We start from the raw sequence: 57,671 nt of genomic DNA, 5'->3' as shown, positions 1-57,671 counted from the left end.
GTACAGTGGTAACCGATGAAGGCACCTTCAGCCGCATCCGCAACATAGACAACGACCTCCGGGATGGAGGGCCGCGGGAACAGATCGACCTGGACATTAAAGATATGTTCCATTCCCTCAGGCACAAGCTTAATGGCAGCAGCCGCTGATTGTTGAAAAAGCAGAGCTCCGGCTTTGCTTTTTCTTTACATAGAATGAGAAAAAAGGGAGGACAAGGAGTTGAAAAAAGAAAATAAGCAGGAAAAAATCATGGTCATCATATTATTCGCCATCGCTTTCCTTTTAATGCTTTCCATGCTGAGGAGGCTGTTTTTCTGACTGTGCCCGAGGGGTCGAATTGTTCCTGCTATTAAAATCTTTGGCTGTGAAAACAAAGTTTCACAGCAATGGGACCAAAATCAACAGATAACCCTGACAAAGCCAAGTTTTTTAAAAAAATGGCATATTTAACAGGAGCCTGGAAACACTACAAATAAAGTTTTGGAATCCAAACCAGGGGTGATCTGTTATGAGAACCAATCCGATCCGGCTGTTTGCCTCATTTATCCTGATAGCTGCATCATTTGCAGGAATCGGAGGGGCAGTTACAGGAAACCCGGTGCGGGCATCTGAAAGCGGCCCGCTCGAGCTTTCAGTCATACTGGAGAGAGTGTATCTCGATGGGGAAATGAGCGAAGAGGAAATTCAGGAAACCGTCTGGTCCCTGGAGGATTTCTGGTCCAAGTATGACGAATGGCAGCTGGTTGAAATGGATGAAGGCCAAATGGTTTTCCGCCAGCAGGTGGACGACATTTCACCTTTATTAAAATCAAACGGATATTTTGGATTGACGGATGAAGGGATCCTGACCATCTATAACGGCAGGCCGGACAAAAGCCGCATCATCCAGTCTTTTTTTCAGATTGATATAAGAAAGCTTGAAAGCAAGAAAAGGGAACAGCTCGAAAAGGGCATCCCTATCATGACGAAGAACAGATATGTAGAGGTGCTGGAGGCCTTTCAGTTCTATTCAAAAAGCGGAATCGGCCAGTAGCAAATACAAATGCGGATAAAAAAGAAGCCCTGGACCTATTGGCCAGGGCTGGTTTCATTACTTTTCATAGCCTGTTACTACATAAGTGTCGTCTTTCATTTCAACTGTATACACTGCATTTTCGGCAGTTGTCACAGTGGCTTTGTCTGCGTCGCCTTCAATCTTGACGTCTTCCTGCGTTGTATCAAGGATAGAAGGATTGAAGAATGGCTCAGTATTGACAATCATCTTGCCATCTTCAGATTTCTGATCTGTAGCATAGTGTGCATACATTTCTTTTGCCAGGTCTTCGCTGTAGTATTTAGACAGGAAAGCGGCTGCAGAGCTTTCATCAGCAAAGCTTGAGTTAATGACGATCGTTTCTTCATCGGCAGCTGTTTCTTTGTTGAAAACCTCGTTTACCTTCAGCTCTGCGATGCGGATGCTATTGTAGATCTTTGATTCAGCAGCCTCATTCAGCTCAGCAGTTTTTTCTTCGGTGCCTTTTTCCTCTTTGCTTTCGTCTTCATTTGAAGAGCAGCCGGCAACAGCGAATAATAGTGTGAAAATTGCTAAAAGAGATAATAGTTTCTTCAATTAAGTGACCCCCAGTCATTTTTTAAAACCTCTCATATTATATAGAAATAACCCTGAAAATTGCAACTTTTTTCTTCGGCAAATCTTTGTAGTATGATAGAATGAGGTACAGAAAATTTGGGGAGCGAGACATTTGTTTGAATATATAAAAGGCACGGTCGAATTTATCGGCCCTGAATACATAGTGGTTGAAAATAATGGCTTAGGCTATCAGATTGCCACTCCCAACCCATTCAGCTATTCCAATAAGCAGGGCGGGGAAATCCAGATCTTCACCTATCATTATGTGAGGGAAGATATTTTCGCTTTATACGGGTTCCATTCCCGCGAGGAAAAAATGCTGTTTACAAAGCTGCTGAACGTTTCCGGCATCGGCCCTAAAGGCGCCCTTGCCATCCTTGCTTCCGGAGAGCCCGCACAGGTCGTCCAGGCGATTGAGGATGAAGATGAAGCGTTCCTTGTCAAGTTCCCGGGCGTTGGCAAAAAAACGGCGCGCCAGATGATCCTTGATCTGAAAGGCAAGCTGCAGGATGCCATTCCGGACTTCTTTCCCAATCTGTTCAATCCTGATGCGGCCAAGCCTGCTGCCACAGGAAGCGCTGCTCTTCTTGAGGAAGCCATCCTGGCACTCAGGGCGCTCGGCTATTCCGAAAAAGAAGTCAAGCGCATCAAACCGGCATTGGAAAAAGAGAAGCTTACAACAGATGAATATATTAAAAAAGGCTTGCAGCTGCTGCTTAAGTAGGACGGAAGTCTCCTATTGCAGTGCTGGCAGCCAAGGGGTGAATACAGCTTATGGAAGATCGGATCATTTCCGGCGAAGCGGACCTTCAGGATGTTTCCTTTGAGCAGAGCTTGAGGCCGCAGACGCTGAGGCAATATATCGGGCAGGATAAAGTGAAGGAAAACCTGGAGGTCTTCATCCAGGCTGCCAGGATCCGCGGAGAGACTTTGGACCATGTCCTTCTTTACGGCCCCCCGGGACTCGGAAAAACGACGCTGGCCGCAATCATAGCCAATGAAATGGGGGTCAATCTCAGGACAACCGCCGGCCCTGCCATTGAAAGGCCGGGGGACCTGGCCGCCATACTGACTGCGCTGGAGCCGGGTGATGTCCTCTTCATCGATGAAATCCACCGGCTGCCGCGTTCGATAGAAGAGGTGCTGTATCCGGCGATGGAGGACTTCTGCCTTGATATCGTCATTGGCAAAGGGCCGAGTGCGAGGTCGGTCAGGCTCGACCTGCCTCCGTTCACTCTTGTGGGGGCGACCACGAGGGCCGGTTCGGTATCAGCGCCGCTCAGAGACAGATTCGGTGTCCTCTGCCGGCTTGAGTATTATAATGAAAGCCAGCTTAAGAATATTGTTTCAAGGACGGCCGATGTCCTTGAGACAAGCATAGACGATCAGGCAGCTTCTGAAATTGCCAGGAGATCGCGGGGGACTCCGCGGATCGCCAACCGCCTCCTGAGGCGGGTAAGGGATTTTGCACAGGTCAAAGGGGACGGCAGCATCGATGCTGTCCTTGCCCATGATTCACTTGAGCTTCTGCAGGTCGACCGTTTAGGCCTTGATCATATTGACCATAAATTATTAAGAGGGATCATCGAGAAATTCCGCGGCGGGCCAGTCGGGGTCGAGACGATAGCAGCTACGATCGGGGAAGAATCGAATACGATCGAAGATGTATATGAACCATACCTGCTTCAGATCGGCTTTCTGCAGAGAACCCCAAGGGGGAGGATTGTGACGCATCTTGTCTACCAACACCTTAACCTTGAACTGCCCGGGGAATGAAGCTCGACTTATTGAGTAATTAAAGACGGTTTAAAAAAACAGATAGGGTGAAACACCATGAAAGTAGAAATGTTTGATTTTCATTTGCCTGAGGAGCTGATTGCACAGACTCCTTTAGAAGACAGGACGAGCAGCCGGCTGATGGTGCTCAATAAAGAAAACGGTGCACTTCAGCACGAAACGTTTAAAAAGCTGCCTGACTATTTGAACGCGGGCGACTGCCTTGTGCTCAATGATACGAGAGTGCTGCCGGCAAGACTGTTTGGCGCCAAGGAAGGAACCGGCGCAAAAATTGAAGTCCTGCTTCTCAAGCAGCTTGAGGGAGATGTGTGGGAAACCCTCATAAAGCCGGCTAAAAGAGTCAAGGAAGGAACGAGGATCGAATTCGGCAACGGCCTTCTGTCAGCTGTCTGCACCGGTACGGAAGAGCAGGGGGGAAGACTGCTGAAGTTCGACTATGAAGGCATATTTTATGAGGTGCTGGAACAGCTTGGGGAAATGCCCCTGCCGCCTTATATCAAGGAGCAGCTGGATGACCGCGAGCGGTACCAGACTGTATATGCAAAAGAAAGGGGATCGGCTGCCGCCCCGACTGCCGGGCTTCATTTTACCGAAGAACTGCTGGATGAAATCAGGGCAAAAGGTGTCCATATTGCGTTTATAACCCTCCATGTAGGGCTTGGGACTTTCAGGCCTGTCAGTGTTGAGGATATCCATGAGCACAGTATGCATGCCGAGTACTACCAGGTGACAGAAGGCACCGCCAGGCTTCTGAATGAAGTCAGAGGAAATGGCGGCAGGATCATCACTGTCGGCACGACCTCCACACGGACGCTTGAAACGATTGCAGCTGCCAATGAAGGCAAGTTCGAGCCAGGAAGCGGCTGGACAAGCATCTTTATCTACCCTGGCTATGAGTTCAAGGCGATCGATGGGATGGTCACCAATTTCCACCTGCCCAAATCGACCCTGATCATGCTGATCAGTGCCCTGGCAGGCCGGGAAAATGTGCTTAACGCCTATAATGAGGCAGTGAAGGAGCGCTACCGCTTTTTCAGCTTTGGAGACGCCATGCTGATCATTTAGCATGGATTATGGAAGGAGAACGAATAACTTGACAGCAATACGGTATGAACTGATAAAAACCTGCAAACAGACAGGGGCGCGGCTCGGACGGGTGCACACCCCGCACGGATCGTTTGAAACGCCAGTCTTTATGCCAGTAGGAACACTGGCCACTGTTAAGACTATGTCGCCGGAGGAAGTGGCAGGCATGGGTGCCGGGATCATCCTCAGCAACACATATCACCTATGGCTACGCCCGGGTCATGATATTATCAAGGAAGCAGGCGGCCTCCATAAATTCATGAATTGGGATGGCAGCATCCTGACAGACAGCGGGGGCTTCCAGGTATTCAGCCTCAGCCAATTCAGGAAGATTGAAGAAGAAGGAGTCCACTTCCGGAACCACTTGAACGGGGATAAGCTGTTCCTTTCACCGGAAAAAGCGATGGAAATCCAGAATGACCTTGGTTCTGACATCATGATGGCCTTTGATGAATGTCCTCCTTATCCGGCTACATATGAGTATATGAAGAAATCAGTGGAGCGGACATCGCGCTGGGCAGAGCGATGCCTGAATGCCCATGGACGTCCGAATGATCAGGGCCTCTTTGGGATCGTCCAGGGCGGCGAATACGAAGAATTGAGGAAGCAGAGTGCCCGCGATCTTGTATCTCTGGACTTCCCTGGTTATGCAGTGGGCGGCCTCTCTGTCGGCGAGCCTAAGGATGTCATGAACAGGGCGCTGGAATTTACGACGCCGCTTCTTCCGGCGGATAAGCCTCGCTATCTGATGGGGGTTGGATCTCCGGATTCCTTGATTGACGGAAGCATAAGGGGCATCGACATGTTCGACTGCGTCCTTCCTACACGGATTGCCCGCAACGGGACACTGATGACAAGCAATGGGCGCCTTGTCGTCAAAAATGCCAAATTTGCACGCGATTTTGGCCCGATTGATGAAAATTGCGACTGCTATACATGCCGTAATTACAGCAGGGCCTATATCCGCCACCTGATTAAATCCGACGAAACATTCGGCATACGACTTACAACTTACCATAACCTTTATTTTCTGGTAAACTTAATGGAACAGGTCAGACAAGCAATCCGCGAAGATCGCCTGGGTGATTTTAGAGAAGAATTTTTCGAACGTTATGGTTTCAATAAACCGAATGCGAAAAATTTCTGATACATGAAAGGGGTGAAAAGAAGGAATGGATATTATAGGTACATTAGGACCATTATTGCTGATGTTCATCTTATTTTATTTCCTGCTTATCCGTCCGCAGCAAAAGCGCCAGAAATCTGTGCAGCAGATGCAGACGGATCTGAAAAAGGGAGATAAGGTTGTGACGATCGGCGGCCTCCATGGCATTGTCGATGCCATCGATGAGGATAAGATTGTCATCAAATGCGGTGACGGCAGCAGACTTACATATGATCGCGCTGCGATCAGGGAAGTACGGGCAGCAGCCGAAACAACATTGGCGAAATCATAATTAAAAAAAAGAAGCAGGCAATTGTGCTGCTTCTTTTTTACTGCCTTTTGTAAACTAAAGCGTTTTGGTTTAAGGCTTCTATGCTGACCTGGGTTTAGAAGATATGTTGACCCCCAGGATCCCGCCCATCATGCACACCAGCAGGAAGCATGTATGATAAATCGTCTGTTCAGCGGAAAACAGGCTGTCATGCCCAAGATATTGGAACAGGAAAATGATCAGTGTATACATCGCACCTGTCAGCCCGCCCAGCAGCCAGCCTTTCTGCTTTCCTTTTCCCCCGGAAATGAAGCCTCCGGCAAAGAGCGATATGAAAGCCAGGATTTCTGCGGGAAGCTTTATGGATGACTCGTCCATAGAAGTGAATTTCAAGAGCAGCGAGAAAACCAGGCTGCTGGCAATCGCAATGATAAAGATGCTTCCTATTCCGTATAGCACCGCACTTCCCATATGTTTAGATTCTTCCATTGATCTCCTCTCCCTTCAAACGATAAATCCTAGTACAAGCATATTCGCGGCAGCAGCTTTTTAGAATAAAATATTTTGGCATGATGTAAGGCTTTTTTCGGAATATAAGGCTGTGTTAGGCATTGCTGCTGATCTTGGGCTCAAGCGTGTAACAACCGGATTCACACGCATTTCAGCTCATCTGGCTTTAATGAGGCCAACAACACCAACAGAGCCAAATGGAAAAAGCTTTCTTAATGACAGTCCTGGACGTGAGCATACTAATATTGGAATGTGATGAAAGAGGAGGAGGCAGTTTTGGCAGAATATCTGATAATCATTGTGAGGACACTTTTTTTATATGGGGTCATCCTCCTGATTTTTCGGCTGATGGGCAAGAGGGAAATTGGCGAACTGAGCGTGCTGGATTTAGTGGTATATATCATGATTGCCGAAATGGCAGTGGTTGCGATTGAGAATCCTAATGGCAGCCTGGTGAAAAATATACTTCCAATGATGCTCCTGATGGTTATACAGATCGTGCTGGCCATCCTTTCTCTCAAAAGCAAAAAATTCAGGGATATCGTGGACGGCAAACCTTCCATCATCATCAATCAGGGGAAAATCGATGAAAATACGATGAGGCAGCAGCGATATAACTTCGATGATCTCCTCACCCAGCTGCGGGATAAAGATATCAAAAACATAGCAGATGTCGAATTTGCAATCCTTGAGCCTTCAGGCAAGCTGTCTGTGTTTCAAAAGGATAACATGAAAGGCAGCGACATAGACCATCCTCTGATCATAGACGGAAACCTCCAGGAAGCCAATCTCGCTTCTGTCCATAAGTCGCGCCAGTGGCTGACAGAACAGCTGAAGAAAAAAGGCTATGATGAAATCAAGCAGATATCTTTTTGCAGCTACTCTAACGGAAACCTTTATATCGACCCTATCAATGAAAAATAAAACGATCAAAAAAATGGCGTTCAGGACGCCATTTTTATTTTGCATCATTTCCAGGCAAACTTTGAAAGCGGCGGGCCGATGACCGGGATCCGCAGTATATCTTCCTTGGTGATCAGCCTGAAGATGAGCAGGAAAATCAAGTACAGTGTTCCCATGATCAGTGTGGATATGACAACCTTGAAGGCCAGAAACATCCCCCCGGGCAAAATGCTGAAGGCGGTATGGCCTCCCCAGCCGGCCAGGCCCATGACGACAAAGGTTTTGACATAATCCATGATATAAAAAGTAAACGAGATTGTTTTCAGTACGGTTGCGAAATGGAGCAGTGTGACAAGAACAAATCCGACCAGTATGCCGAGAGCCACCCCGTTTATGCCGAATGCCGGCTGGCTGGCTAGCAGGAAAATGACCGCGATCTTGACAATCGATCCGATCAGGCTGTTGATCATCGCTGCCCTTGCGAGATTGAGTGCCTGCAAGGTGGCTTGAAGCGGCCCCTGATAGTAGTAAAACAGAAAGAAAGGAGCCATAAGCTTAATGAACTGGTCTCCGTTCGAACTTCCATACATGACCTCCATTAAAGGGCTGGCCAGGACATAGAGAAGAACGACTGCCATCCCCCCTGTAATAAATGAAAAACGGAGCGCCTGCTGGAGCCTGTGCTCAATCAGCTTCATATCCTTTCTGGAGTTGGCTTCGCTGATTGCCGGGACAAGCGAGGTGGAAAGGGAGTGCGTGACAAATGACGGCAGCATGAGCAGCGGCATGGCAAAGCCTGTCAAGGCACCGTATTGCTTTGTGGCTGCAATGGCGGCCACTCCGGCAAGTGCAAGGCTGTGCGAAACGACGATCGGCTCAAAAAACCAGGCGATCGAGCCGATCATCCGGCTGCCGGTTGTCGGCAGGGCAATCTTCATTAAATCGCTGAAAGTGCTTTTGCCGGATTGGACGTATCCAAAGAAGTTCTTTCTCAGCCTGAATCTTTTCTTCAGTTTAAAAGCTGCCACAAGATAAAGAAGGGAAACCAGTTCCCCGATCACAGAAGCAAACATCGCAGCGGCGGCAGCATACTCTATGCCATAAGGCAGGAAAGTCTTCGTCAGCAGCGCGATGAGCCCGATCCGGACAATCTGTTCAAGAACCTGTGAATAAGCAGCAGGCTTCATGTTCTGCCTTCCCTGAAAATATCCCCTTATGACAGAAGATACAGCTACAATCGGCACGATGGGCGCAATGGCGAGCAGCGGCAAATGTGTCCTTGGGTCAGTAAAAAGAGTTTCAGATAAAATTGGAGCGAGCAGAAACAATGCCGGCGTGAAAATGGCAGAAAGAGAAATGGTCACAGCGAGAGATACAGCCAGGATTTTTTTGATTTTTGCCGTATCGCCCCTGGCTTCTGCTTCTGCTACATTTTTGGAGATGGCAACAGGCAGGCCAAGCTGCGTGATTGTGATGACGAGAATCAAAGTGGGGAAAGCCATCATATATAAGCCGACGCCCTCTTCGCCGATGAAGCGGGCAATCACAATCCGGTTAATGAATCCAAGCACTCTTGTCACCAGTCCGGCAGCCAGTAAAATAATCGTTCCTCTTAAAAACTTCGACATCCTGTTCCCTGCCTTCTCAAAATAGGTATAATCATATACAATTAACTATATGCCGCAATTAGGACAAAGCATGACAAGTTATCTTGATTTTTCTATTTCTGATAGAACAGCGGGGGAGGAGCCTTATTGATGAAAGGCCATGCATATGAAAAGTTCCGCAAGCAGGTGCAGCCTGCACTGCAAAGCAAGCTGGAGGAATTCCGGCTGCTTAATTACGGAGCTGTTGCAGAAGAAGAGTTTTGGAGATATCTGACTGAAAAAAAATGGCGGAGACCGGATGAAGATGCCAGACTATTCAAAATAGTGAACGGTATCATGGAAGTCAAAGCGGCTGATTATTTCAGCTATGCAACGGTCGAGGCTTTCAAAGGAAAAGGCCTTGCGGAATTGAGCGAAGAAGACAGAAGGAAGCTGCTGGAATAGGGATAGAGCTGTAAGCAGTGATTGCTGTATGCACAATTCTTTTTTTTGCAGTAATAGCCATTTTATTATGAAGGGACAAATTGACAGCCATTCCATTCTATTTCATAATGGATATGTTGGTTTTTTCGGTCTATTTATAATAAAGCTGCCCGCAAAGGCGTCTTCAAATAGAAGGCCGTCCAGCGGAGCACGCTTTAAGATTGCAAGCAGCACCCGGCGCTGCAGGATACTCCTTGCGGGAACGCCTGCATAGCCGGAAGTTTAAGGGGGATATAACAGCACAATGGTAAAGCGCAGCAGGATTGTTGCCTTCTTCCTGATTGTCATTCTGATCGGCAGTCTGATGGGGGGCACAACCAAAAACATACTGAATAATATCAAGCTCGGCCTGGATCTTCAGGGCGGCTTCGAGGTACTTTACGATGTAAGTACCAAAGATGACAAGGAAGTAACTAGAGAGGTGCTGAACAGCACAGCTGAAGCGCTGGACAGGCGTGTCAATGTCCTGGGCGTCAGTGAGCCGAGCATCCAGATCGAGGGCGATACCCGCATACGCGTGCAGCTGGCCGGTGTCGATGATCAGAATAAAGCCCGTGAATTGCTTTCCACTGAAGCCAATCTTTCCTTCAGGGATGTTAATGACCGTGAAATGATGAATGGATCCGACCTTGTAGAAGGCGGAGCAAAACAGACATTTGATGAAAATGGCAAGCCAAGCGTTTCCTTGACGCTGAAGAGTGCCGAAAAGTTCAAGGAAGTGACCCAGGAAATCGTCAACATGGGATCGCCTAATAACCTGCTGGTCATCTGGCTGGATTATGAAGAAGGCGATTCTTTCAAAGAAGAATCACAGAAAGAAGATCCGAAGTACCTTTCTGCCCCGCAGGTCAGCCAGGTATTCAATCAGGATACTGTTTCGATCGTCGGGAATTTTACCCTTGAAGAAGCAAAAACACTTTCTTCCCTGCTGAAGGCGGGAGCACTGCCTGTGGAACTGACCGAGGAATATTCCACGAGTGTCGGCGCCAAGTTTGGTGAAGATGCCATGCAGAAAACTATTACAGGGGGAATCATCGGCATTCTTGTCATCTTCCTGTTCATGCTGGTGTTCTACCGGTTCCCGGGTTTAATTGCAACCATAACATTGTCCATATACATTTATCTGGTCCTGCTTGTCTTCGACTGGATGAATGGTGTACTGACGCTTCCGGGTATTGCCGCACTGATCCTCGGGGTCGGCATGGCAGTAGATGCGAATATCATCACCTATGAAAGGATCAAGGAAGAGCTGAAGGTCGGAAAGTCAGTCAAATCGGCATTCCAGGCAGGAAATAAAAATTCGCTTTCTACAATCCTTGATGCCAATATCACTACCATTCTTGCCGCAATCGTTCTGTTCCTTTACGGGACAAGCTCAGTCAAAGGATTTGCCACCATGCTTATCCTCAGCATCCTGGCCAGCTTCATCACCGCTGTCTACGGTTCGCGCCTGCTGCTTGGCTTGTGGGTGAACAGCAGGATCTTTACGAAAAAGCCATCCTGGTTTGGGGTCAAGAAGAGTGAAATCAAAGATATTGCCGAGAACTATGACACGCTTGACCTGCCTACTAAATACGACCGGTTTGATTTTGTGGGGAACCGCAGGAAGTTTTTCATCTTCTCGATTGCCATGGCTGTTGCCGGCATCATCGCCATATCTGTATTCAAGCTGAATCTCGGCATTGATTTCGTAGCGGGGACAAGGGTTGAAATCCAGACAGAGCAGACTTTGACAAAAAGTGAAATCCAGGAAGAGCTCAGCGCAGTCGATCTTCAGACAGATGATGTCATCATTTCAGGAGATGACGGAGAGGTCGGGGTGGCCCGATTCAAGGATCCGCTTGGCAAAGATAAGATCGCTGAGCTGAAAGATCACTTTGCTGATGTATACGGCGGGGAGCCTAATGTCAGCACCGTCTCTCCTACAATCGGGAAAGAACTTGCAAAGAATGCTTTCTATGCTGTGCTGATAGCTTCTATCGGCATCATCATTTATGTGACGATCCGATTTGAGATTTACATGGCGCTCGCAGCTGTCATTGCCCTGCTGCATGATGCATTCTTCATCATCGCCCTGTTCAGCATCATCCGCTTTGAGGTGGATATCACTTTCATTGCGGCAGTACTCACAATCGTGGGTTACTCAATCAATGATACGATTGTAACGTTTGACCGGATCCGGGAAAACATGCATAAAAAGAAAAGGCTCAAAACCTTCGATGATATTGCGGAGGTTGTCAACAAGAGCTTGAGGCAGACGCTCGGACGTTCTGTGAGTACTGTAATTACGGTCGTCATCGCCGTTATCGGCCTGCTTGTATTCGGCAGCGAATCGATCCGCAGCTTCTCATTCGCACTGCTTGTCGGCCTTGTAGCCGGAACCTATTCTTCACTCTTCATTGCTTCCCAGCTGTGGCTTGTATGGAAAAATAAAGAGCTTAAGAAAAAAGGCGTCATCAAAACAGAAAAAGTAAAACGCAAAGAATCAGACGAGCCGCAGGTCTGATCAGTTTCAAAAAAACACAGGAAAACTTTTCCTGTGTTTTTTCCTGTTTTAACCCTTAAGTGCTTTTTGATTGCCGATTTTCGGATACACTATAAATAATCAAACTGCGGGGAAGGAAGTTGAGACTTGGATACTAACAAAGATCGTTTTAAACAGGCTGAATTTGCAGCCATGGTCGGCATTGTCGGAAATATCGTTCTGGCCATCCTCAAGTATGTAGTAGGAGTATATGCCAACAGCCGGGCGCTGATCGCGGATGCGGTCCACTCGGCTTCAGACATTGCCGGGTCATTTGCCGTGTATATAGGGCTTAGGGCTGCAAAGCAGCCGCCGGATGAGGATCATCCTTATGGCCATGGAAAAGCAGAATCAATTGCCGCCATCATCGTTGCTGTCCTGCTGATGCTTGTGGGATTTGAAATCGGCAAGTCTTCCTTTGAGGCTTTCTTCCATCCAATCGAGCCGCCCAAAGCAATAGCTATCGTCGCCGTCCTTATTTCCATCATTGTAAAAGAAGCGATGTTTCGTTATAAGTATAAATTGGGAAAAAAGCTTAATAGTGATGCATTAATCATCAATGCATATGAGCATCGTTCAGATGTTTATTCATCCATTGCCGCCCTGGCGGGGATCGGGGCGGCTGTCATCGGAGGGAAAACCGGAATCGGATGGCTGGAGTATGGAGATCCTGTTGCAGGGCTTCTGGTCTCACTGCTCGTCATAAAAATGGCATGGTCCCTCGGCAAAGAATCGATTCACAATACATTGGACCATGTGCTTCATGATGAGGATACGGAAGAACTGCGCAAGGCAGTTCTATCTGTTCCGGAAGTGAAAGAGATCAATCAGCTGCATGCAAGGGAGCATGGCCATTATGTCATCATAGACCTGAAGATAGCAGTCGACCCCCATATGACAGTCGAGGAAGGACACAGGGTGGGAAAGGAAGTTAAAGAGAAGCTGATGAACCAGAAGAATGTGCATAATGTCTTTGTGCATATCAACCCTTACAATCCCGGCAATCCAGATTAAAGAAGGGAGAGATGTGGAGTGAAAGTTCAATGGGCCTTGATATTTGGGATTCTTTTTGCACTCATTGTCGCGGTATTTGCTGTTATTAATGTGGATCCTGTTACAGTCAACTATGTTTTCGGAGAAAGTGAATGGCCGCTTATCCTGGTCATCCTTGGCTCTGTGCTGATGGGGGGCCTTATCGTCGGGCTCGTCGGTGTGTTCAGGGTATTTGCCCTTCAGCGGAAGGTGAGATCGCTTGAGAAGGAGAAGGCAGCGCTTCAAGCCGGTGCTGAAAAGGAAATCGCAGAATCAGCGGCAGACAGTGACGAAGATTATTTGAAAAGAGACATTCATTAGAAGGAAGCAGCCTTGCTGCTTCCTTTATTTTCTGCTGCCGGCCGGCCCCAGGAATTCATTGAATCCCGGTACTCCCTCTTGTATAATAGAAAAGCTGAGGGGTGAACGTATGTTAAAGTCAAAAACAAGATGGATTGTTCGTCAATCGGATAATGAAAAAGCTGACACACTGATCAGCGAATTGAAACTCAGTCCAATTGTGGCATCATTATTAGTGAATCGGGGGCTCGATACTCCTGAATCGGCACAGAACTTCCTGTATGGACAGAATGGGGAATTCCATGATCCTTTCCTCATGGCCGGGATGGATGCCGCAGTCTCACGAATAAATAAAGCGATAAACGAAAATGAACCGATTTTAATATATGGAGATTATGATGCAGACGGAGTCACAAGTACCTCTGTTATGATGATAACGCTCCGCAGCCTTGGTGCGAATGTAGATTTCTACATACCTAACCGGTTTACGGAGGGATACGGCCCGAATGAAGGGGCTTTTAGGCATGCAGCTGAAATGGGCATCAAGCTGCTCATTACAGTGGATACTGGAATATCAGCAGTCCATGAGGCGTCCATTGCCAAAGAACTGGGCATGGACCTGATCATTACCGATCATCATGAACCCGGGCCGGTTCTCCCGGAGGCCCTGGCTATTATCCACCCGAAGCTTGAGGGAAGCCTTTATCCTTTCCGCGAGCTTGCCGGAGTGGGCGTGGCCTTTAAGGTAGCTCATGCCTTATTGGGAAAACTTCCTGAGGAGCTTCTGGAAATTGCCGCTATAGGAACCGTGGCTGACCTGGTATCGCTGAAAGGAGAGAACAGGCTCCTTGTTCAGAGAGGGATCAAGAAGCTTAAGGCGACTAAAAGAGCTGGCCTGCTCTCATTATTCAAGCTGGCCAATGTGGAGCAATCTGCAGTGGATGAAGAAACAATCGGATTCATGCTGGCTCCAAGGCTGAATGCGGCCGGCAGGCTGGACAGCGCTGATCCAGCCGTTCAGCTGCTGCTGACAGAAGACCGGGAAGAAGCCGCTATGATTGCTGAAGAAATTGACAGCATGAATAAAGAAAGGCAGTCAATTGTCAGCCGTATTGCTGAAGAGGCAGTCAAAGAAGTCGAGGAAAAATACCCGGCAGGGGAAAATTCCGTCCTGGTTATCGGTAAGGAAGGCTGGAATGCAGGAGTGATCGGGATCGTCGCCTCCAGGCTTGTTGATAAGTTCTACAGGCCGGCCATCGTCCTCAGCTTTGATAAAGAAAAGGGGACGGCAAAAGGGTCTGCCAGAAGCATTGCCGGATTTGATTTGTATAAAAATCTGTCAGCCTGCAGGGACATCCTGCCCCATTTCGGTGGTCACCCGATGGCTGCAGGGATGACGCTTGGGCTCAGTGATGTGGAAGAGCTGAGGGAAAGGCTTAACAGCCTCGCGAAGGAGCAGCTTAGCGACGAGGATTTTATACCGGTCGCAAGCCTCGACGCCGAGGTAACTGTTGAAGATATCACCCTGCCGGCGATTGAACAAATGCAGCTTCTTTCCCCCTTTGGAATGGACAATCCTAAACCGCGCGTCCTGATTAAGGATGCCCCGATCGCCAGCATGAAAAAGATCGGCTCCGGCCAGAATCACTTGAAAATGGCACTTGGTGAAGGTTCATCCTCTTTGGACGGAATCGGGTTCGGCCTTGGGGAGCTGTTCCATCATATTTCGGCAGATTCCCGGATATCCGTGATTGGTGAATTATCTATAAATGAATGGAATAATATAAGAAAACCGCAAATTTTTATGCACGATTTGTCTGTCGCTGAATGGCAGCTTTTTGACCTGAGAGGGATCAAGAGATTTGAACAGCTGAAGGAACTCCTTCCTGAAAGCCGGACAAAGTGGATTTGCTTTGAGGGCCAAAACCGTGAAAAGATTTCCTCATTGCCGGAGGCAGCAACGTTCTTTATAAACACCGAGGCGGAAGCGGAAGCACTGGCCATCGAAGAGGAGCATATAGTCCTTGTGGATTTGCCTCCTTCGAAGCAGGTCCTGGAAAAGCTCCTTCGCGGCAAAGCCCCTGCCAGGATCTATGTCCACTTTTATAAAGAAGAAAGCGATTATTTCAGTACGATCCCGAACAGGGACCATTTTAAATGGTTTTATTCGTTCCTGGCCAAAAGAGGCCAATTCGACATAAGGAAATTCGGGGACCAGCTGGCCAAACATAAAGGCTGGAGCAGGGAAACGATTGATTTTATGTCAAAGGTGTTTTTTGAGCTGGACTTTGCTAAAATGGAAAATGGGTTCTTAGCCCTTAATAAAGAAGCAAACAAGCGGGACTTGACAGAATCCCCGACATATCAAAGGAAGCATGCACAATATACCCTTGAAAATGATTTGCTGTATTCTTCATACCAGGAGCTGAAAAACTGGTTCGATGCAGTCATTCAAGGGGCGGTTCATACTGAGGAGGCAATGGAAGAATGGATTTGAAACAATATATAACGATAGTGGAAGACTGGCCAAAGCCTGGAATTAGATTCAAAGATATCACAACGCTTATGGATAATGGCGATGCCTATAAATATGCGACTGACCAGATCGTTCTGTATGCTAAAGAAAAGCAGATTGACCTGGTTGTCGGTCCGGAAGCACGCGGCTTTATCATCGGCTGCCCTGTTGCATATTCCCTCGGTGTAGGCTTTGCGCCTGTCAGAAAAGAAGGGAAGCTTCCTCGCGAGACGGTAAAGGTGAACTACGGCCTTGAATATGGAAAAGATGTACTGACCATTCATAAAGATGCCATCAAGCCGGGGCAGCGCGTCCTGATCACTGATGACCTGCTGGCAACCGGAGGCACAATTGACGCAACAATCAAGCTCGTCGAAGAGCTTGGCGGGGTTGTGGCCGGGATTGCATTCCTGATTGAATTAACCTACCTTGACGGCCGCAGCAAGCTTGACGGCTATGATATCCTTACATTAATGAATTACTGAGGCGCAGCCTCGGTAAATTGCTTTAAAAGAAGCGGCGCACCATTAAATGGTGTGCCGCTTTTCTTGGTATTTAGGAATTTTTAAATGTAAGTCTTGTGGATCATAATCAATTCTTGATCAACGTCCAGCAGCAGCCCCTGCCCCTCGAGATCACAAGCCGGGAGGTTTGGCTTGTGCTTGTCGGGGTGATCAATGCGCTTGTGCTTTTGTTCTTCTGCCAAATTCCTGCAGCAAAATAATAAAATCCGCCGAAAATAGAGCTTTTTCGACAAAAATCTTCTTTTCTATATAAAAATAACTTCCAATCCCTTTACATCCACGGTTTTTTTTTCGATAATAGTAACAATCATTCTTTTTTCTGTTAAATCATTAATGGAATGGTTGTAAACGGAGATATCAGGGAGAATCCGGGCAAGCTTGGATTCTTATTAAACTTTATATAGATAAAGGTGATTCTATGGCGAACGACCAGGTACTGACCGCCGATCAAGTCATCGAGAGGACAAGAGAATATTTAAATGAGGAGCATGCCGGAGTCGTGCGGAAGGCCTATGAATTTGCGAAACATGCCCATCGCGAACAATATAGGAAATCCGGGGAGCCATACATCATCCATCCCATCCAGGTGGCAGGCATCCTGGCCGATCTTGAAATGGATCCATCGACAGTTGCTGCCGGTTTTCTTCATGATGTAGTTGAAGATACGGAAGTCACGTTGGCGGATATTTCAGAGGCCTTTAATCCGGAAGTTGCAATGCTAGTCGACGGCGTGACAAAACTGGGGAAAATCAAGTATAAATCACAGGAAGAGCAGCAGGCCGAAAATCATCGGAAAATGTTTGTCGCCATGGCCCAGGATATTCGGGTCATCCTGATCAAGCTTGCTGACAGACTCCATAATATGAGGACGCTGAAGCACCTTCCTGCTGAAAAGCAGCGCCGGATCTCGAATGAGACGCTTGAAATCTTTGCGCCGCTTGCCCACCGCCTCGGCATCTCGAAAATCAAGTGGGAGCTCGAGGATACAGCACTCCGCTATCTCAATCCGCAGCAGTATTACCGGATTGTCAACTTGATGAAGAAAAAGCGTGCCGAGCGTGAGCTCTATCTGGAAGAAGTCATTGGCGAAATGAAAGGCAAGATGGATGAAGTGTCCATCAGATCAGATCTTTCCGGGCGGCCGAAGCATATATACAGCATCTACAGGAAAATGGCGCTCCAGAATAAGCAGTTCAATGAAATCTATGATCTGCTTGCCGTCCGCATCGTCGTCAACAGCATTAAAGACTGCTATGCTGTCCTCGGCATTATCCATACATGCTGGAAGCCTATGCCCGGGCGGTTCAAGGACTATATCGCCATGCCGAAGGCGAATATGTACCAGTCTCTGCATACGACGGTCATCGGCCCAAAGGGCGACCCGCTTGAAGTGCAGATCCGCACAACCGAAATGCACCAGATTGCAGAGTTCGGGATTGCGGCCCACTGGGCATATAAAGAAGGCAAAACGGTCAATGAGGGCTCTTCTTTTGAAGAAAAGCTGACATGGTTCAGGGAAATCCTCGAATTCCAGGATGATGCCGTGAATGCTGAAGAATTCATGGAGTCGCTTAAAATTGACCTTTTCTCTGATATGGTGTTTGTGTTCACGCCAAAGGGGGACGTCATCGAGCTGCCTTCAGGGTCTGTCCCGATTGACTTTGCCTATCGGATCCACTCGGAGATCGGCAATAAGACAATCGGTGCAAAGGTCAACGGAAAAATGGTCACCCTGGATTATAAATTGAAGACCGGAGATATCCTTGAGATCCTCACGTCCAAGCATTCCTATGGGCCGAGCAAGGATTGGCTGAAGCTTGCCCAGACAACACAGGCGAAAAATAAAATCCGTCAATTCTTCAAAAAGCAGCAGAAAGACGAAAACTTCGAAAAAGGCAAAGAGATGGTTGAAAAAGAAATCCGCAATATGGATTTTGACATCAAAGAAATCCTGACTGCAGAGAACGTCCGGAGAGTGGCTGAAAAATTCAATTTTGCCAGTGAAGAGGATATGTATGCAGCTGTCGGCTATAATGGCGTCACGGCTCTCCAGGTCGCAAATCGCCTGACCGAAAAATGGCGGAAAAAGCGTGATATGGAGCAGGAAAACGATATCTCCAATGCTGTTTCGGAATTGAAATCCTTCCCGTCGGTCAAGAAACGGGAATCAGGCGTAAGGGTTTCAGGGATCGATAATCTCTTGATCCGCCTGTCCCGCTGCTGCAATCCGGTGCCGGGAGATGAAATTGTCGGCTTTATCACAAAAGGCAGAGGGGTATCCGTACACCGCTCAGACTGCACCAATATCGATACTGCCGATGCCAAAGCAAGGCTCATCCCGGTTGAATGGGAAACAGGCCTTAATGATAAAAAAGAATATAATGTTGAAATTGAAATCAACGGCTATGACCGCCGCGGCCTCCTGAACGAAGTGCTGCAGGCCGTCAATGAAACAAAAACGAATATTTCTGCGGTATCAGGCAAATCGGACCGCAACAAAATGGCTACCATCAATATGTCGATCGCAATTACAAATGTCAGCCATCTGCAGAAAGTTGTGGACCGGATCAAGCAGATTCCTGATATCTATTCTGTCAGACGCATCATGAACTAAGGGGAATACAAAATGCGAGTTGTTGTTCAGCGAAGCAAAGAAGCGAGTGTCACAGTAGAAGGAAAGGCAGTAGGCAGCATTTCCCGCGGTTTTGTTTTGCTTGTGGGCGTCACTCATGAGGACGGGTTGAAAGATGCAGAATATCTGGCTGACAAAATTGCCAACCTCCGCGTCTTTGAAGATGAAGCAGGCAAGATGAACCAATCTTTGCACGATGTTGGGGGAGAAATCCTTTCTGTGTCCCAGTTCACTCTATACGGCGACTGCCGTAAAGGGAGAAGGCCAAATTTCAAGGAAGCAGCCAAGCCTGACCATGCCCTTCAAATCTATGAGGCATTCAACAAGCTTCTCAGGGAAAAGGGCATCAAAACAGAAACAGGGCAGTTTGGCAGCATGATGGACGTCAGCCTCGTGAATGACGGGCCGGTCACGCTGATAATAGAAAGCAAATGACAGTCTGAGAAGGCTGTTTTTTTTTGCACAAAAAGAGAGCCCTTCTCAATGGAAGGACTCTCTCTTGCTTAATATCCTTTAAAATACCTGGCCAGACCCTGGTATATGCCGGCTGCGGCTGCCTCCTGATACTGCGGGGAGGTAACAAGCATTTCTTCCGCCGGATTGCTCAGATATCCTAATTCAAGCAAAATGGCATTTTTATTATTTTCTCTGATGACGAAATAATCACCCGTCCTCACACCGCGGTCCTTCAGTTTAGTCTGGGCGGTCAGGGAACTGTGGACGCTCTCGGCGAGTGCCTTTTGGAATCCATGATAATAGTAAACGGTCATGCCGCGGACGCTTTTGTCACTGATGCTGTCATAATGCAGGCTGATGAAAGCATCGGCATTATGGTATGATGCAGAGCCAACCCTCGAGCTGAGCGGGATATAAGTGTCAGTGGATCTTGTTAAAATTACATTGGCGCCCGCAGCCTTCAGCTTGCTGTACAGAAGCTGGGCTGTTTTGATGGTGACGGTTTTTTCCTGGGTGCCCCGCGCTCCGGTTGTGCCATTGTCTCGGCCGCCGTGTCCGGGATCAAGGACGATGGTTTTCCCCTGGAGGTGAAGCTCCGCCCCCGGCTTTTCAATCTGGGGCAAGCTCCCGCTCAAGGAAACGATCCATCCGGCTACATAGCCTGCCTTCCCATCCATGCTGATTTTGTACCAGTCTTTCTCGCGGCCAAGCACTTCGAAGGATTCCCCTGCGTTGGCCAATTGGAGTACAGAGCTTCCAGTGCTGGCATCTTTTCTTATATTTGTTCCGTTATGTAGTATGGTGATGGTGCTGCCTTTTGCCGGTTTGCTGCCGTTGGCTGAGGAAACCTCGGACTTATCGAGATACCATGCTGCAATCCAGCCATATGAACCGGGCTTGTACTCAATTTTTGCCCAATTGTTCTTTTCTTCAATAATTGAATACGTTTCGCCTTTTGAAACCGATCCGATAACTTTCCCATTCAAGGAGCTTGAATCCCTGAGGTTCAGAGTCTGTGCTGTGACCGTTCCAGTCAATCCTCCTGCTGGCTTCCTGCTGCTGCCGGCACTCGGATTGGAGCTTTTGCTGCTTCCTGAAGAGGAAATGAACTCGCTGCTCACCCATGCATGATTTCCGCGGAAAATAATTTCCGTCCAGCTCCCGTTATTGGATACAATGCTGACTCTGTCACCGCTTTGAAGCTTTCCGAGGACCGTACCCTGTGTTCCGGGAGCGCTCCTGACGTTCAATGAATCGCCTGTGACCGTTCCTTCAGCTGACGCAGCGGCTTTGCTGCTTCCTGCCGTGATGAAATCTGCGGAGACCCAGCCATTCCCGAATGAGCCTGTGATCCTGACCCAGCTTCCCTCTTTTTCCATGATGTCGGCCTTTTGCCCTTTATTCAGGACAGCTATGACCGAGGCATTTGTTCCGGGATTTGACCTGACCCGCAATCCATTGGCCGTGACAGTCCCGCCGGAAGATACAGTGGCAGATTCTTTTTTGGCAGATTCCTTCACTGCCAGCCAGCCTGCAACCCAGCCTTTCGCCCCGCCGGAAAGGCTGAGCTGCATCCAGTCTCCGCTTTCTTTCAGGATCGGATAGCTGTCTCCCTTGTCTGCCTGTTTGACTATCGGGTAGCTGAGGCCCGGGCCGCTGCGGATATTTACTCCGCTGTCTGCGATCAATGCAGTCCCGCCGGACGCGGCTGTGCTTTCAGATGGCCTCCATACTCCCCCTGCCAAAAGGATGAAGCATAGAAATAGTAGTGTTTTGCTGCTTTTTAACAAAAAGTCCCCTCCTTTTGCAAAATCTTGGAGTGTATAAATATAAGTTCTATTTTAGAACATAAAACCCCTGCTGTTAATATCGGAATTTTGCTGTCCAATTTTAGCCATTAGCTGAAAAGGTAAAATAATTGGCTGCCAAGGGAATGTTCCGGGTGCTTTCAAGACATACTGAAAGAATAAAAAACTTTTTGGGTAGGGTGGTCTGATGAGATTTGGAGAAAAGGGCATGCATGCCCATGAGAACGGCAATCAGCTGTTTGGTGTAGACTTTCACGATTTCATCCAGAAGGAGCAGGGGTCCGGCATGTACGAACTTGCCTCGGAATTCGGCCTCAGCATCGGGGATGTCAGGAAGCTGAAGAGGAAGCTTGAGCGTTCTTAGAGCAGGTGCAGCCGGACCGGCAGAGTGAGTCTTCCGGAATTACTGTTACCGGCTCTTTTACCCCTTGACAATGGCTGAAATGGTCTTTATGATTAGATAAATAAAATCACTATTCATATTGAACACTGATGATGGAGAACAGTAGTTGAGAAATGTGTGAAAAGAGAGGAAATGCCCTGGGCTGAAAGCATTTCTGCATGGCAGCTTAATGAATGAACACTCCGTAGGATTCTCCCTGAAAAAGCTGACCGCTTTAGTAGGGGCTGAACGTTGACAGGCGTTAACTGTAAAAGTGGAAGTGCATGATGGTTATGCCTTCAATTAGGGTGGCACCACGGGATCTAACTCCCGTCCCTTGTATGGGAATACAAGGGACGGGAGTTTTTTGCATTTAGGAAAGCTTGGCGCATGTCCCGGGTGTGCCCTGTTAGTATACATAGAAATGCTAGGAGGAAACAGGATATGGCAATGAATATACCGAGAGGGACACAGGATATCCTTCCTGGAGAATCGGAAAAATGGCAGTATATTGAAGAAAAGGCGAGGGAGCTGTGCAGCAGGTTTCAGTACCAGGAAATCAGGACGCCGATTTTCGAGCACACCGAACTCTTCCTGAGAGGGGTCGGAGATACAACTGACATCGTGCAAAAGGAAATGTATACCTTCGAGGACCGCGGCGGGCGCAGCCTGACACTGAGGCCTGAAGGTACGGCACCAACTGTACGTTCTTTTGTCGAAAATAAAATGCATGGGTATGCCAGCCAGCCTGTGAAGCTGTATTATACCGGCCCGATGTTCCGTTATGAACGCCCCCAGGCAGGCCGCTTCAGGCAGTTTATCCAATTTGGGGTCGAGGCGCTTGGAAGCTCTGACCCTGCCATTGACGCAGAAGTCATTGCCCTGGCTATGGGCATCTACAAAGAATTGGGCCTTAAGAAGCTCAAGCTGGTCATCAACAGCCTTGGAGATAAAGAAAGCAGGAACAGCCACCGCGAGGCGCTTATTGCCCACTTCAAGCCGAGGATCGGGGAATTCTGCTCAGACTGCCAAAACAGGCTGGAAAAAAATCCAATGAGGATCCTGGACTGCAAAAAGGACAGGGAGCACGAATTGATGCAGACAGCACCTTCCATTCTTGATTATCTGAATGAAGATTCAAAAAAATATTTTGATAAAGTGCAGCGGTACCTGACGGATCTTTCTATTGATTTTACGGTCGATCCCAATCTCGTCCGCGGCCTGGATTATTATAACCACACCGCATTTGAAATCATGAGCGACGCTGAGGGCTTTGGGGCGATAACAACCCTTTGCGGCGGGGGGCGCTATAACGGCCTGACTGAGGAGATCGGCGGCCCGGAAGCGCCTGGCATCGGCTTCGCATTCAGCATTGAGCGCTTTCTGGCAGCTCTGGAGGCAGAAAACATCAAGCTTCCAATTAATGAAGGAATCGACTGCTATCTCGTGGCGCTTGGGGAAGAGGCAAAGGATTATTCTGTCGGCCTCCTGCATAAGCTGCGCATGGCCGGTTTCTCCGCAGAAAGGGATTATCTGGACAGAAAGATCAAAACACAATTTAAGGCAGCTGACCGTATGAACGCAAAATATGTAGCCGTCCTTGGGGAAGATGAATTGAAAGCAGGCAAGATCAATGTGAAGTCCATGGGAACCGGCGAACAGTCCGAAGTCAGCCTGGATTCATTCATAGACCAATTAAAAGAGCTAATAGGGGGTTAATGTATGTTTGGGAGAACATATTTCTGCGGAGAAGTAACAGAAAAAAGCATCGGTGAAAAAGTGACACTTAAAGGCTGGGTGCAAAAGCGCCGCGATCTGGGCGGATTGATTTTCATTGATTTGAGGGACCGCACAGGACTGGTACAGGTAGTGTTCAATCCTGAAACTTCCCCGGAGGCCCTTGCTTCTGCTGAAAAAATCAGGAATGAATATGTTCTGAGTGTTGAAGGAAAGGTTGTTGCCAGGGAACCTGGCACTGTAAACGAAAACCTGCCTACGGGTAAAATTGAAGTCAGTGCAGAAGCGGTAACAATCATAAATGAAGCGAAGACACCGCCGTTCGTGATCGCCGACCAGACTGATGTTTCAGAGGATGTGCGATTGAAATACCGTTATCTCGATTTCAGGCGTCCGGTCATGTTTGAGACCTTCAAGATGCGCCATCAGGTAACAAAGGCTGTCCGCGATTACCTGGACGGTGAAGGCTTCCTGGATATTGAAACGCCTATCCTGACGAAGAGCACACCTGAAGGCGCCCGCGATTATCTTGTTCCAAGCCGGGTCCATCCAGGTGAATTCTATGCTTTGCCGCAGTCGCCCCAAATCTTTAAGCAGCTGCTGATGGTCGGCGGAATTGAAAGATACTATCAGATTGCCCGCTGTTTCCGTGATGAAGATCTCCGTGCAGACCGCCAGCCGGAATTCACGCAAATCGATATTGAAACCAGCTTCATGAGCCAGGAAGACATCATTTCCATGACCGAGCAGATGATGACAAAGGTCATGAAAGAGGTGAAGGGCATTGATATCACACTGCCGATCCAGCGCATCACCTACCAGGAAGCGATGGACCGCTATGGCTCTGACAAACCGGACACCCGTTTTGCTATGGAGCTTGTCAATCTCTCTGAAACACTAAGCAATTCAGGCTTCAAAGTATTTGCAGGCGCGATTTCTTCCGGCGGGGAAGTCAAAGCAATCAATGTGAAAAGCGCTGCTTCCAAATACAGCCGCAAGGACATCGATGCACTGACAGAATTTGCTTCAAGATACGGTGCCAAGGGTCTGGCTTGGCTGAAAGCAGAAGAAGAAGGCTTGAAAGGGCCGATCGCGAAATTTGTTGCAGAAGAAGAGCAGGCAGCTATTAAAGAACTGCTGGGAGTCGAGACAGGAGACCTGCTTCTGTTTGTGGCCGATAAGAAAAGCGTCGTCGCTGACGCTCTTGGAGCCCTGCGGTCGAAGCTTGGCAAAGACCTTGGGCTGATTGACCAGTCCCTCTTCAATTTCCTTTGGGTGACAGAATGGCCGCTGCTTGAATTTGACGAAGAAGAAGGCCGCTATTATGCTGCCCACCATCCATTTACAATGCCAAACCGCGAAGACCTGGAATACCTTGATACAGATCCTACAAAGGTAAAGGCCCAGGCTTATGACCTTGTGCTGAATGGATATGAACTCGGCGGAGGCTCATTGCGTATCTTTGAACGCGAAATCCAGGAAAAAATGTTCTCTGTCCTCGGCTTCAGCAAGGAGGAGGCAAGGGAGCAATTCGGATTCCTGCTCGAAGCATTTGAATATGGCACTCCTCCGCACGGCGGCATTGCGCTTGGCCTCGACCGCCTTGTGATGCTGCTTGCCGGAAGCTCGAACCTTAGGGATACGATCGCTTTCCCGAAAACGGCAAGTGCAAGCTGCCTTTTGACCCATGCGCCTGGCGAAGTAAGCGAGGCCCAGCTGAACGACCTTCATCTGCAGCTTAAGCTGAAAAAAAGTGAGTAATTACCTATCCCTTATTCCTTGATACTGGCATGCGGGATATGATACTATACTATCAATAACAGAAGAGTCCTAATGTGTTCGTTGTTTCACCTGACATTTTGACCTAACATTATACCTTCGGGAGCCCGGATTTCCTTGCGGCGTAAACGCCTCTGGCTTAGGGGACTTACAAAAGCGGGAATAGGGCACCCACCTGCTGAGTGCGGGTTCAAAACGAAGGCATCCAAGGCGACGGCACAATTGGGACTCTTTCTTAATATGAATGCAAAACCATGCTGGAAAGCATGGTTTTTTATTGTCCACCGCTGCTAATTCCTATAGAAATACTTGTTTTTATAATGAAGTATGATATATTCATTATCGGGTAATAGATACATAAGAGATGAGGGGGCCATATGCGCTGAAAAAGCCCCTGATACTGGCATATTTATTCAAATAAATTTAATGGAGTTGAGATAGATGCTGCACCAATTTTCACGAAACGAACTTGCGATTGGCCGGGAAGGCCTTGAAACAATGAAAAACAGCACAGTGGCAGTCCTCGGGATTGGCGGGGTAGGATCATTTGCTGCAGAAGCATTGGCGCGTTCAGGAGTCGGGAAGCTGATTTTAATTGATAAGGACGATGTTGATATTACCAATGTCAACCGCCAGATCATTGCTTTGGTTTCGACTGTCGGGAAACCGAAGGCGGATTTAATGAAGGAACGCATTAAGGATATCAATCCGGACTGTGAAGTTATTGCATTAAAGATGTTTTACACAGAAGAGACGTATGAGGAAATCTTTGCATACGGTCTTGATTATGTAGTGGATGCCAGTGATACAATTTCTTATAAAATCCATCTGATCAAGGAATGCCTGAAGAGGGATATCCCGATGATTTCAAGCATGGGGGCAGCCAATAAAATGGATCCGACCAGGTTCCAGATTGCCGATATCTTTAAGACGCATACCGATCCGATTGCCAAGGTCATCCGCACACGTCTGCGCAAGGAAGGGATCCGCAAAGGGATTCCGGTTGTGTTCTCGGATGAAAGTCCGATTGTGATCCGTGAGGAGGTAAGGAAGGAAGTGGGCAAGGACGATGCCCCAATCCGCAAAGCGAAAATGCCTCCTTCCTCAAACGCATTTGTTCCTTCTGTAGCCGGACTGGTCATGGCCAGCTATGTGGTGAGGGATCTGCTGAAGGATATTAAGATTAGCAGGGTGAATGATAAATAAGGAACCATGTGGAAGAGCACTGCGGTTAATGCGGTGCTCTTTTATATTGGTCAAAAACGAATTTGTTTGCATTAGGAAAAAGTTCTCCTTTTTGAAGGGAGCTGTTGATTTGCGTTCCAGGCACTTCGCTTTCCGCGGGGCGGAGTTGAGCCTCCTCGGAGCAAGCTCCTGTGGGGTCTCAACTCTTCCGCTATTTCCCGCAGGAGTCTACGTGCCTTGCACTCCAATCAACAGGGTTTGATAAATTTATCGGCAGTCAAAAACAGTGGTCAATTCCGTTAGGTAGTATGAATAGGACATCATTCTCTATCTTTTGGTTCTTTGGGAAGGGAAAGAGCACTGCAGTGGATGTGATGCTCTTGCATTGCATGTTGCTGCGCATAAAATTGATTTTGCTTGCATTAGGAAAGAATCCTCCTTTTTAAAGGGGGCTGTTGATTTGCGTTCCAGGCACTTCGCTTTCCGCGGGGCGGAGTTGAGCCTCCCTCATGAAAACGACCGTTTTCTTATAATTGCTTTGTTTTACTCCCATTTCATCTCTTGACTATAAAGAAGGGGGACGGCGTAGATGAACATTTTCATCCAAATTTTTAAGAATTTGGAAGTGGACTTTGCGTCTCAATAGACCGGATATATCAATTACCAGTTATAGGAAGTAAATTGATAATCGCACCTTTGGATCTCCACTTACGACATGGTGGTGGACCCTCCCATTTCTCTCGGCGTCTATGCGCGCAAATTCCTTCGTTCGACCTAGCCATGTGTGGATGCCGGATATGCTCCTCGGGTGGGTCTATGCCCTAATGCTCGGAATGGTGACCGGCTTATCCGTGCTTCTTCTGTCTTGATTTAGAAACAGTATAAACAAACAATACAAGAAACGGAATTTGATTTAAACAGCTACCTGTACATCAGAGAAATGTGGGATATCATGAATCATGCGTTCTTCACTGAAAGAACACTCCCGTGTTCCAATCACAAACAGGATTTTGATCAGCTTACGGCCTAAGGCAATGTAGGACTGTTTCCCCGTTAGAGGGTTTTTAGCCCTGTTTTTGTAGTGATAATGGAGGGCTTTGAACCCTTTATTGTGACAGGCCAGCGGGCGGGCGACTTGATACAGAATGGCACGCAGTCTCCGCCTTCCGCGTTTGGTAATGGTTGTCTGCCCCTTGTGCTTGCCGGATTGGTTCATCTTCAGGTTGAGTCCCGCTAATTTAATAATTTGGCGTGGATCTCGGTAATTTGAGAGGTCGCCAACCTCGGCAAAGAAGCCAACGACGGTCATAGACCCGATGCCTCTGATGTCCATCATCCTCTCCGCCCCTGGAACCTGCCGCACCAGCTCCTCCAATTCTACTTTAAGGTCTTGGAGGCGTTCTGATAACCAATGATACTGATCCACAAGATATAGAATCTCCTTGCGGGCCATCCGGAGACCAGTGGTCATTCCAACGCTTGAGGCGGCCGCCTGCTTAAGGCGGGATATCTTCGACATTGGAGTATTCTGGGCCACCGGCTTTACTTCTTTAAGAAGTTCTTCTTCTGTCTTTTGCTGAATATCTTCGGGCAGATAACCGCACTTCAAGAATTGTAGCGCTGCTTTGCCGTTCCATTCTTTAAAGACTGTTAAGAATTCAGGGAAATACCGATCCAGCACATTATGCATTTGTGCTTTAATCGAAGACAGGTCCTCTTGAATCATGTCAAACAGTTTGATTCCTTCACGAAGCTCTGCATATAACCCCTCAGGTAAGATAGGTTCATGATAACGGCCCGCACGTATGACCTGGGCGATTACTTTGGCGTCCTTCGTGTCATTTTTGGTGGGGGAATCATCATCCAGCTCTTTCGATTTTTTGACCTTCATCGGGTTTACAACGACGGTTTTTTCCCCTTTAGCTTTAAGAAAATAGGCTAAATTCAACCAATAATGGCCTGTGGGCTCCATGCCTATCATCAAGTTTGGACGACCTGTTTCCTGGCTTAGTTGCCTTGCCCACTGAAGTAAAAGGTTGAATCCTTCTAACGAGTTAGGGAAAACTAGCCGTTTGGATAAATCGATACCGCGGTCATCAATGGCCCGGGCCACATGATTGTACTTGGCGATATCGATTCCAATGATCAGTGTGTGTTCATTAATTTGCCTAAGTCGTTCATTTTGTGTAATATCCATAGTAGAAGTCTCCCTTCGGTACTTAATTCGAGGTCATGCATGACACTCTCTATCGTACCAGGGGGACTTTTTTTATGCACATCGCAGAAATCCCGAAAAATAACCCAATTACTTTATTACAGGAATGCTCCTCGGAGCAAGCTCCTGTGGGGTCTCAACTCTTCCGCTATTTCCCGCAGGAGTCTGCGTGCCTTCCACTCCAATCAACAGGGTTCATAACTTATTTCGGCAGTTCAAAGATCGGCAGTCAATTCCAGTTAGATTCTTTAATATAGGCTCTTTTCGCATAGGTTGTTGCTATCTTGTCATCCTTATAAGACATGATAAAATACCTTTTCAGGGGGCGTTTTTTCCCCGCCCAGCCATAAAAGAGCTGACCTGTTCGGACTGATTGAGGGGATCATTGACAGGTTTAAAAATAAGCGGAGAAATTCCCTCTAATTTCAAAAAAGCTCTAAAAATAGCTCAAATAGACGGAGAAATTCCGTCTATCGTCTCAAAAAACAGGAAAATGGGCAACTTCGCTCTACTTAACCGAAAATTCTCCGCTTATTTACACCCACCCGTGCCATATTAAGCATCCTAACCGGAGAATCTCCGCTTATTTTAAGGCTTGCTGGCCACGAATTTGGAGGTAATACCATAAAATATAAATTGTTTATTATTATAATTAAAAGCAACAATCTTTACGAAAAAAGCCTAATACTCTTATTTTTTTGGGTTTGCTCATAAAGTTGTGTTCCTAACACTGCATTGATACGGTTTATGGTTTTAATGGAGCACTTTAACTCCAATACCTGCTTCCTCGGCCATGATCCCTGCTTCTTTTAGTATCCCGAACATTTCCTCATATTTCTGAAGGTATTCCTGAAGTTTTAAATGTTTGTCTTCTAATTCCTTTTCCAGAAGCTTGTTTCTTTCTGCGAGTTTGGCCGACTCCTCCTGTAGTTCTTTTTGTTCATTTATGAGCGGAATCAGGGACTGCAGCTTTTGAAGGAAAGCTATTCCCTTGCTGAGGCCCAGGGTGTCTCCGGGAACAGGGGCTTCACGATCGTCCTGCTTCACAGAAGGAGCGTCCTCATATTTCAGCAGACTGTTATATCTTGTCCTGCAGGCAGAAGCAGATCTTTCAAGCTTTTTGGCGGCATCCTCATAACTTGCCTTTTTCGTCCTCCCCAGGCTTTTCCCTTCTTCCAGTGCGCCAACCAGGATTTGGTCCTCTTCGCCAGTCCATTTTTTATTTTTTGCTGTCATGCTCCGCCCTCCTTTTCCTTTATTTCTTATCGTCACCTGCACAAATGATCTTATTCAACAAAAGGGGCTGTCCCTGTATGTGGACAGCCCTTTGTGAGGTGCGAGTCTTCATCTACTTTTGTTAAGCTTCTCATAAATAGCTGCGAGGGCCTGCTCAAATTTCCCGGTTGTTTTGGGCTCATAATAGATTTTGTTCTTTATTTTATCAGGCAGGTACTGCTGCTTTACCCAGCCTCCGGGATAATCATGCGGATATTTATAGTCGATTCCTCTGCCAAGCTCGCTGGCGCCTTTGTAGTGGGCGTCCTTCAGATGCTGGGGCACTTCGCCGCTTTTGCCGGCCCGGATATCGGCAATTGCTGCGTCAAGGGCAGAATAAGCTGAGTTTGATTTCGGAGACAGGCACAGTTCAATGACAGCATTGGCAAGCGGGATGCGTGCCTCCGGAAATCCGATTCTCTCAGCGGTTTCAATGGCTGCGAGCGTGCGGGCACCAGCCTGCGGGCTTGCAAGACCAATATCTTCATAAGCAATGACGAGCAGTCTCCTGCTGATGCTCACAAGATCACCGGCTTCAATCAGCCTGCCCAGATAATGAAGGGCGGCGTTTACATCGCTGCCGCGGATGCTTTTCTGGAATCCTGACAGCACATCATAGTGTGCATCACCGTCCTTATCATGGACAAAGCTTTTTCGCTGCAGGCATTCCTCGGCAGTTCCAAGACCAATCCGGATGACTTCTTTTTCATCTTTTTCTGTTGAAAGGACAGCCAGCTCAAGGGCATTAAGGGAGCTGCGCACATCCCCGTTGGAGGAAGAAGCCAAATGGGACAGGGCATCTTCATCTATTTCAATTTTTTCATTCCCAAAGCCGTTCTCTTTGTCCTGCAGGGCTCTGAGCAGGCTTTTCTTTATATCTTCTTCAGAAAGCGGCTTAAGCTCAAAGATTTGGCAGCGGCTCCGTATTGCAGGATTGATCGCATGGTAAGGATTGCTGGTAGTGGCGCCGATCAGCACGATCATCCCATTTTCCAGGTAAGGAAGGAGAAAATCCTGCTTGGCTTTGTCCAGGCGGTGAACCTCATCAAGAAGGAGAATGACTTTTCCGGACATCTTGGCTTCAGCAGCCACAACTTCCATATCCTTCTTATTATTTGTTACAGCATTCAATGTCCGGAAGGCAAATTGTGTGCTGCCGGCAATGGCGCTGGCAATCGATGTTTTTCCGATCCCCGGCGGCCCGTACAGGATCATGGAAGAAAGCTGCCTTGCCTTCACCATTCTGTATATGATTTTCCCCTCGCCGACCAGATGCTCCTGGCCGATGATATCTTCAATTGATTTAGGCCTCATGCGGAAGGCAAGCGGCTTGGTATTCATAATGCATCTCTCCAGCAGTTTAATTATTAGTGCATGTTGTTTTCCCGATCCGATTCCTATTATCAGTTTACCGCAAATGGGTTTCTAAAGAAAAAGGAAAGCTCCTGCCGGCTGCAGAATGGCGGGACTCTTCTGCATAAAGACGGGAATATATGCTATAATGTCAAAAGTCTATATAATTACTAAGCATTTTGGTAAAATTTTAATATAAAAAGCCATTCTGGCACAGGGAGCAGAAGAGACCAATGATCAGAAAAAGAAGAGGGCAGACAGGACCCCGTTTTTTAGTGTTTTTTTCAGGCCTTCTCGTCATGGCGCTTGGCATCGTTCTCCTGATCAAAGCAGAGCTTGGGGCGACACCATGGGATGTGCTCCATGTCGGCCTTTACTACCAGGCAGGACTGACAATCGGAAGCTGGTCAATCATTGTGGGGCTGGTCATCCTGACGGCCGCTGCCTTGCTTTCAGGTGAGATCCCCCAGTTCGGGGCATTTCTGAATATGCTTTTAATCGGAGTGTTCATTGATTTATACATGATGCTGCCTTTCATGCAGACGCCTGGCAGCCTGGCTGGAAAAATAGTCATGCTTGGCGCTGGCATCATTATTAATGCTTATGGAATGGGGCTTTATATCTCCGCCCAATTCGGGGCAGGGCCTCGCGACAGTTTAATGATTGCCCTGGCAGCCAAGACAGGATGGAAAATCCGCGATGTCCGCGGTGCTATGGAGCTGCTGGTCCTGGCTGCAGGCTGGCTGCTCGGCGGACCGATTTTCTGGGCGACGATTCTTTATACGCTCGTCATCGGGCCGCTGGTTGGAATTGCCCTGCCGCAGTGCCAGACATTGACAGATAAATGGCTTGAAAAGCTGCACAGCAAAAAGGGAGGCATTGGTGCTCCTTCACTAAAAGAACAAGATCGAGGTGCAAGTTCATGAAGATTTCCACTAAAGGCCGCTATGGCCTGACTATTATGATTGAATTGGCTAAAAAACATGGAGAAGGGCCGATTTCCCTGAAATCCATCGCCCAGACGAACGATCTTTCCGAGCACTATCTGGAGCAGCTGATTGCTCCGCTACGCAACGCCGGACTTGTCAGAAGCATTCGCGGTGCCTATGGCGGATATGTGCTTGGCCATGAGCCTGCCGATATCACTTCAGGCGATATCATCAGAGTACTTGAAGGGCCGATCAGCCCTGTCGAAGGCATTGAAGACGAAGAGCCTGCGAAAAGGGAGCTTTGGATGAGGATCAGGGATGCTGTCAAGGAAGTGCTGGACAGCACGACGCTTGAGGACCTGGCAAACCATACAGACAGCGGCGAATCTGATGCTTATATGTTTTATATTTAGTTCCCGCAGAGACAGTATCAGCTTTCTGGCCAGCGGGCATAATTTTAAAAATACGATGCTGGGCATATCTGTACAAAAGGAATTCAATTAGAAGGTGAATGGATTGGATAGAATTTATATTGATCATGCTGCAACCTCTCCCATGCATCCGCGCGTCATTGAGCGGATGCTTGAAGTAATGCAGTCGGATTTCGGGAATCCGTCGAGCATCCATTTTTATGGTAGAAGTGCACGTAATATTGTCGATGAAGCAAGGGAATTCCTTGCCAGGAGCATCGGCGCGCAAGCAAGTGAGATCATCTTTACGAGCGGGGGCACAGAAGCTGATAACCTGGCGATCCTTGGAACTGCTGCAGGCCGCCCGGACGGAGGGCATATTATAACAACGGAAATTGAGCATCATGCTGTTCTCCATACCTGCAGGCAGCTTGAACAGCAGGGCTTTGAAGTCACTTATCTCCCTGTAGATGAAACCGGGATTATAAAAGTGGAAGATGTCCGGAAAGCGCTGAGGGATGATACGGCCCTTGTGACAATCATGTACGGCAATAACGAGGTCGGGACCATCCAGCCAATCAGGGAAATTGGCGCCCTCCTGAAGGATCATCCTGCCTATTTCCATACCGATGCCGTCCAGGCATACGGGCTGGAAAAACTGGATGTAGGTGAACTGAATGCGGACTTCCTTTCAGTCTCAGCCCACAAAATCAATGGGCCGAAAGGGATCGGCTTTCTGTACAAAAACAAGGATGCAAAGCTTTTTTCACCGAGGATGTATGGCGGAGAGCAGGAAAGGAAGCGCCGTGCAGGCACGGAGAATGTTGCTTCTATAGCCGGTTTTCAGGAAGCTGTCAGCATTGCCTCCGAAAACAGGGAGGAAAGCGTCCGGAAATACCGTGAATTCAAGCGGGTCTTCATGTCAAAGCTTGAGGAAGCCGGTGTGGAATTCTGCCCGAACGGATTACTTGATAACACGCTCCCCCATGTTTTAAACTTAAGCTTTCCCGGAACCAATGTCGAAAGCATGCTCGTCAATCTCGATCTGGCAGGGATTGCCGCATCAAGCGGCTCAGCCTGCACAGCAGGATCGATCGATCCGTCGCATGTCCTGGTAGCCATGTTTGGAAAGAATTCCGGACGGCTGGCCAATTCGATCCGCTTCAGCTTCGGATTTACAAATTCCGTGGAGCAGATTGCAAAAGCCGGGGAAGAAACGGCAAAAATCATCCAGAGGCTTAGGAAATAAGCTCTCTGTTATATTGGCAGCAGCAAAAGGGGAGAAAGAAACTTTTCTGCCCTTTACGATAAAAGCCGAAACACAAGAGAGGTGAGGAAGATGACAAAATCCCCTAAAGATACCCGGGTAGTCGTCGGAATGTCAGGAGGTGTCGATTCATCTGTGGCCGCACTGCTTCTTAAAGAGCAGGGCTATGATGTTATCGGCATTTTTATGAAAAACTGGGACGATACGGACGAGAATGGCGTCTGTACCGCAACAGAAGACTATGAAGATGTCATCAGGGTCTGCAACCAGATTGGCATCCCTTATTATGCAGTCAATTTCGAAAAACAGTATTGGGATAAAGTATTTACGTATTTTCTTGATGAATATAAAGCAGGCCGCACGCCAAATCCTGATGTCATGTGCAACAAGGAAATCAAATTCAAAGCATTTCTTGAGCACGCGCTGAGCCTTGGCGCCGATTATCTCGCAACAGGGCATTATGCGAGGGTGGAGCATGGGGAAAATGGCGTGAAGATGCTTCGCGGACTTGATGAAAACAAGGACCAGACATACTTCTTGAATCAGCTCACTGAGGAGCAGCTTTCCAAGGTCATGTTCCCGATCGGCAGCATCGAGAAATCCGAAGTAAGGGAAATTGCCAAGAAAGCAGGCCTTGCCACAGCTTCCAAAAAGGACAGCACAGGAATCTGCTTTATTGGCGAACGCAATTTCAAAGAGTTCCTCGGCAATTATCTGCCGGCCCAGCCTGGCAGCATGGAAACCATGGAAGGCGAAACGGTAGGGAAGCATGACGGCTTGATGTACTATACCATCGGCCAGCGCCATGGACTTGGCATCGGCGGTGCAGGTGATCCGTGGTTTGTTATCGGGAAGGACCTGAAGCGCAATGTTTTATATGTCGGGCAGGGCTTTGACAATGAAAAGCTCTATTCTGATTCCATCATTGCTGACAATGTCAGCTGGGTATCAAAGGCGCCAGGCGAAACATTCGAGTGCACGGCAAAATTCAGATACCGCCAGCCGGATAATGCTGTAAGTGTTACACTGCTTGAGAATGGACAGGCTAAGGTAACCTTCCATTCGCCTATCAGAGCTGTTACACCAGGTCAGGCCGTCGTGTTTTATGATGGTGAAGTCTGCCTTGGAGGCGGAACGATCGACCGCGTATTCAACAATGAACAAATGCTGACATATGTCGGCTGAGCAATGCCCCGGTCCAGCTGGAATCGGGGCTTTCTTCTGGAAAGAAGTATCATAATGGGGTTTTCGCCAAGCGGAAATCGGCTGCCTCTTTATGATATAATTTCTGCAGACGCCTTCCGAGGCAATTTGCTTTTTAAGGAACAGGGCGGACGCCATCTGCGCGTGCCTCCTTGCATTACATAGATGGAGAGTGGTTTACATGGATAAAAATCAGCATGGAATCGAGCTTATGAGGGAAGGGAAATGGGAGGAAGCAGCCAAGGTCTTCATGGAGGCTATCAGTGAAAATGGAACGGATCCTGTTTCATATATAAATTTAGGCAATGTTCTTGCCGCTGCAGGGGAAAACGAACAAGCCCTTAAATTCTATGAAAAGGCCATTGAAATCGATGAAAATGCCGCTGCTGCCTATTACAGCGCAGGCAATCTTTATTTCGAATCAGACCAGCTGGACTCTGCCAAAAACATGTTTGAACAGGCAATGAGAAAAGGGCTCGAATCAGCCGATAACTATTTTATGCTCGGACTCACACTGATGCAGCTGGACCAGGCCAGGCTGGCTTTGCCTTACCTGCAAAGAAGCACAGAATTGAATGGGGACGATGCTGAAGCACACTTCCAGTACGGACTATGCCTGGCCCAGCAGGAATTAATTGACGAGGCAATCGTCCAGTTCAGCCGCTGTGTGGAAATTGACCCGGAGCATGCCGATGGATACTACAATCTTGGCGTAGCTTATGGATTCAAGGAAGAAGCAGAAAAGGCGCTTTCTATGTTCGATAAAGCACTGGAAATACAGCCGGATCACATGCTTGCAGGATATGGAAAGAAATTGATTGAAAAAAGCTGACATACCGGAAAAAAATCAGCCTGCTTTTAGGAAGGGGGAATGATGATGGAGAAGCAGGATTCTCTGGATCTGTTTGCCGATCAGGGCAAATTCGTCAAAGGGAAGCATCTCGTGACCATTTTTCATAATGAATCAAATTTATATACGGTGCTCCGGATCCGGGTGGAAGAAACTAATCATGAATATGAGGATAAGGAAGCTGTCATCACAGGCTATTTTCCGAAGGTGCATGACCATGAATCGTATATTTTCTATGGGGAATTCAAGGAGCATCCGAAATTCGGGCTTCAATTCCTGGCGAGCCATTTCCGCAAGGACATCCCCCAGACCAAGCAAGGCGTAGTAGGCTATCTTTCCGGCGAGCTTTTTAAAGGCATCGGGAAAAAGACGGCTGAATCCATCGTAGATAAACTTGGGGAAAATGCGATTTCCAGAATCCTGAACCAGCCCTCCCTCCTGGACGAAATACCGAAACTTCCTCCTGAAAAAGCAAAGGTCCTTTATGACACACTCATGGAGCATCAGGGTCTGGAACAGGCAATGATTGCACTGAATCAGTATGGCTTCGGCCCTCAGCTGAGCATGAAAATTTATCAGATGTACAAGGATGAGACCATCCAGGTCCTGCAGACCAATCCATACAAGCTGGTTGAAGATATTGAAGGCATAGGCTTTGGCAGGGCAGATGAGCTTGGCTTCCAGCTCGGCATTTCAGGGAGCCATCCCGACCGGATCAAGGCGGCATGCCTGTATATCCTGGAAACAGAAAGCATGCAGAACGGAAACGTCTATGTGCATGCCCGCACCCTCCTGGAAAAAGCAAGGGCTCTGCTTGAAGAAAATAAACGCGACCAGATTGAATACAGCTCCATTTCGCAGGAGGTCATCAAGCTTGAAGAAGAAGGGAAGATCATGGCAGAAGATAAGCAGGTTTATCTTCCTTCCCTTTATTTTGCTGAAAAAGGGCTTGTCACGAGCATTAAGCGGCTGCTGCAGCAAACCGAGTATGATGAACAGTTCCCTGAGTCGGAGTTCCTGCTTGCGCTTGGCAGCCTTGAGGACCGGATAGGTGTGCAGTATGCCCCTACACAAAAGGAAGCGATCCAGACTGCCCTTATGAGCCCCATGCTGATTCTGACGGGGGGGCCGGGAACGGGAAAAACGACAGTCATTAAAGGCATAGTCGAACTGTATGCTGAGCTGCATGGCTGCTCACTGGAACCGAAGGATTATAAAAAGGAAGAACCTTTCCCGTTTCTTCTGGCCGCCCCGACAGGAAGGGCAGCCAAGAGGATGTCCGAATCGACCGGCCTTCCTGCCGTTACGATACACCGGCTCCTCGGGTGGAATGGCACCGAGGGCTTTGACCACCATGAAGACAACCCGCTGGAAGGGAAAATCCTGATTGTCGATGAAACGTCCATGGTTGATATTTGGCTGGCGAACAAGCTGTTCAAGGCCTTGCCGGAAAACATCCAGGTCATATTGGTAGGAGATGAAGACCAGCTGCCGTCAGTCGGCCCCGGCCAGGTGCTGAAAGATCTCCTTCTTTCAGAAAAAGTGCCCACTGTCAGGCTGACAGATATTTACCGGCAGGCAGAAGGTTCATCCATCATCGATCTGGCGCACGAAATCAAAAAAGGCGGCCTTCCTGATGATATCGCGGTCCAGCAGGCCGACCGGTCATTCCTTAAATGCAATCCTGCCCAAATTGCCGATGTGGTTGAAAAGGTGGTCCTGAATGCCAGGAAAAAAGGCTACAGGTCCAGGGACATCCAGGTCCTCGCCCCCATGTACAGGGGGCCGGCAGGTATTGATAATCTGAATAAGATCCTTCAGGAGATTCTGAATCCTAACCCCGATGGCACCCGGAAGGAGCTTTCTTTCGGCGATGTGAAATACAGGGTGGGCGATAAGGTTCTGCAGCTGGTCAACCAGCCGGAAAATAACGTATTTAATGGCGATATGGGCGAGATCGTATCAGTCTTTTATGCGAAGGAAAACACCGAGAAGCAGGATATGATCGTCGTTTCTTTTGATGGCAACGAAGCAACCTATACGAGGCAGGACCTCAGCCAGATCACGCTTGCCTACTGCTGCTCTGTCCATAAATCGCAGGGAAGCGAGTTCCCTATTGTCATCATGCCGATCGTCCGCAGCTATTACCGCATGCTCAGAAGGAACCTGATTTATACTGCCATAACGAGAAGCAGGCAGTTTCTCATTCTCTGCGGGGAAGAATCCGCTCTGCGATCCGGAGTACAGAGGGCGGATGAGCAGGCAAGACTGACTTCCCTGACGAAACGGCTTCAGGATGCGCTTGGGGAAGCTCCAGAGCAGACAGGCCAGGAAGAAGCAGACGAAGAAGCCGAAGACGTTCCATACGAAGTAAAGCTGATGAATGCAGATCCAATGATTGGCATGGGCTCGATCACTCCTTATGACTTTTTGGAAGAGAAAGCATAATCCAGCCTGTCTTGAGCAGACTGAAAGATATCACATCATCAGTCATAGAGGTGTTTGAAAATGAGAAAATGGAATCAGGAAAGCGCCCCGAACAATAATCTCCCCGCTGCAGAAATTAAATCATCAGAGCTGATCGGAGACGGAGACGAACTGCAATTCTCCGAGGAGCTTTCAGATGGCGGAGAAAGAAATGAAATCATTGAAAAAGCTGAAAAAGAATGAGGAAGGACCTGTCCGGCGCATCGCCTGGCAGGTTTTTTCTGTTAAGGAATGTGTAAATTGAAAGACTTGTGGAAAATTTCCAATTCTTGATCCGCGTCCAGCAGCTGCGCCGAGGTCACAAGCCAAAACGCCTTTCCGGGAGGTTCGTCTTGAGGGCCCCAGGAAGCTGGTCATGCAGACGTTGCCACAGGACGTGGCGTTCTTAGTCTGCGTTCCTTAAGGTGATCAAGGCACTTGCGCTTTTGTTCCTGTTAGTTCAGGTAAATTTTTTGCCTAATAATTCAAGGGTGGAAGCAGACAATAATAATGTTCGGGAAGGTGGGACGATCTTTGCGGACTTTTTCTTTGCTGAAGGGGATGCCAGTCTTTGACACGGAGAGCGGGGCTTCAGTCGGTGAGGTGCATGATATATGCATTTCACCGGAAGGGAGCATTACCGGCCTTCTCCTCCGCAAAGGCGCATTCCTGAAAAAAAACTTTCTGATACCCTTTGCATATATTTCGGCTTTTGGCAGCGGCGGAGTGATGATCAAAACAGCTTCCGGGCTTTCCCCGGCAAAACGCCTTTCGGGGTATACCTTTGAAAATCAGCATCGGATCTGCGGAAAGATGATGATTTCCCGTGAGGGGGAGCAGCTCGGCCTTTTGGAGGATGTATATTTTCTGGAAGAATTGGGCACCATTGTAGGGTATGAGTTATCAGATGGCTTCTTTTCGGATATAACCGAAGGAAAAAAGGTAGTCAATTCAGATGAACCGCCTGCATTTGGAAAGGATGCCATCATTGTTAACGCTAAGAAATAGCCGTTTGCTCTTTTTGAACAAGCTGGCTTGCAAACAATGCGAGGTGTCCATCAATGTTAAAATGCCCTAACTGCCAAAGCAAGGATATTGGAAAAATCGGCATCAACCAATATTATTGCTGGAGCTGCTTCATCGAGCTGTCTTTGTCAAAAGGAGTCATCAGCACCCATCAGGTAGAGGAAGACGGAACCTTGAGCTCCCTGGATGACCTGTTTGATGAAGATGACCGCCGCTATAATATCCTATAAATAGAAGAGGTGACAGCATGAACAGATTGATGACAACCGCTCTTCTCATCGGCGCCGGCATGGCAGCCCAAAGTTATATGCAAAAAAATGACATCCTGTCTTCAAGGCAGATGAAGAAACTCCAGAACAGGATTGTCCGTTCATTTTCATAATTCTATCCCCCATTTCGGGGGATTTTTGTATATTTAAAGCTTTCTGCTTCACACTACAAGTGAGGTGGGAAATATGGATATCCGGTTGAAATGGTTTTACAGGCTTGGCTTCCTTCTGCTGCTTTTCATTGTTTTATTCATTTTCCTGAAGCTTCAGCCGTTATGGCTCCCGGTCATCAGGACTCTTTTCTTTGTTATCTTTCCTTTTGCAGCGGCAGCATTCATTACATATCTTCTTCATCCGGTAGTCGAGAGGCTCCATGAAACAGGCCTGCACCGCGGGCTGGCGGTCATTATCATCTACACTCTGTTCTTTGGCGGAGCGGGCTATGCGCTGTATAAGGGGCTCCCTGCCATCATAGTCCAGATCAGGGACCTCGCTGAGCATGCCCCTCAGCTGGCCGACCAGTACAGGGAGTGGCTCCTCCTTCTCCAGTCAAAAACTTCCCAATGGCCTGAGCCTGTCCAGATGAGGATTGATGAAGGCATACAGTCGCTCGAAGCATCTCTTGACCGGCTGCTCTCAAGGGCGATGGCATTTGCAGGGGCCATCCTGAACTTTGCATTGATTCTCATCATCATTCCTTTTATATCTTTTTATATGCTGAAGGACTTCCTGCTGATGAAAAAAGCTGTCTGGTATCTCACCCCAAAAAAGTGGAGAGAAAGCGGCATGCTGTTCCTGAAGGATGCAGACAAGTCATTGGGAAGCTATATAAGGGGGCAGCTGCTTGTGTGTGCAGTCATCGGTGCATTGAGTACCCTGTTCTTCTGGATTGCCGGCATAAAGTATCCGCTTCTCCTGGGGGCGGTCATCGGGGCAACGAATGTCATCCCGTATTTTGGCCCGATCATCGGGGCTGTGCCGGCTGTACTGATTGCTTCAACCATGTCGGTAAAAATGGTCATTTTTGCGGCTGTCATCGTCATGGTGCTTCAATTCCTGGAAGGCAACATCCTGTCTCCGCTGATTGTCGGCAAAAGCCTTCATATGCATCCGCTCCTCATTATGTTTTCCCTGCTGGCCGGCGGGGAGATCGCCGGTGTTGCCGGCCTGATATTGGCTGTTCCGGTGCTGGCCGTCCTTAAAGTAGGCGCCATCCATGCAAGAAGGCATTTTGCAGCCAGACCGGCAGCCGAATAGCATGGCCGCAGGAGGGAAAATGAAGCCGCCTGAAAAGAACAGATTGACAAATCATTTTTCATATCAGTATAATGCGACTATACGATAATTGAAGATAGAAACAACATGAAGAAGGATCGAGTACGTTATAGACCATCCTGGCATCTCTTTTTTAGTGGTGCACCAGAGAGGAATTCCGCGGCTGAAAGGATTCCGGATGAAGGATAACAGAACGCTAATCCTGAGTGCAGCTAATCCCTGCCGTTCTCCGCGTTAAGGAGCTTGAGAGACGGAAGTTTACTTTCGTAATCAGGGTGGTACCGCGAGCAAGCTCTCGTCCCTGTCCAGGGATGAGGGCTTTTTTTGTTGTTTTTAAGACTTCTTCGCTGCCCTGCACTCAAGCATTGGCGGCAAAATAAGATCAGGAGGAAATTCTAATGAGAAATCTTACAGGTTCAGAAATACGCCGGCTGTTTTTGGAATTTTTCAAGGAAAAAGGCCATTCTGTAGAGCCGAGTGCGCCTCTTGTGCCCCATGATGATCCATCATTGCTATGGATCAACAGCGGTGTGGCGACTTTGAAAAAGTATTTTGACGGCAGGGTGATACCGGAAAATCCAAGGATCACCAACGCCCAAAAATCAATCAGGACAAATGATATCGAGAATGTCGGTAAAACGGCGCGCCACCACACTTTCTTTGAAATGCTGGGGAACTTCTCGATCGGCGACTATTTCAAGGAAGAAGCAATCGACTGGGCATGGGAGTTCCTGACAGACGAGCGCTGGATTGGATTTGACGAAGAAAAGCTGTCAGTCACCATCCATCCGGAAGACGAAGAAGCCTTCAGCATCTGGACGAATAAAATCGGAGTGCCGGAAGAAAGGATCATCCGCCTTGAGGGCAACTTCTGGGATATCGGAGAAGGCCCAAGCGGCCCGAATACCGAGATCTTCTATGACCGGGGACCAGAGTACGGCAATGATCAAAACGACCCTGAACTGTATCCGGGCGGGGAAAACGAACGTTATCTCGAGGTGTGGAACCTGGTATTCTCCGAGTTCAACCATAATCCGGACGGCACCTACACACCGCTTCCGAAGAAGAACATCGATACAGGCATGGGACTTGAGCGGATGGCATCTGTGGTCCAAAGCGTAGCAACCAATTTTGATACAGATTTGTTCATGCCGATCATCACTGCAGTGGAAAAGATCTCAGGAAGCAAATATGGCGAAAGTGCTGAACAGGATACTGCGTTCAAGGTCATTGCCGACCATATCAGGACGGTTGCTTTTGCAGTCGGAGACGGCGCCCTTCCATCCAATGAAGGGAGAGGCTATGTGCTCCGCAGGCTTCTGCGCAGGGCAGTCCGCTATGCAAAGCAGATCAATATCAACCGCCCTTTCATGTTTGAACTGGTGGATGTTGTTGGAGAAATCATGGAAGACTTCTACCCGCAAGTGAATGAAAAGGCGGAATTCATTAAGAAGGTCATTAAAAATGAAGAAGAGCGCTTCCACGAGACTTTGAATGACGGCCTTTCCATCCTTTCATCCGTTATTAAGAAGGAAAAAGAAAAGGGCAGCAATATCATTCCGGGCGGTGACGTATTCCGCCTGTATGACACTTACGGTTTCCCTGTTGAATTGACAGAGGAATATGCCGAAGAAGAAGGCATGAAGATCGACCAGGATGGCTTTGAAGCTGAAATGGAAGGCCAGCGTGAACGCGCGCGTACAGCACGCCAGGACGTCGGGTCTATGAAGGTCCAGGAAGGTGTGCTTGGCGACATCAAGACTGAAAGCCGGTTCGTCGGCTATGAGGGACTTGAAACGAAATCCGTCGTTGCTGTCATCATCAAGGACGGGCAAGTGGCTGAAGCAGCAGGGACAGGCGACGAAGTGCAGCTGATCCTTGACCAGACGCCTTTCTACGCAGAAAGCGGCGGCCAGATTGCCGATAAAGGCGTTCTTGAAGGCGAAGGGGTTATGGTCATCATCAAAGATGTCCAAAAAGCGCCGAACGGCCAGAACCTGCACAGCGCAGTTGTGGAAAGCGGCATCCTTGAGACGGGAGCAGGCGTCACAGCGAAAGTCGACCCGGACTCCCGCAACAAAGTCATTAAGAACCATACAGCTACCCACCTCCTGCACCAGGCACTGAAGGATGTGCTTGGCGGCCATGTGAATCAGGCTGGCTCACTTGTTGGTCCGGACCGTCTTCGCTTTGACTTCTCCCATTTCGGGCAAGTGAAGGAAGATGAACTCGAAAAGATAGAAGAAATCGTCAATGAAAAAATCTGGAGCAGCCTGAATGTTGTCATAGAAAACAAAGCGATCGATGAAGCGAAGGCAATGGGGGCAATGGCATTATTCGGCGAGAAATACGGAGATATCGTCAGGGTTGTCCAAGTGGGCGATTACAGTCTTGAGCTCTGCGGCGGTTGCCATGTCCGCAATACGTCAGCCATCGGATTGTTCAAAATCATCACCGAAAGCGGAATCGGCGCCGGGACAAGAAGGATCGAAGCAGCTACTGGCGAAGCAGCTTACAAACTTCTGAAAGAACAGGTCAATATCCTGTCTGAGGCAGCATCGTCGTTGAAATCGGGCCCTAGGGATGTAGCTTCAAGGGTGGATGCGCTTCTTGGCGAAATGAGACAGCTTCAGCGCGAAAATGAATCCCTTTCAGCCAAATTGGGCAATATTGAAGCGGGAAGCCTTGTTTCGAAAGCGAAGGAAGAGAATGGGATCACCTATCTTGCTGCAAAGGTTCAGGCAGCGGATATGAACAATCTCCGCAATATGGCGGATGACCTGAAGCAGAAGCTCGGTTCAGCTGTAGTCGTGCTCGGCAGTGTGAATGAAGGGAAAGTAAATCTCATCGCTGCTGTGACCAAGGACTATATCGAAAAAGGCTATCATGCCGGCAAAGTCATCAAAGAGGTGGCAGCACGCTGCGGCGGCGGAGGCGGCGGCCGTCCGGATATGGCGCAGGCAGGCGGAAAAGATCCTGAAAAACTGGAAAGTGCGCTTCAATTTGTGGAAGAATGGGTAAAATCCGTTTGATATCGTTTGAAAGTAGTGTAGAATGTAGGTAACTATTAACATTTGCTGTGCGGGGCCGAAAAGCCGGTACAAGCTTCCTGGGAGCTGTGCCGGCTCCGGCCGCAATGCAGAAAAGCGAGGTGCAATGTGATGAGCTCATTTGATAAGACAATGAGATTCAATTTTCCTGAGGAGCCATTTGAACATGATGTAAATGATGTTCTTCTGAAAGTCTATGAAGCACTTCAAGAAAAAGGGTACAACCCCATTAATCAGATTGTCGGGTACCTTCTTTCAGGAGATCCTGCATACATCCCGCGCCATAAAGATGCACGAAATATCATCCGCAAACTTGAACGGGACGAGATAATCGAGGAATTGGTCAAATCGTATTTAAAGCAGCAGCGAGAGGGATAGACTATTATGAGAAGCATGGGGCTGGATGTAGGCTCCAAGACTGTGGGCGTTTCACTGAGCGATGAGCTTGGCTGGACTGCGCAGGGATTGGAGACCATCCGCATTAATGAAGAAGAAAAAGAGTTTGGTTTTGATCAATTAGGTAAAATAATTAAAGAGTACGATGTCAGCACCATTGTGGTAGGCCTCCCGAAGAATATGAACGGGACGATCGGCCCCCGGGGGGAAGCAAGCCAGTTCTTTGCCGGCGAGCTTGAAAGGTTATTCGGGCTCCCGGTTGTCCTATGGGATGAACGCCTGACTACAATGGCAGCAGAACGAATTCTGCTTGAAGCTGATGTAAGCAGGAAAAAAAGGAAAAAAGTAATCGATAAAATGGCTGCCAGCATGATCCTTCAAGGATACCTGGACAGCCGGAAATGATGAGGTGGCATAATGGAACACGGAGAAAAGAACATTACAATCGTAGATGAAGACGGCAACGAACAATTATGTGAGGTGCTCTTCACATTCGACTCAGAGGAATTTGGCAAATCTTACGTATTATACTATCCTGTAGGAGCAGATGAAGATGATCAGGATGACATCGAGATCCATGCTTCTGCATATGTGCCTGGGGAAAGTGAAGAAGGCGACCTGCTCCCGGTTGAAACAGATGAAGAGTGGGATATGATTGAGGAAATGCTCAATACCTTCCTTGATGAAGAAGAAGGCGAAGAATAAGAGCCGGACCGGTCCTATAGAGGGGCCGGTTTTTTTGCGTTTTTTTGTCTGGCCTGTCCGAGGCAGCATCCATAGTAAAGGATCAGGAGAGTTCAAAGGGAAGAAGTGGAAAATTTTCGGTTTTTCGCTAAATTTCGCACGCTGATTTTGAAAGTATAGTATAATAATGCGAGATTATATATATAAAGGAACAGGCCAAACAGCCTTAGAATCCTGTACACTGAGGGGGATTAGATGTCTGCTGAAGAAAAGAATTCTAAAAAAGACCTGATTCGGCAAAAAATGCTGGAGCGTCAGAGGGAGGCCAAGGTAGTGCGCAAAATTGTGCTGATCATAGCGGCTGTCCTTGTGCTTACAGCCGGTCTCGTTGCCGGAGGAGGCTATTTTTACATAAAGTCGGCTCTCGAGCCTTCCGACCCGGGTAATAAGAAGAAAATTCCCGTTGAAGTACCGATTGGTTCTTCCGTAGGTGAAATCGCGCGGCTCCTGGAGGATAAAGGAGTCATCAAGGATGCCCGCGTCTTCAAATACTATGTCAAGCTTAAAAATGAGTCCGGATTCATGGCCGGGGATTATCCTCTGAATCCTTCGATGACGATCCCTGAGATTATCGAAAGCTTGAAGACTGGAAAGGTCGTGCAGGAAGCTGTGTTTAAATTGGCTATCCCTGAAGGCAATCAGCTTGACCAGATATCCGGAATAATTGCGGACAAAACCGGGCAGAAGCAAGAGGATGTTTTTGCGAAGCTTAATGATAAGGAATTCATCAGCACATTGATGGAACAATATCCTGAGATGCTGACAGAAGAAATTCTGAATGAAAATATCAAATATCCGCTGGAAGGCTATCTCTTCCCAGCAACATATCCATTTTATAAAAAAGATCCGACTGTAGAAGAGATTGTCAAGGTTATGCTCAATAAGACAAGAGAGGTGCTGGCACAATACAGCCCGCAGGCGGAAGAGCAGAATATGACTCCGCACCAGCTTCTGACAATGGCTTCTCTCATCGAGGAAGAGGCCACCGAACAGGTGGACCGGAATAAAATCGCCAGCGTATTCTACAACAGGATTGAAACGGGCATGCCGCTTCAGACTGACCCGACAGTCCTATATGCAAAGGGCGAGCACAAGTCGAGAGTCCTTTATAAGGACCTTGAAGTGGACTCACCGTACAATACGTATAAAAACACGGGATTGACCCCTGGCCCGATCGCCAACGCAGGCACCATGTCCATTGAAGCGGCCCTTAACCCGGAGGACACGGATTTCCTATACTTCCTTGCCACCCCGGAAGGAGAAGTTCTATTCTCAAGCACGCTTGACGAGCATAATCAGAAGAAAGCAGAACACATAACAAATAATTAGAAATGATTTAAGGCTCCAAGCGCCTGCGGCACTTGCTTCGAAGCGTTCAGGAGGACAGAAAAAGGGAATGCGGAAATACTCGCATTCCCTTTTTGTTTATGGTAAAATAGTTCAAGTGTTTTAACGACTGTTTAATTAGCTGATTCAATCGGCCAGGCAGGCTGTGGCGGAGATGCCGGCAGCTGCCAATATAGCAATTATAATCTTTCTGCACAGTAAGCCTGTGCATCCTTCATACGCATGTGTGATAGCGTGAACCACAGACAAGCATGGATTGGCTTCATCAAAGCCCTTTTCTGTATGGCCTTCTTCAGGCTTTGCAAAACATCCGCTCTGTTGTGCGCTATTTTTTCATGCCTGAAACGGAGGCTGCAGGCGTTTAAAGGATGGAGGGGAAGACTGCTTGCTGACAGATAAAGTACATGGATATATAGAGGAACTGATTCCAAAACGGCCGGGACTTTTTCATGAAATGGAAGAGTATGCAAAAGAGAATAGTGTACCCATCATGGAATTGCCGGGGATAGAAGCGCTTCTCCAGATACTCAGGATCCAAAGTTCAAAGCGTATACTGGAAGTGGGTGCAGCAATTGGCTACTCTGCCCTCCGGATGGCGTTCGCCCTGCCTGATGCACATATAGTGACAATTGAAAGGGACGAAGAGCGCCTGGAAGCGGCACGAAGGTTTATCTCGGCTGCGGACCGTGAGGGGCAGATCACCCTGATTGCGGGCGACGCCCTTGAGCTCGAAGGGGAAACGGCCCAGTACGGCCCTTATGATGCGGTATTCATCGATGCGGCCAAAGGCCAGTATAAAAAATTCTTTGAGATGTATGAGCGCCAGCTTTCTGATGGCGGATTGATCATAACAGACAATGTCCTGTTCAAAGGGCTTGTCTGTGAAAGTGAGATCGAGAATAAACGCATCCGCAGTCTTGTGAGGAAAATCAGCGAGTTCAACGCATGGCTCATGAACCATCCGGATTATGATACTGTCATTCTTCCGGTCGGAGACGGCGTTGCAATCAGTAAAAAGAGGTGACCATAATGAAAAAGCCTGAATTGCTTGTTACACCAACAGGTACAGAAGAGATCATTCCGCTTGCTGAAGCAGGGGCAGACGCTTTTGTAGTTGGTGAGCAGAGATACGGCCTGAGGCTGGCCGGTGATTTTAACAGGGACGAAGTGGCAAAAGCGATCACATTGGCCCATTCAAAAGGTAAAAAAGTGTATGTGGCCATGAATGCCATTTTTCATAATGAAATAGTGGACGAGCTTGGAGACTATATTCGTTTCATGCAGGAAGCCGGTGCAGACGCGGTTATTTTCGGAGATCCGGCAGTATTGATGGCAGCGCGTGAGGCTGCACCTGACATGAAGCTTCACTGGAACACAGAAACAACGGCCACGAACTGGTATACATGCAATTACTGGGGAAGAAAAGGTGCTAAGCGCTCTGTGCTCGCCCGTGAGATCAATATGGATTCCATCATTGAAATCAAGGAAAACGCAGACGTTGAGATTGAGGTACAGGTGCAAGGGATGACGGCCATGTTCCAGTCTAAGCGCTCTCTGCTCGGCAACTATTATGAATATCAGGGGAAAGCGATGAGAGTTGAAAACCGGGCAAAAGAACAGAATATGTTCCTTCATGACAAAGAACGGGAAAACAAGTATCCGATTTTTGAAGATGCGAACGGAACCCATATCATGAGCCCCAATGATATTTGCATTATCGATGAGCTTCAGGAAATGGTCGATGCCGGAGTAGATTCATTTAAAATTGACGGAATCCTGAAGTCGGCAGAATATATCCTGGAAATCACAAAGCTGTACCGCAAAGCGATCGATCTGTGTACAGAAAACCCGGACGAATACGAAGAAGTGAAAGATGATCTGCTGAATGGGGCGGAAGAAATCCAGCCGGACAGCAGGCCGCTTGATACCGGCTTCTTCTTCAAGGAAACAGTATATTAAATCAACTACTAAGCCTATTTTGACTTATAATCAGGAGGTTTTATCGTGAACGCAGTTAAAGATAATATCTCGCAAATAGTGGACGGCAAAAGGGTAATCGTGAAAAAGCCTGAGCTTCTTGCTCCGGCCGGAAACCTGGAAAAGCTGAAAATTGCCGTACACTATGGCGCAGATGCCGTTTTCATCGGCGGCCAGGAGTATGGTCTCCGCTCTAATGCCGGCAACTTTACATTTGAGGAAATGAAGGAAGGCGTAGAGTTTGCGAAGAGCTATGGTGCAAAGATCTACGTAACGACCAATATCTTTGCGCATAATGAAAATATTGACGGCCTTGAAGATTATCTTCTCGGCCTCAAGGGAGCAGGAGTGGCCGGTATCATAGTAGCTGATCCGCTGATCATTGAAACCTGCCGCAGGGTTGCACCGGAAATCGAGGTCCACCTGAGCACACAGCAGTCTCTGTCAAACTGGAAGGCCGTCCAGTTCTGGAAGGAAGAAGGGCTTGAGCGGGTTGTGCTTGCAAGGGAAACAAGTGCTGAAGAAATTCGTGAAATGAAGGAAAAAGTGGATATTGAAATTGAAACATTCATCCATGGCGCCATGTGTATCGCTTATTCAGGCCGATGCACCCTCAGCAACCATATGACGGCAAGGGACTCCAACCGCGGAGGCTGCTGCCAGTCATGCCGCTGGGATTATGATTTGTACAAGCTGGAAGGCTCTGAGGAAGTGCCATTATTCCAGGAACAGGATGCATCATTTGCCATGAGCCCGAAGGATCTGAAGCTGATAGAATCCATTCCGCGCGTGATTGAATTGGGCATCGACAGCCTCAAGATTGAAGGACGGATGAAGTCGATCCACTATGTCGCGACAGTAGTCAGTGTATACCGGAAAGTCATTGATGCTTATTGTGCCGATCCCGACAATTTCGTGATCAGGCAGGAATGGCTTGAGGAATTGGACAAATGTGCGAACAGGGAAACGGCGCCTGCCTTTTTCGAAGGAGTTCCAGGGTATAAAGAGCAAATGTTTGGAAATCATAGCAAAAAGACGACCAATGACTTTGCCGGCCTGGTCCTTGGATATGATGAAGAAACGCAAATCGTTACACTTCAGCAGCGCAATAAATTTGCACCGGGGCAGGAAGTTGAATTCTTCGGTCCGGAAATCGAGAACTTTACACAGGTGGTCGATAAAATCTGGGATGAAAAAGGCAACGAACTGGATGCTGCCCGCCACCCGATGCAAATCGTCCAATTTAAACTGGACAAGCCGGTATACCCTAACAACATGATGCGGAAGGAGTTTTAACATAATGAATCGCAAACCTGTTGTTATTGGTGTTGCCGGCGGATCCGGCTCCGGAAAGACAAGTGTGACTAAAGCGATTTACGAAAGCTTTAAGGGCCATTCGATCTTAATGCTTGAGCAGGACTATTATTATAAAGATCAGACCCATCTTCCTTTTGAAGAAAGGCTGAAAACTAATTATGATCATCCGCTTGCATTTGATAATGACCTTCTGATTGAGCATATCGAAAAGCTGCAGAGCTATGAAGCCATTGAGAAGCCTGTTTATGATTATGCCATGCATACAAGGTCCAACGACGTCATCCATATGGAGCCAAAGGATGTCATTATTTTGGAAGGCATCCTTGTACTGGAGGATGAAAGGCTCCGAAGCCTGATGGATATGAAGCTTTTTGTCGATACAGATGCAGATCTGCGCATCATCCGCCGCCTCTTCAGGGATATTAAGGAACGGGGCAGATCGATGGATTCTGTTATTGAGCAATACGTCAATGTCGTTCGCCCGATGCATAACCAATTCATCGAGCCAACCAAGAGATACGCTGATATCATCATCCCGGAGGGCGGCCATAACCATGTCGCCATTGACCTGATGGTAACAAAAATTCATACAATTCTTGAACAAAAGTCATTTTTATGAAACAATAGCATAGAAAAAATGTTAAGATAAGTCTAATGAACAGAAAGCATGCGCGCCCTTTGCCAAAAGGACGCGCTCCTGTGCATTTGCCTGTAAAGCAAATGCTTACATACTTATTAATGCACAATCTTAATGGGGGTTGTGATCCTAGAAGGAGTGAAGGATATTGGCTACAGAAAAAGTATTCCCAATGACACAGGCTGGAAAAGAAAAGCTTGAGCAGGAACTGGAACATTTAAAAACAGTGAAGCGCAAAGACGTTGTAGAGCGCATTAAAATCGCCCGCAGCTTCGGCGACCTTTCCGAGAACTCTGAATATGATTCAGCGAAAGAAGAGCAGGCATTTGTAGAAGGGCGCATCACGACCCTTGAAAATATGATCCGCAATGCAAAAATCATTGAAGAAGACGAAGCCAGCGGCGACACAGTGACGCTTGGGCGCTCTGTTGCATTTGTTGAACTTCCTGATGGCGAAGAAGAATCTTACACAATCGTCGGAAGTGCAGAGGCAGATCCGTTTGAAGGGAAAATTTCCAATGATTCACCAATCGCCAAGAGCCTGATGGGCAAAAGGGTCGGAGATGAAGTGACAGTCCAGACGCCAGGCGGGGATATGAGCGTCCGCATCACAAGCATTAAATAAGATCTTCTTTTTCATAAACATGGTTTGAAATGGGCACACCTCGTCAACACTTTTGACGAGGTGTTTTTTATGTGGAAAAAAAGGGCCATCATTGTCATAAGTATATTCATGCTGGGTATTGTACTGCTGATCGGGCGGCTCATCCAGATCCAGCTTGTTTCAGCAGAGCATTTTTCTGCCCATAATATCAATCTTCTGGATGCAAGCGTCAGGCAGCGTTCCCAGGAGATGGTGATCGACAGCGGCAGGGGCTCATTCCTGGACAGAAATGGCGAGCCCTTGACCCATCAGGAAATACCTGTGCTGGTTTTATTTCCATTTTTGAAAAATATGGATTGGGATTCGCAAAAGGTCGCTTCTATCACAGGTATATCGGAAACTGCCCTTTTATACAGCATCAAAGGAGCAAAAAAGCCGTTTGCCTATGGTAAGCCAAAGCCTCTCGAATTAACGGATGTACAGGTAGAACAAATCAATTCACTCAAAATACCGGGTGTATTTGCCGTTGAAAAGAAATACAGCCTGGCCAATAATCTGGCAGAACAGCTGATCGGCATCACCGGACAGAATAAAGAGGCGGTGCAAAAGCGCTATCCCGGCAAAAACCTTCCTGAGAATACCGTGATCGGCGTTTCCGGTCTAGAAGAAAGCTTCGATGAGTTTCTGCTGCCTGACGGCGAATCCAAGCTCGTCTACCATGTGGACGCGGCGGGAGGCCCGCTGTTTGGGATAAACGTCAAATATGTCGAGCCGGCAAACCCTTTTTATCCTGTCAACATCAAAACCACTCTGGATGCCGCCCTTCAGGAAGAAGCAGAACGGCTGGCAGATGTGCATGGAATCCAGAATGGGGGGATTGTCTTATTGGATATTGAGACTAATACTGTCCTTGCCATGGTGTCCAGGCCGGAGATCAATAAATCGGCTCCTTATAAAGACGGCGGCCTGGTGAACGCAATGATCAAACAGCAGATTATCGGATCCGTTTTTAAAACGGTGGTGGCAGCTGCAGCCATTGATTATAATCTGGACAGCCCGAATAGGCAGTTTGACTGCAGCAGGAAACTCAATGGGCAGCCTGACACGGTTTACCAGCATGGAATGCTGAATTTTACAGACAGCTTTGCAAGGAGCTGCAATAATACATTTGCTACAATCGCAAAAGAATTGAAGGATATTGACCCGGCTATACTTGAAGAATACGCTGAAAAGCTGTCGCTGACCGGAAAAGCCGGCTGGGAAGGGGACATCTATCATTTTTCTGATTTCCATCAGCTCCCGGGGGAGGACGATGGCCGGGTGTTTTTTTCAGAGGAAGCAAAGAATGACAGCAATTTTGTCGCCTTGACCGGCATCGGGCAGCATGAAGTCAGGGCCACCCCGCTTGCGGTGGCGAATATGATGGCCACCATTGCCAAAGGCGGAAAAAAAGAAAGCATCCGTGTTGCCTCGGAAATTGAATATAAAAATGAAACCTCGCTGCTGAAATTTCCGTCCAAAGATTTAGGGGGCGGCAAAATTTCCCCTTATACGGCTATGAAACTGCAAAAGCTTTTGAGGGAAGTTGTTGTCAATGAAGAAGGAACCGGCAGATGGTTCAAAGAGCTCCCATATGCAGTTGCCGGAAAATCAGGAACAGCTGAAACAGGGCAGTTTGCAGATGGAAACCAGCTGCATAACAAATGGTTTGCGGGATATTTTCCTTACGAAAAGCCGAGATACGCCCTTGTCACAGTCAACCTTGGAGTCAAAGCGGATGAGGGGGGAGTCAATCCGTTTTTTGCAGATATGGTTAAAGCCGTCCATAAGTTTGAGGAGGGTATAGAATAGAAGCTAACCGCCGGGGCGGCAAGTTTTTCTAGCATCAAATTCCTTCATGTTTTGCCGGCAGTCATGGTAGAATGTTGACAACCATACATATGGGGAGGAGAAATAACACGTGAATGGCAATTTCGAAGAATCAAACGGATCATCCCGTTCAGGGAAGCGGGCTAAAAGAAGGAAAACCAACATCATTTTAAATACGCTGATCGGGGTTGTGCTCTTATTGATCATTATCGTGTCAGCAGCGATTTTCCTGGGCGGCAATGATGATGAAGCAGCCGAGCAGGCACCGGCGTCTGAAAAAGCTGATCCGGAAAATAATGACAATGACACTGATAAAAATACAGCTGGGCAGGAAGAAGAAACAGATCAAGCTGAAGAATCAGCCCAGGATGCCGAAAATACCGATGAAGATAATGGGGAAGATACAGAAGAAGACCAGGCAGCAGATGAAGATGCTGAGGTCACCGACGGCGGCAGTGCACCTGATGTCGAAAAGACCATCGTCAATCCTTCATGGCAGCCGGTCGGCACTTCCCAGACAGGCGAGCATACTGCCGTCTATGAAGGTGTGGACTGGAATGAGATGGTCCAGGCCATCACATATGCCACTGGAATACCGGAAAGCAATATGACCATCTGGTTCCTGGGAAATGACGGTCCAAATCAATCGGTCGGGACCGTATCGACGAAAGACCAGCAGGAAAAATACCGCGTCTATATCGAATGGGTGGACGGACAAGGGTGGAAGCCTGTTAAAATGGAACAGCTGAACAGCATTCAATAAAGTAAGGCTCTTTTCTTAACCTTTGTTGTTTTCCATTAAATATTTATACAGATATCACCCTGCTTACCATGAACTATCATGATAAGAAAAGAGCTGCTCTCTTTTTTCAAAGAGAAAGTCGAAAAATCCGGCTCTTGGGATTTTTTCGAAAGCAATAATCTATACGAAAACAGCCTAAAGTAAAAACTGGCCTGCCGGATGATCTGTATATGCAGATTTCCGGTGGGCCAGTTTTTATTTATGTTTTGATTTAAAGAGAACGGCGGCAGTAAAGTAAGTCCTTCCGTTCTCATCCACATGCATTTGATGGGAGACATGGTGGACAGTCAGCAGGATCGCTTTGTTTACTTCAATCTGATCATTTATTTTTTTCTCCAGGGCCTTTAAATCTGCGGCCTCAAAAAATTCAACTTTGTCTTCAATCATATCAAATTGAAAATTCATGCTCATCTTCCCTTCTTGCTTTATCATCCTTATTTTACAGTAAGTTCTTCGTATTTTGTACAGGACCGCCAAAATTGAATGGTTTGCGGAAGAACTTCTTGCATGCTTTCTGTTGAATAAAAAAAAAGTCTATGATAAATTGAGAACAAGTCATTTTTTAATTCATAGTATACTTATAGGATTTATGAGTATACAAAATGGGAGTGAAAAAAATGGGAAAAGAATTTATTGAGCTGTTTGAGCAGTGGGCGGATTCATATGATGACAGTGTGACTGGCCATGATCTTGAATATAAAGAGGTTTTCAGAAATTATGAGGGTATCCTGGATGCAGTGGCAGCCCGCTCATCCGGCCATGTGATGGAGTTTGGACCAGGCACGGGGAACCTGACGGCAAAACTGCTTGAAAAAGGTCTCCGGGTAACAGGTGTTGAGCCTTCTCCTGCCATGAGGAAGATTGCTATAGCAAAGCTGGGGGAGCAGGCAGCAATTGCAGAGGGAGATTTTCTTTCGTATCCTGCCGGCGAACCGGTCGATACAATCGTGTCTACTTATGCTTTCCACCATTTGACCGATGAAGAAAAGAACGAAGCGGCTGCATCATATAGCCACTTGCTCGCCACAGGTGGTAAAATAGTTTTTGCGGATACTATGTATGAGTCTGAAGAAGCCTATAAGAAAGCGATATCAGATGCAGAAGAACAAGGCTTCCACAATCTTGCAGAGGACCTGCAGCGTGAATATTACACAACCATCCCGGTTCTTAGGAATATTTTGGAGCAGAATGGCTTCAAGGCGAATTTTTCCCGCTGCAATGACTTTGTGTGGCTGATGGAAGGTGAAAAAATTTAAGGAAGAGGTTTTATCATGAAAATAGCAATCATCGGGGCAATGGAAGAAGAAGTGGCATTATTAAGGGAAAATATTTCAGGTGCAGCAGCGGAAACAATTGCCGGCTGTGAATTCACTGCAGGAAAAATGGATGGAGCCGAGGTCATCCTCCTGCGCTCCGGGATCGGCAAAGTAAATGCGGCAATGTCGAGCGCGATCCTCCTGGAACGCTTCAAGCCTGACTATATCATCAATACAGGATCAGCCGGCGGCTTCAATCCAGAACTGAATGTGGGCGATGTGGTCATCTCGACTGAAGTCCGCCACCATGATGTGGATGTGACGGCGTTCGGCTATGAGTACGGGCAGGTGCCGCAGCTGCCTGCAGCATTTGAGGCAAATGATGAGCTTATCCAGATTGCCGAGGACTCTGCCAGGGAAATCAGCGGCATCCAGACTGTCAGGGGCCTGATTGCAACTGGCGATTCCTTCATGAGCGATCCGGAGCGCGTGGAAGCGATCAGGACGAAATTTACGGATCTGCAGGCTGTTGAAATGGAGGCCGCAGCGATTGCCCAGGTATCATACCAGTTTGGCACCCCATTTGTGGTCATCCGTTCTTTATCAGATATAGCCGGCAAAGAATCCGATGTTTCTTTTGACCAGTTCCTGGAGAAAGCAGCCCTGCATTCGGCGAATCTAGTTATGAAAATTGTTTCTTCGCTTAAAGAGAAAGCATAAGTTAGGATAAAAAGGGAGAGAGACTCTTTGAAAGTTTTTAAAAGTGTCCATGAGCTTATTGGCAATACACCAATCATAGAGCTGCAGCATTTCGAATTGCCTGAGGGAGTCAGGCTGTTTGCCAAGCTGGAGTTCATGAATCCGGGCGGCAGTGTAAAAGACCGCCTCGGAATGGAGCTTTTGAATGAAGCGTTTGAAAGCGGCAAGCTGCAAAAAGGCGGTACGGTGATTGAACCTACAGCAGGAAATACCGGAATTGGCCTTGCATTGGCAGCCTTGAATAAAGGCATATCCGTCAAAGTCATCGTGCCCGAAAAATTCAGCCTTGAAAAGCAGGATTTGATGAGGGCATTGGGGGCGGAGGTCATTAATACACCGACCGAGCTTGGAATGAAGGGTGCAATTGCTAAGGCTGAGCAGCTCCTGGAGGAAACACCGGGCTCCTATTATCCAAGGCAGTTTGGCAATCCTGCCAACCCTGAAACATACTACAAGACCCTTGGTCCTGAGATATGGGAACAGATGGCCGGCAATGTAGATATATTTGTGGCAGGAGCCGGCACTGGCGGAACCTTCATGGGGACGGCAAGATACTTAAAAGAAAAAAATCCTGAAATCAAAACCGTCATTGTGGAACCGGAAGGATCGATTTTGAACGGCGGAGAATCCGGGCCGCATAAAACGGAAGGCATCGGCATGGAATTTCTGCCGGGATATATGGATGATGCGTACTTTAACAGCATTCATACTGTCCTTGATGAAGATGCATTCAGGCTTGTGAAGGAAACAGCAGAAAAAGAGGGGCTGCTTGTCGGCAGCTCCTCAGGCGCAGCCCTTCATGCAGCGCTGGCCGAGGCAAGGGAAGCGGAGCCGGGGACGAATATCATCATGATATTCCCTGACAGCAGTGAACGCTATTTAAGCAAAAAGATTTACGAAGGAGGCATTTGATATGAAAAGAAAAACAAAACTGATACACGGCGGCATTGCGGGCGATCCGCATACTGGGGCAGTCAATATTCCGATATACCAGGTCAGCACCTATAAGCAGGATGGTGTAGGCGGACATAAAGGCTTTGAATATTCCAGGACAGGAAACCCGACAAGGCATGCGCTTGAAGAGCTGATCAAGGATCTTGAAGGCGGCGAGGCAGGGTTTGCCTTCGGTTCCGGCATGGCGGCCATTACAGCTGTTATGATGCTGTTCAACAGCGGTGACCATGTAATCATGACAGATGATGTGTATGGCGGGACTTACCGTGTCATGTCCAAAGTACTTAATCGTTTTGGGATCGAATCATCATTTGTAGATACTAGCAGGCTTGAGAATATCGAGGCGGAAATCAAGCCGAACACGAAGGCTGTCTATCTTGAGACACCGACAAATCCTCTTCTGAAAATTACTGACATTGAAGGAGCTGCAGCAGCTGCAAAGAAGCATGGCCTGCTGACGATTGTTGATAATACATTTTCAACTCCATACTGGCAGACGCCGATCAGCCTTGGTGCAGATATCGTGCTTCACAGTGCCACAAAATATATCGGCGGCCACAGTGATGTTGTAGCCGGCCTTGTTGTTGTGAACAGCAGCAAGCTGGCAGAAGATCTGCATTTTGTCCAGAACTCCACAGGAGGGGTGCTTGGACCGCAGGACAGCTGGCTGCTGATGCGCGGCATCAAGACCCTTGGCGTGCGCATGGAAGAGACAGAAGAAAACACACAAGCAATTGTGGAATTCCTGCAGAATCACCCTGCTGTAAGCAAAGTGTACTATCCTGGCATTGAATCGCATCCAAATCATGATGTGGCCAAAAAACAGGCACAGGGCTTTGGCGGCATGGTTTCCTTTGATGTAGGCAGCGAAGAGAATGCTGACCGGCTCCTCGGCAAGGTAAAGTACTTCACCCTGGCAGAAAGCCTCGGGGCAGTTGAAAGCCTGATCTCAGTGCCAGCCAGAATGACACATGCCTCCATCCCGGCAGAACGCCGTGCTGAGCTCGGCATTACTGACGGACTTGTGCGTATTTCTGTCGGACTTGAAGATAGTGAAGATTTGATTGAAGACTTGAAAAACGCACTGGAAAACTA

Annotated in this window: 56 protein-coding genes, 1 other RNA gene and 1 other annotated feature (2 of these 58 running past the window's edge); of the genes, 48 read left to right on the top strand and 9 right to left on the bottom strand. The window is 47.8% G+C overall.

Annotated elements, in window-relative coordinates; genetic code table 11:
• Together AC4E8B_RS18345 and AC4E8B_RS18340 are read left to right on the top strand one after the other, a co-directional pair.
• Positions 1 to 149: the final stretch of a YhcN/YlaJ family sporulation lipoprotein gene (locus tag AC4E8B_RS18345; RefSeq protein WP_490214751.1), read on the top strand. Its footprint begins 460 nt before the window's first position; the window shows 149 of its 609 coding nt (coding positions 461–609); its start codon lies off the left edge, out of view; it ends in the stop codon at positions 147 to 149.
• 359 nt (positions 150 to 508) lie between these two features.
• Positions 509 to 1,033, top strand: a complete 525-nt coding sequence (locus AC4E8B_RS18340; RefSeq protein ID WP_490214750.1) for a BofC C-terminal domain-containing protein — start codon at positions 509 to 511, stop codon at positions 1,031 to 1,033.
• 57 nt (positions 1,034 to 1,090) lie between these two features.
• On the opposite strand, the gene AC4E8B_RS18335 is transcribed toward AC4E8B_RS18340, so the two are convergent.
• Positions 1,091 to 1,609 (bottom strand): endonuclease, encoded by a 519-nt coding sequence (locus AC4E8B_RS18335; protein ID WP_490214749.1) that lies wholly within the window; start codon positions 1,607 to 1,609, stop codon positions 1,091 to 1,093.
• Positions 1,610 to 1,742: 133 nt separating this feature from the next.
• On the opposite strand from AC4E8B_RS18335, the gene ruvA reads away from it, so the two are divergent.
• From ruvA to yajC, 5 genes are read left to right on the top strand one after another with little or no spacing between them, the layout of a single operon-like run.
• A complete protein-coding gene (ruvA, locus tag AC4E8B_RS18330; protein ID WP_490214748.1) occupies positions 1,743 to 2,354 on the top strand; it encodes a Holliday junction branch migration protein RuvA in 612 nt (203 codons plus the stop codon).
• A gap of 50 nt (positions 2,355 to 2,404) precedes the next feature.
• A complete protein-coding gene (ruvB, locus tag AC4E8B_RS18325) occupies positions 2,405 to 3,406 on the top strand; it encodes a Holliday junction branch migration DNA helicase RuvB (RefSeq protein ID WP_490214747.1) in 1,002 nt (333 codons plus the stop codon).
• A gap of 57 nt (positions 3,407 to 3,463) precedes the next feature.
• Entirely contained in the window at positions 3,464 to 4,492 is a 1,029-nt protein-coding gene (gene queA, locus AC4E8B_RS18320; protein ID WP_490214746.1) for a tRNA preQ1(34) S-adenosylmethionine ribosyltransferase-isomerase QueA, read from the top strand.
• A gap of 1 nt (position 4,493) precedes the next feature.
• A complete protein-coding gene (gene tgt / locus AC4E8B_RS18315; RefSeq protein WP_490214745.1) occupies positions 4,494 to 5,660 on the top strand; it encodes a tRNA guanosine(34) transglycosylase Tgt in 1,167 nt (388 codons plus the stop codon).
• A gap of 25 nt (positions 5,661 to 5,685) precedes the next feature.
• Positions 5,686 to 5,970, top strand: coding sequence for a preprotein translocase subunit YajC (gene yajC / locus AC4E8B_RS18310; RefSeq protein ID WP_490214744.1), 285 nt, complete (start codon positions 5,686 to 5,688; stop codon positions 5,968 to 5,970).
• 78 nt (positions 5,971 to 6,048) lie between these two features.
• Here the strand turns inward: yajC and AC4E8B_RS18305 are convergent, their stop codons facing one another.
• A complete protein-coding gene (locus tag AC4E8B_RS18305; RefSeq protein ID WP_490214743.1) occupies positions 6,049 to 6,438 on the bottom strand; it encodes a TIGR04086 family membrane protein in 390 nt (129 codons plus the stop codon).
• Positions 6,439 to 6,735: 297 nt separating this feature from the next.
• On the opposite strand from AC4E8B_RS18305, the gene AC4E8B_RS18300 reads away from it, so the two are divergent.
• The gene (locus AC4E8B_RS18300; protein ID WP_490214742.1) at positions 6,736 to 7,383 is read left to right on the top strand and encodes a DUF421 domain-containing protein; all 648 of its coding nucleotides are present in this window, start codon (positions 6,736 to 6,738) and stop codon (positions 7,381 to 7,383) included.
• A 44-nt stretch (positions 7,384 to 7,427) separates the two neighbouring features.
• Here the strand turns inward: AC4E8B_RS18300 and spoVB are convergent, their stop codons facing one another.
• Entirely contained in the window at positions 7,428 to 8,990 is a 1,563-nt protein-coding gene (gene spoVB / locus AC4E8B_RS18295) for a stage V sporulation protein B (protein ID WP_490214741.1), read from the bottom strand.
• 129 nt (positions 8,991 to 9,119) lie between these two features.
• Between spoVB and AC4E8B_RS18290 the strand changes: the two genes are divergently transcribed.
• From AC4E8B_RS18290 to AC4E8B_RS18265, 6 genes are all read left to right on the top strand, one after another.
• Positions 9,120 to 9,413: a post-transcriptional regulator gene (locus AC4E8B_RS18290; protein WP_490214740.1), complete on the top strand. Its 294-nt coding sequence runs from the start codon at positions 9,120 to 9,122 to the stop codon at positions 9,411 to 9,413.
• 283 nt (positions 9,414 to 9,696) lie between these two features.
• Entirely contained in the window at positions 9,697 to 11,958 is a 2,262-nt protein-coding gene (gene secDF / locus AC4E8B_RS18285; RefSeq protein ID WP_490214739.1) for a protein translocase subunit SecDF, read from the top strand.
• Positions 11,959 to 12,129: 171 nt separating this feature from the next.
• Positions 12,130 to 12,990 (top strand): cation diffusion facilitator family transporter, encoded by an 861-nt coding sequence (locus AC4E8B_RS18280; RefSeq protein ID WP_490219771.1) that lies wholly within the window; start codon positions 12,130 to 12,132, stop codon positions 12,988 to 12,990.
• An 18-nt stretch (positions 12,991 to 13,008) separates the two neighbouring features.
• Positions 13,009 to 13,329 (top strand): LapA family protein, encoded by a 321-nt coding sequence (locus tag AC4E8B_RS18275; RefSeq protein ID WP_490214738.1) that lies wholly within the window; start codon positions 13,009 to 13,011, stop codon positions 13,327 to 13,329.
• A gap of 109 nt (positions 13,330 to 13,438) precedes the next feature.
• Positions 13,439 to 15,805 (top strand): single-stranded-DNA-specific exonuclease RecJ, encoded by a 2,367-nt coding sequence (gene recJ, locus AC4E8B_RS18270; protein ID WP_490214737.1) that lies wholly within the window; start codon positions 13,439 to 13,441, stop codon positions 15,803 to 15,805.
• On the top strand, positions 15,796 to 16,308 hold the full coding sequence (locus AC4E8B_RS18265) for an adenine phosphoribosyltransferase (protein WP_490214736.1): 513 nt from the start codon (positions 15,796 to 15,798) through the stop codon (positions 16,306 to 16,308). The genes recJ and AC4E8B_RS18265 overlap by 10 nt, the downstream gene beginning before the upstream one ends.
• 80 nt (positions 16,309 to 16,388) lie before the next feature.
• Here the strand turns inward: AC4E8B_RS18265 and AC4E8B_RS18260 are convergent, their stop codons facing one another.
• Entirely contained in the window at positions 16,389 to 16,529 is a 141-nt protein-coding gene (locus tag AC4E8B_RS18260; protein ID WP_490214735.1) for a hypothetical protein, read from the bottom strand.
• Positions 16,530 to 16,765: 236 nt separating this feature from the next.
• On the opposite strand from AC4E8B_RS18260, the gene AC4E8B_RS18255 reads away from it, so the two are divergent.
• The gene (locus tag AC4E8B_RS18255) at positions 16,766 to 18,961 is read left to right on the top strand and encodes a RelA/SpoT family protein (protein WP_490214734.1); all 2,196 of its coding nucleotides are present in this window, start codon (positions 16,766 to 16,768) and stop codon (positions 18,959 to 18,961) included.
• A gap of 12 nt (positions 18,962 to 18,973) precedes the next feature.
• Complete coding sequence (gene dtd / locus AC4E8B_RS18250; RefSeq protein WP_490214733.1) at positions 18,974 to 19,414, top strand: D-aminoacyl-tRNA deacylase; 441 nt, start codon at positions 18,974 to 18,976, stop codon at positions 19,412 to 19,414.
• 68 nt (positions 19,415 to 19,482) lie between these two features.
• Here dtd and AC4E8B_RS18245 read toward each other — a convergent pair whose 3' ends face one another.
• Complete coding sequence (locus AC4E8B_RS18245; RefSeq protein WP_490214732.1) at positions 19,483 to 21,225, bottom strand: N-acetylmuramoyl-L-alanine amidase family protein; 1,743 nt, start codon at positions 21,223 to 21,225, stop codon at positions 19,483 to 19,485.
• Between the two features lie 205 nt (positions 21,226 to 21,430).
• On the opposite strand from AC4E8B_RS18245, the gene AC4E8B_RS18240 reads away from it, so the two are divergent.
• The 5 genes from AC4E8B_RS18240 (at position 21,431) to AC4E8B_RS18220 (ending at position 26,347) form a co-directional block, all read left to right on the top strand.
• Positions 21,431 to 21,607, top strand: coding sequence for a hypothetical protein (locus AC4E8B_RS18240; RefSeq protein WP_165352527.1), 177 nt, complete (start codon positions 21,431 to 21,433; stop codon positions 21,605 to 21,607).
• Between the two features lie 119 nt (positions 21,608 to 21,726).
• Positions 21,727 to 21,966 (top strand) — a binding site (T-box leader).
• 103 nt (positions 21,967 to 22,069) lie between these two features.
• A complete protein-coding gene (gene hisS / locus AC4E8B_RS18235; RefSeq protein WP_490214731.1) occupies positions 22,070 to 23,344 on the top strand; it encodes a histidine--tRNA ligase in 1,275 nt (424 codons plus the stop codon).
• A gap of 3 nt (positions 23,345 to 23,347) precedes the next feature.
• Entirely contained in the window at positions 23,348 to 25,123 is a 1,776-nt protein-coding gene (aspS, locus tag AC4E8B_RS18230) for an aspartate--tRNA ligase (RefSeq protein WP_490214730.1), read from the top strand.
• 63 nt (positions 25,124 to 25,186) lie between these two features.
• Positions 25,187 to 25,374: non-coding RNA, 6S RNA (gene ssrS / locus AC4E8B_RS18225), on the top strand.
• Positions 25,375 to 25,582: 208 nt separating this feature from the next.
• The gene (locus tag AC4E8B_RS18220) at positions 25,583 to 26,347 is read left to right on the top strand and encodes a tRNA threonylcarbamoyladenosine dehydratase (protein WP_490214729.1); all 765 of its coding nucleotides are present in this window, start codon (positions 25,583 to 25,585) and stop codon (positions 26,345 to 26,347) included.
• An 892-nt stretch (positions 26,348 to 27,239) separates the two neighbouring features.
• Here AC4E8B_RS18220 and AC4E8B_RS18215 read toward each other — a convergent pair.
• The 3 genes from AC4E8B_RS18215 to AC4E8B_RS18205 all read right to left on the bottom strand — a co-directional run bounded on the left by AC4E8B_RS18215 (position 27,240) and on the right by AC4E8B_RS18205 (position 31,157).
• Positions 27,240 to 28,523: an IS110 family RNA-guided transposase gene (locus tag AC4E8B_RS18215; RefSeq protein WP_490214728.1), complete on the bottom strand. Its 1,284-nt coding sequence runs from the start codon at positions 28,521 to 28,523 to the stop codon at positions 27,240 to 27,242.
• A 771-nt stretch (positions 28,524 to 29,294) separates the two neighbouring features.
• Complete coding sequence (locus AC4E8B_RS18210) at positions 29,295 to 29,777, bottom strand: hypothetical protein (RefSeq protein ID WP_490214727.1); 483 nt, start codon at positions 29,775 to 29,777, stop codon at positions 29,295 to 29,297.
• A gap of 108 nt (positions 29,778 to 29,885) precedes the next feature.
• The gene (locus tag AC4E8B_RS18205; protein WP_490214726.1) at positions 29,886 to 31,157 is read right to left on the bottom strand and encodes a replication-associated recombination protein A; all 1,272 of its coding nucleotides are present in this window, start codon (positions 31,155 to 31,157) and stop codon (positions 29,886 to 29,888) included.
• 245 nt (positions 31,158 to 31,402) lie between these two features.
• On the opposite strand from AC4E8B_RS18205, the gene AC4E8B_RS18200 reads away from it, so the two are divergent.
• The 23 genes from AC4E8B_RS18200 (at position 31,403) to AC4E8B_RS18090 (ending at position 53,568) form a co-directional block, all read left to right on the top strand.
• Positions 31,403 to 32,095, top strand: a complete 693-nt coding sequence (locus AC4E8B_RS18200) for a YczE/YyaS/YitT family protein (RefSeq protein ID WP_490214725.1) — start codon at positions 31,403 to 31,405, stop codon at positions 32,093 to 32,095.
• Positions 32,092 to 32,511: a cysteine metabolism transcriptional regulator CymR gene (gene cymR, locus AC4E8B_RS18195; protein WP_009796213.1), complete on the top strand. Its 420-nt coding sequence runs from the start codon at positions 32,092 to 32,094 to the stop codon at positions 32,509 to 32,511. The genes AC4E8B_RS18200 and cymR overlap by 4 nt, the downstream gene beginning before the upstream one ends.
• 103 nt (positions 32,512 to 32,614) lie before the next feature.
• Positions 32,615 to 33,757, top strand: coding sequence for a cysteine desulfurase family protein (locus AC4E8B_RS18190; RefSeq protein WP_490214724.1), 1,143 nt, complete (start codon positions 32,615 to 32,617; stop codon positions 33,755 to 33,757).
• 90 nt (positions 33,758 to 33,847) lie between these two features.
• Positions 33,848 to 34,960, top strand: a complete 1,113-nt coding sequence (gene mnmA / locus AC4E8B_RS18185) for a tRNA 2-thiouridine(34) synthase MnmA (RefSeq protein ID WP_490214723.1) — start codon at positions 33,848 to 33,850, stop codon at positions 34,958 to 34,960.
• Between the two features lie 199 nt (positions 34,961 to 35,159).
• Complete coding sequence (locus AC4E8B_RS18180) at positions 35,160 to 35,810, top strand: tetratricopeptide repeat protein (protein WP_490214722.1); 651 nt, start codon at positions 35,160 to 35,162, stop codon at positions 35,808 to 35,810.
• A 45-nt stretch (positions 35,811 to 35,855) separates the two neighbouring features.
• Positions 35,856 to 38,276, top strand: a complete 2,421-nt coding sequence (recD2, locus tag AC4E8B_RS18175; RefSeq protein WP_490219769.1) for an SF1B family DNA helicase RecD2 — start codon at positions 35,856 to 35,858, stop codon at positions 38,274 to 38,276.
• 60 nt (positions 38,277 to 38,336) lie between these two features.
• Positions 38,337 to 38,498, top strand: coding sequence for a hypothetical protein (locus AC4E8B_RS18170; protein ID WP_490214721.1), 162 nt, complete (start codon positions 38,337 to 38,339; stop codon positions 38,496 to 38,498).
• 330 nt (positions 38,499 to 38,828) lie between these two features.
• Positions 38,829 to 39,302: a PRC-barrel domain-containing protein gene (locus tag AC4E8B_RS18165; RefSeq protein ID WP_490214720.1), complete on the top strand. Its 474-nt coding sequence runs from the start codon at positions 38,829 to 38,831 to the stop codon at positions 39,300 to 39,302.
• A 53-nt stretch (positions 39,303 to 39,355) separates the two neighbouring features.
• The gene (locus tag AC4E8B_RS18160; protein ID WP_490214719.1) at positions 39,356 to 39,550 is read left to right on the top strand and encodes a hypothetical protein; all 195 of its coding nucleotides are present in this window, start codon (positions 39,356 to 39,358) and stop codon (positions 39,548 to 39,550) included.
• Positions 39,551 to 39,567: 17 nt separating this feature from the next.
• Positions 39,568 to 39,702 (top strand): YrzQ family protein, encoded by a 135-nt coding sequence (locus AC4E8B_RS18155; RefSeq protein WP_490214718.1) that lies wholly within the window; start codon positions 39,568 to 39,570, stop codon positions 39,700 to 39,702.
• A gap of 73 nt (positions 39,703 to 39,775) precedes the next feature.
• Positions 39,776 to 40,846, top strand: a complete 1,071-nt coding sequence (locus tag AC4E8B_RS18150; protein WP_490214717.1) for an AI-2E family transporter — start codon at positions 39,776 to 39,778, stop codon at positions 40,844 to 40,846.
• A gap of 416 nt (positions 40,847 to 41,262) precedes the next feature.
• The gene (gene alaS / locus AC4E8B_RS18145) at positions 41,263 to 43,896 is read left to right on the top strand and encodes an alanine--tRNA ligase (RefSeq protein ID WP_490214716.1); all 2,634 of its coding nucleotides are present in this window, start codon (positions 41,263 to 41,265) and stop codon (positions 43,894 to 43,896) included.
• Positions 43,897 to 44,025: 129 nt separating this feature from the next.
• The gene (locus AC4E8B_RS18140) at positions 44,026 to 44,292 is read left to right on the top strand and encodes an IreB family regulatory phosphoprotein (protein WP_490214715.1); all 267 of its coding nucleotides are present in this window, start codon (positions 44,026 to 44,028) and stop codon (positions 44,290 to 44,292) included.
• Between the two features lie 6 nt (positions 44,293 to 44,298).
• The gene (ruvX, locus tag AC4E8B_RS18135; RefSeq protein WP_490214714.1) at positions 44,299 to 44,715 is read left to right on the top strand and encodes a Holliday junction resolvase RuvX; all 417 of its coding nucleotides are present in this window, start codon (positions 44,299 to 44,301) and stop codon (positions 44,713 to 44,715) included.
• A gap of 12 nt (positions 44,716 to 44,727) precedes the next feature.
• Entirely contained in the window at positions 44,728 to 45,015 is a 288-nt protein-coding gene (locus AC4E8B_RS18130) for a DUF1292 domain-containing protein (RefSeq protein WP_009791701.1), read from the top strand.
• 234 nt (positions 45,016 to 45,249) lie between these two features.
• Positions 45,250 to 46,383 carry an endolytic transglycosylase MltG gene (gene mltG, locus AC4E8B_RS18125; RefSeq protein WP_490214713.1) on the top strand — a complete coding sequence of 378 codons (1,134 nt, stop codon included), beginning with the start codon at positions 45,250 to 45,252 and terminating at the stop codon, positions 46,381 to 46,383.
• A 403-nt stretch (positions 46,384 to 46,786) separates the two neighbouring features.
• Positions 46,787 to 47,425 carry an O-methyltransferase gene (locus AC4E8B_RS18120; RefSeq protein WP_490214712.1) on the top strand — a complete coding sequence of 213 codons (639 nt, stop codon included), beginning with the start codon at positions 46,787 to 46,789 and terminating at the stop codon, positions 47,423 to 47,425.
• Positions 47,426 to 47,430: 5 nt separating this feature from the next.
• Entirely contained in the window at positions 47,431 to 48,360 is a 930-nt protein-coding gene (locus tag AC4E8B_RS18115) for a peptidase U32 family protein (protein WP_490214711.1), read from the top strand.
• Positions 48,361 to 48,405: 45 nt separating this feature from the next.
• Positions 48,406 to 49,674: a peptidase U32 family protein gene (locus AC4E8B_RS18110; protein WP_490214710.1), complete on the top strand. Its 1,269-nt coding sequence runs from the start codon at positions 48,406 to 48,408 to the stop codon at positions 49,672 to 49,674.
• 4 nt (positions 49,675 to 49,678) lie between these two features.
• Positions 49,679 to 50,314, top strand: a complete 636-nt coding sequence (gene udk / locus AC4E8B_RS18105; protein ID WP_490214709.1) for a uridine kinase — start codon at positions 49,679 to 49,681, stop codon at positions 50,312 to 50,314.
• A 166-nt stretch (positions 50,315 to 50,480) separates the two neighbouring features.
• Positions 50,481 to 50,957 (top strand): transcription elongation factor GreA, encoded by a 477-nt coding sequence (greA, locus tag AC4E8B_RS18100; RefSeq protein ID WP_490214708.1) that lies wholly within the window; start codon positions 50,481 to 50,483, stop codon positions 50,955 to 50,957.
• Positions 50,958 to 51,026: 69 nt separating this feature from the next.
• The gene (locus AC4E8B_RS18095) at positions 51,027 to 52,787 is read left to right on the top strand and encodes a peptidoglycan D,D-transpeptidase FtsI family protein (RefSeq protein WP_490214707.1); all 1,761 of its coding nucleotides are present in this window, start codon (positions 51,027 to 51,029) and stop codon (positions 52,785 to 52,787) included.
• Positions 52,788 to 52,896: 109 nt separating this feature from the next.
• On the top strand, positions 52,897 to 53,568 hold the full coding sequence (locus tag AC4E8B_RS18090; protein WP_490214706.1) for a DUF1510 family protein: 672 nt from the start codon (positions 52,897 to 52,899) through the stop codon (positions 53,566 to 53,568).
• A gap of 234 nt (positions 53,569 to 53,802) precedes the next feature.
• Here the strand turns inward: AC4E8B_RS18090 and AC4E8B_RS18085 are convergent, their stop codons facing one another.
• Positions 53,803 to 54,012 (bottom strand): YrzA family protein, encoded by a 210-nt coding sequence (locus AC4E8B_RS18085; RefSeq protein WP_490219768.1) that lies wholly within the window; start codon positions 54,010 to 54,012, stop codon positions 53,803 to 53,805.
• A gap of 212 nt (positions 54,013 to 54,224) precedes the next feature.
• On the opposite strand from AC4E8B_RS18085, the gene AC4E8B_RS18080 reads away from it, so the two are divergent.
• The 4 genes in view from AC4E8B_RS18080 to AC4E8B_RS18065 are tightly spaced (at most 27 nt apart) and all read left to right on the top strand, a layout consistent with a single transcriptional unit that may run on beyond the window.
• Positions 54,225 to 54,863 carry a class I SAM-dependent DNA methyltransferase gene (locus AC4E8B_RS18080; RefSeq protein ID WP_490214705.1) on the top strand — a complete coding sequence of 213 codons (639 nt, stop codon included), beginning with the start codon at positions 54,225 to 54,227 and terminating at the stop codon, positions 54,861 to 54,863.
• Between the two features lie 15 nt (positions 54,864 to 54,878).
• Positions 54,879 to 55,583, top strand: coding sequence for a 5'-methylthioadenosine/S-adenosylhomocysteine nucleosidase (gene mtnN / locus AC4E8B_RS18075; RefSeq protein ID WP_490214704.1), 705 nt, complete (start codon positions 54,879 to 54,881; stop codon positions 55,581 to 55,583).
• A 27-nt stretch (positions 55,584 to 55,610) separates the two neighbouring features.
• On the top strand, positions 55,611 to 56,534 hold the full coding sequence (locus tag AC4E8B_RS18070) for a PLP-dependent cysteine synthase family protein (protein WP_490214703.1): 924 nt from the start codon (positions 55,611 to 55,613) through the stop codon (positions 56,532 to 56,534).
• A gap of 1 nt (position 56,535) precedes the next feature.
• Positions 56,536 to 57,671: the 5' portion of a bifunctional cystathionine gamma-lyase/homocysteine desulfhydrase gene (locus AC4E8B_RS18065; RefSeq protein ID WP_490214702.1), read on the top strand. 1 nt of this gene lie beyond the right edge of the window; the window shows 1,136 of its 1,137 coding nt (coding positions 1–1,136); its start codon is at positions 56,536 to 56,538; only part of the stop codon is in view: it crosses the right edge, with 2 bases visible at positions 57,670 to 57,671.

It is taken from the genome of Bacillus sp. SRL543 (genome assembly GCF_984799205.1).
The sequence above is the reverse complement of the archived record's forward strand: the minus strand, read 5'-3'. Positions and strand labels throughout refer to the sequence as shown.

What these genes read in the sequence shown, in the direction of transcription:
- AC4E8B_RS18085 (WP_490219768.1), bottom strand. Translation starts at nt 54,012, where the DNA reads ATGAATTTTCAATTTGATATGATTGAAGACAAAGTTGAATTTTTTGAG.
- cymR (WP_009796213.1), top strand. Translation starts at nt 32,092, where the DNA reads ATGAAGATTTCCACTAAAGGCCGCTATGGCCTGACTATTATGATTGAA.
- AC4E8B_RS18215 (WP_490214728.1), bottom strand. Translation starts at nt 28,523, where the DNA reads ATGGATATTACACAAAATGAACGACTTAGGCAAATTAATGAACACACA.
- AC4E8B_RS18115 (WP_490214711.1), top strand. Translation starts at nt 47,431, where the DNA reads ATGAAAAAGCCTGAATTGCTTGTTACACCAACAGGTACAGAAGAGATC.
- mltG (WP_490214713.1), top strand. Translation starts at nt 45,250, where the DNA reads ATGTCTGCTGAAGAAAAGAATTCTAAAAAAGACCTGATTCGGCAAAAA.
- queA (WP_490214746.1), top strand. Translation starts at nt 3,464, where the DNA reads ATGAAAGTAGAAATGTTTGATTTTCATTTGCCTGAGGAGCTGATTGCA.
- yajC (WP_490214744.1), top strand. Translation starts at nt 5,686, where the DNA reads ATGGATATTATAGGTACATTAGGACCATTATTGCTGATGTTCATCTTA.
- AC4E8B_RS18155 (WP_490214718.1), top strand. Translation starts at nt 39,568, where the DNA reads ATGAACAGATTGATGACAACCGCTCTTCTCATCGGCGCCGGCATGGCA.
- AC4E8B_RS18130 (WP_009791701.1), top strand. Translation starts at nt 44,728, where the DNA reads ATGGAACACGGAGAAAAGAACATTACAATCGTAGATGAAGACGGCAAC.
- AC4E8B_RS18080 (WP_490214705.1), top strand. Translation starts at nt 54,225, where the DNA reads ATGGGAAAAGAATTTATTGAGCTGTTTGAGCAGTGGGCGGATTCATAT.
- udk (WP_490214709.1), top strand. Translation starts at nt 49,679, where the DNA reads ATGAATCGCAAACCTGTTGTTATTGGTGTTGCCGGCGGATCCGGCTCC.
- AC4E8B_RS18095 (WP_490214707.1), top strand. Translation starts at nt 51,027, where the DNA reads ATGTGGAAAAAAAGGGCCATCATTGTCATAAGTATATTCATGCTGGGT.
- recJ (WP_490214737.1), top strand. Translation starts at nt 13,439, where the DNA reads ATGTTAAAGTCAAAAACAAGATGGATTGTTCGTCAATCGGATAATGAA.
- AC4E8B_RS18210 (WP_490214727.1), bottom strand. Translation starts at nt 29,777, where the DNA reads ATGACAGCAAAAAATAAAAAATGGACTGGCGAAGAGGACCAAATCCTG.
- aspS (WP_490214730.1), top strand. Translation starts at nt 23,348, where the DNA reads ATGTTTGGGAGAACATATTTCTGCGGAGAAGTAACAGAAAAAAGCATC.
- AC4E8B_RS18240 (WP_165352527.1), top strand. Translation starts at nt 21,431, where the DNA reads ATGAGATTTGGAGAAAAGGGCATGCATGCCCATGAGAACGGCAATCAG.
- AC4E8B_RS18180 (WP_490214722.1), top strand. Translation starts at nt 35,160, where the DNA reads ATGGATAAAAATCAGCATGGAATCGAGCTTATGAGGGAAGGGAAATGG.
- AC4E8B_RS18255 (WP_490214734.1), top strand. Translation starts at nt 16,766, where the DNA reads ATGGCGAACGACCAGGTACTGACCGCCGATCAAGTCATCGAGAGGACA.
- AC4E8B_RS18290 (WP_490214740.1), top strand. Translation starts at nt 9,120, where the DNA reads ATGAAAGGCCATGCATATGAAAAGTTCCGCAAGCAGGTGCAGCCTGCA.
- mnmA (WP_490214723.1), top strand. Translation starts at nt 33,848, where the DNA reads ATGACAAAATCCCCTAAAGATACCCGGGTAGTCGTCGGAATGTCAGGA.
- AC4E8B_RS18265 (WP_490214736.1), top strand. Translation starts at nt 15,796, where the DNA reads ATGGATTTGAAACAATATATAACGATAGTGGAAGACTGGCCAAAGCCT.
- secDF (WP_490214739.1), top strand. Translation starts at nt 9,697, where the DNA reads ATGGTAAAGCGCAGCAGGATTGTTGCCTTCTTCCTGATTGTCATTCTG.
- alaS (WP_490214716.1), top strand. Translation starts at nt 41,263, where the DNA reads ATGAGAAATCTTACAGGTTCAGAAATACGCCGGCTGTTTTTGGAATTT.
- tgt (WP_490214745.1), top strand. Translation starts at nt 4,494, where the DNA reads ATGGATTATGGAAGGAGAACGAATAACTTGACAGCAATACGGTATGAA.
- AC4E8B_RS18170 (WP_490214721.1), top strand. Translation starts at nt 38,337, where the DNA reads ATGAGAAAATGGAATCAGGAAAGCGCCCCGAACAATAATCTCCCCGCT.
- AC4E8B_RS18280 (WP_490219771.1), top strand. Translation starts at nt 12,130, where the DNA reads ATGGTCGGCATTGTCGGAAATATCGTTCTGGCCATCCTCAAGTATGTA.
- hisS (WP_490214731.1), top strand. Translation starts at nt 22,070, where the DNA reads ATGGCAATGAATATACCGAGAGGGACACAGGATATCCTTCCTGGAGAA.
- AC4E8B_RS18160 (WP_490214719.1), top strand. Translation starts at nt 39,356, where the DNA reads ATGTTAAAATGCCCTAACTGCCAAAGCAAGGATATTGGAAAAATCGGC.
- AC4E8B_RS18205 (WP_490214726.1), bottom strand. Translation starts at nt 31,157, where the DNA reads ATGAATACCAAGCCGCTTGCCTTCCGCATGAGGCCTAAATCAATTGAA.
- AC4E8B_RS18140 (WP_490214715.1), top strand. Translation starts at nt 44,026, where the DNA reads ATGAGCTCATTTGATAAGACAATGAGATTCAATTTTCCTGAGGAGCCA.
- mtnN (WP_490214704.1), top strand. Translation starts at nt 54,879, where the DNA reads ATGAAAATAGCAATCATCGGGGCAATGGAAGAAGAAGTGGCATTATTA.
- ruvX (WP_490214714.1), top strand. Translation starts at nt 44,299, where the DNA reads ATGAGAAGCATGGGGCTGGATGTAGGCTCCAAGACTGTGGGCGTTTCA.
- ruvB (WP_490214747.1), top strand. Translation starts at nt 2,405, where the DNA reads ATGGAAGATCGGATCATTTCCGGCGAAGCGGACCTTCAGGATGTTTCC.
- AC4E8B_RS18200 (WP_490214725.1), top strand. Translation starts at nt 31,403, where the DNA reads ATGATCAGAAAAAGAAGAGGGCAGACAGGACCCCGTTTTTTAGTGTTT.
- AC4E8B_RS18340 (WP_490214750.1), top strand. Translation starts at nt 509, where the DNA reads ATGAGAACCAATCCGATCCGGCTGTTTGCCTCATTTATCCTGATAGCT.
- spoVB (WP_490214741.1), bottom strand. Translation starts at nt 8,990, where the DNA reads ATGTCGAAGTTTTTAAGAGGAACGATTATTTTACTGGCTGCCGGACTG.
- recD2 (WP_490219769.1), top strand. Translation starts at nt 35,856, where the DNA reads ATGGAGAAGCAGGATTCTCTGGATCTGTTTGCCGATCAGGGCAAATTC.
- AC4E8B_RS18220 (WP_490214729.1), top strand. Translation starts at nt 25,583, where the DNA reads ATGCTGCACCAATTTTCACGAAACGAACTTGCGATTGGCCGGGAAGGC.
- dtd (WP_490214733.1), top strand. Translation starts at nt 18,974, where the DNA reads ATGCGAGTTGTTGTTCAGCGAAGCAAAGAAGCGAGTGTCACAGTAGAA.
- AC4E8B_RS18305 (WP_490214743.1), bottom strand. Translation starts at nt 6,438, where the DNA reads ATGGAAGAATCTAAACATATGGGAAGTGCGGTGCTATACGGAATAGGA.
- AC4E8B_RS18150 (WP_490214717.1), top strand. Translation starts at nt 39,776, where the DNA reads ATGGATATCCGGTTGAAATGGTTTTACAGGCTTGGCTTCCTTCTGCTG.